The organism is Enterovirga rhinocerotis (assembly GCF_004363955.1).
Lineage (GTDB): Bacteria > Pseudomonadota > Alphaproteobacteria > Rhizobiales > Beijerinckiaceae > Enterovirga > Enterovirga rhinocerotis.
Window position 1 is genome coordinate 566,146 of record NZ_SNZR01000011.1, and the last position, 55,438, is coordinate 621,583.

At 68.7% G+C, this 55,438-nt stretch carries 55 protein-coding genes (1 of these 55 cut by a window edge); 35 read left to right on the top strand and 20 right to left on the bottom strand.

What is annotated here, in order from left to right:
• The 6 genes from EV668_RS03215 to EV668_RS03240 all read left to right on the top strand — a co-directional run.
• On the top strand, positions 1-518 hold the 3' portion of the coding sequence (locus EV668_RS03215; protein WP_133768396.1) for a ribulose-bisphosphate carboxylase large subunit family protein. 751 nt of this gene lie to the left of the window's left edge; the window shows 518 of its 1,269 coding nt (coding positions 752-1,269); its start codon lies beyond the left edge, outside the window; the stop codon is at positions 516-518.
• A 112-nt stretch (positions 519-630) separates the two neighbouring features.
• Entirely contained in the window at positions 631-1,986 is a 1,356-nt protein-coding gene (locus tag EV668_RS03220) for a four-carbon acid sugar kinase family protein (protein WP_133768397.1), read from the top strand.
• A gap of 9 nt (positions 1,987-1,995) precedes the next feature.
• Positions 1,996-2,781: an SDR family NAD(P)-dependent oxidoreductase gene (locus EV668_RS03225; RefSeq protein WP_133768398.1), complete on the top strand. Its 786-nt coding sequence runs from the start codon at positions 1,996-1,998 to the stop codon at positions 2,779-2,781.
• Between the two features lie 76 nt (positions 2,782-2,857).
• Positions 2,858-3,643, top strand: coding sequence for an SDR family NAD(P)-dependent oxidoreductase (locus EV668_RS03230; RefSeq protein ID WP_133768399.1), 786 nt, complete (start codon positions 2,858-2,860; stop codon positions 3,641-3,643).
• A 195-nt stretch (positions 3,644-3,838) separates the two neighbouring features.
• On the top strand, positions 3,839-4,639 hold the full coding sequence (locus EV668_RS03235) for an SDR family NAD(P)-dependent oxidoreductase (RefSeq protein ID WP_133768400.1): 801 nt from the start codon (positions 3,839-3,841) through the stop codon (positions 4,637-4,639).
• Between the two features lie 126 nt (positions 4,640-4,765).
• Positions 4,766-5,929, top strand: coding sequence for a glycosyltransferase family 4 protein (locus EV668_RS03240; RefSeq protein ID WP_166652318.1), 1,164 nt, complete (start codon positions 4,766-4,768; stop codon positions 5,927-5,929).
• Between the two features lie 3 nt (positions 5,930-5,932).
• Here EV668_RS03240 and EV668_RS03245 read toward each other — a convergent pair whose 3' ends face one another.
• Positions 5,933-8,323 (bottom strand): transketolase, encoded by a 2,391-nt coding sequence (locus EV668_RS03245; protein WP_133768402.1) that lies wholly within the window; start codon positions 8,321-8,323, stop codon positions 5,933-5,935.
• A gap of 191 nt (positions 8,324-8,514) precedes the next feature.
• Here EV668_RS03245 and EV668_RS03250 point away from each other — a divergent pair, with 191 nt between their 5' ends.
• Positions 8,515-9,024 carry an Lrp/AsnC family transcriptional regulator gene (locus tag EV668_RS03250; protein WP_133768403.1) on the top strand — a complete coding sequence of 170 codons (510 nt, stop codon included), beginning with the start codon at positions 8,515-8,517 and terminating at the stop codon, positions 9,022-9,024.
• Positions 9,025-9,097: 73 nt separating this feature from the next.
• On the opposite strand, the gene EV668_RS03255 is transcribed toward EV668_RS03250, so the two are convergent.
• Positions 9,098-9,637 (bottom strand): Spy/CpxP family protein refolding chaperone, encoded by a 540-nt coding sequence (locus tag EV668_RS03255; RefSeq protein WP_133768404.1) that lies wholly within the window; start codon positions 9,635-9,637, stop codon positions 9,098-9,100.
• A 129-nt stretch (positions 9,638-9,766) separates the two neighbouring features.
• On the opposite strand from EV668_RS03255, the gene EV668_RS03260 reads away from it, so the two are divergent.
• The 4 genes from EV668_RS03260 to EV668_RS03275 all read left to right on the top strand — a co-directional run bounded on the left by EV668_RS03260 (position 9,767) and on the right by EV668_RS03275 (position 14,040).
• The gene (locus EV668_RS03260) at positions 9,767-10,852 is read left to right on the top strand and encodes an ATP-dependent DNA helicase (protein ID WP_133769955.1); all 1,086 of its coding nucleotides are present in this window, start codon (positions 9,767-9,769) and stop codon (positions 10,850-10,852) included.
• Positions 10,853-11,115: 263 nt separating this feature from the next.
• The gene (locus tag EV668_RS03265; protein ID WP_133768405.1) at positions 11,116-12,312 is read left to right on the top strand and encodes a GGDEF domain-containing protein; all 1,197 of its coding nucleotides are present in this window, start codon (positions 11,116-11,118) and stop codon (positions 12,310-12,312) included.
• Positions 12,313-12,403: 91 nt separating this feature from the next.
• Positions 12,404-13,633, top strand: coding sequence for an aminotransferase-like domain-containing protein (locus tag EV668_RS03270; RefSeq protein WP_245512810.1), 1,230 nt, complete (start codon positions 12,404-12,406; stop codon positions 13,631-13,633).
• Entirely contained in the window at positions 13,630-14,040 is a 411-nt protein-coding gene (locus EV668_RS03275; RefSeq protein ID WP_133768407.1) for a carboxymuconolactone decarboxylase family protein, read from the top strand. The genes EV668_RS03270 and EV668_RS03275 overlap by 4 nt, the downstream gene beginning before the upstream one ends.
• Positions 14,041-14,202: 162 nt before the next feature.
• Here EV668_RS03275 and EV668_RS03280 read toward each other — a convergent pair whose 3' ends face one another.
• Entirely contained in the window at positions 14,203-14,925 is a 723-nt protein-coding gene (locus tag EV668_RS03280) for a hypothetical protein (protein WP_133768408.1), read from the bottom strand.
• Positions 14,926-15,230: 305 nt separating this feature from the next.
• On the opposite strand from EV668_RS03280, the gene EV668_RS03285 reads away from it, so the two are divergent.
• Genes EV668_RS03285 through EV668_RS03300 form a run of 4 tightly spaced genes read left to right on the top strand, consistent with a single transcriptional unit; the run spans position 15,231 to position 17,547 of the window.
• Positions 15,231-15,509 (top strand): type II toxin-antitoxin system VapB family antitoxin, encoded by a 279-nt coding sequence (locus EV668_RS03285; protein WP_133768409.1) that lies wholly within the window; start codon positions 15,231-15,233, stop codon positions 15,507-15,509.
• A gap of 8 nt (positions 15,510-15,517) precedes the next feature.
• Positions 15,518-15,916, top strand: a complete 399-nt coding sequence (locus EV668_RS03290) for a type II toxin-antitoxin system VapC family toxin (protein WP_133768410.1) — start codon at positions 15,518-15,520, stop codon at positions 15,914-15,916.
• Complete coding sequence (proB, locus tag EV668_RS03295; RefSeq protein ID WP_133768411.1) at positions 15,913-17,049, top strand: glutamate 5-kinase; 1,137 nt, start codon at positions 15,913-15,915, stop codon at positions 17,047-17,049. The genes EV668_RS03290 and proB overlap by 4 nt, the downstream gene beginning before the upstream one ends.
• Positions 17,050-17,106: 57 nt before the next feature.
• Positions 17,107-17,547, top strand: a complete 441-nt coding sequence (locus tag EV668_RS03300) for a biotin/lipoyl attachment domain-containing protein (protein WP_133768412.1) — start codon at positions 17,107-17,109, stop codon at positions 17,545-17,547.
• Here EV668_RS03300 and EV668_RS03305 read toward each other — a convergent pair whose 3' ends face one another.
• On the bottom strand, positions 17,548-17,940 hold the full coding sequence (locus tag EV668_RS03305; RefSeq protein ID WP_133768413.1) for a response regulator: 393 nt from the start codon (positions 17,938-17,940) through the stop codon (positions 17,548-17,550).
• Between the two features lie 106 nt (positions 17,941-18,046).
• Complete coding sequence (gene chpT / locus EV668_RS03310) at positions 18,047-18,688, bottom strand: histidine phosphotransferase ChpT (protein ID WP_133768414.1); 642 nt, start codon at positions 18,686-18,688, stop codon at positions 18,047-18,049.
• A 132-nt stretch (positions 18,689-18,820) separates the two neighbouring features.
• Between chpT and EV668_RS03315 the strand changes: the two genes are divergently transcribed.
• From EV668_RS03315 to EV668_RS03335, 5 genes are all read left to right on the top strand, one after another.
• Positions 18,821-19,630: a 3'(2'),5'-bisphosphate nucleotidase CysQ family protein gene (locus tag EV668_RS03315; protein ID WP_133768415.1), complete on the top strand. Its 810-nt coding sequence runs from the start codon at positions 18,821-18,823 to the stop codon at positions 19,628-19,630.
• Between the two features lie 181 nt (positions 19,631-19,811).
• Positions 19,812-20,396: a DUF1134 domain-containing protein gene (locus EV668_RS03320; RefSeq protein ID WP_133768416.1), complete on the top strand. Its 585-nt coding sequence runs from the start codon at positions 19,812-19,814 to the stop codon at positions 20,394-20,396.
• 2 nt (positions 20,397-20,398) lie between these two features.
• Positions 20,399-20,593, top strand: a complete 195-nt coding sequence (locus EV668_RS03325; RefSeq protein WP_133768417.1) for a hypothetical protein — start codon at positions 20,399-20,401, stop codon at positions 20,591-20,593.
• A gap of 54 nt (positions 20,594-20,647) precedes the next feature.
• Positions 20,648-21,433 (top strand): SDR family oxidoreductase, encoded by a 786-nt coding sequence (locus EV668_RS03330; RefSeq protein WP_133768418.1) that lies wholly within the window; start codon positions 20,648-20,650, stop codon positions 21,431-21,433.
• A 41-nt stretch (positions 21,434-21,474) separates the two neighbouring features.
• Positions 21,475-22,443 (top strand): 2-hydroxyacid dehydrogenase, encoded by a 969-nt coding sequence (locus EV668_RS03335; RefSeq protein WP_133768419.1) that lies wholly within the window; start codon positions 21,475-21,477, stop codon positions 22,441-22,443.
• A 9-nt stretch (positions 22,444-22,452) separates the two neighbouring features.
• On the opposite strand, the gene EV668_RS03340 is transcribed toward EV668_RS03335, so the two are convergent.
• Entirely contained in the window at positions 22,453-23,874 is a 1,422-nt protein-coding gene (locus EV668_RS03340) for a pyridoxal phosphate-dependent decarboxylase family protein (RefSeq protein ID WP_133768420.1), read from the bottom strand.
• Positions 23,875-23,892: 18 nt separating this feature from the next.
• Positions 23,893-24,894 (bottom strand): Bug family tripartite tricarboxylate transporter substrate binding protein, encoded by a 1,002-nt coding sequence (locus EV668_RS03345; RefSeq protein WP_133768421.1) that lies wholly within the window; start codon positions 24,892-24,894, stop codon positions 23,893-23,895.
• 299 nt (positions 24,895-25,193) lie between these two features.
• Here EV668_RS03345 and EV668_RS03350 point away from each other — a divergent pair, with 299 nt between their 5' ends.
• Positions 25,194-26,495 carry an OmpP1/FadL family transporter gene (locus tag EV668_RS03350; RefSeq protein ID WP_133768422.1) on the top strand — a complete coding sequence of 434 codons (1,302 nt, stop codon included), beginning with the start codon at positions 25,194-25,196 and terminating at the stop codon, positions 26,493-26,495.
• 309 nt (positions 26,496-26,804) lie between these two features.
• Here EV668_RS03350 and hemA read toward each other — a convergent pair whose 3' ends face one another.
• The 6 genes from hemA to EV668_RS03380 form a co-directional block, all read right to left on the bottom strand.
• Complete coding sequence (hemA, locus tag EV668_RS03355) at positions 26,805-28,016, bottom strand: 5-aminolevulinate synthase (protein WP_133768423.1); 1,212 nt, start codon at positions 28,014-28,016, stop codon at positions 26,805-26,807.
• Between the two features lie 107 nt (positions 28,017-28,123).
• Complete coding sequence (locus EV668_RS03360) at positions 28,124-29,137, bottom strand: TRAP transporter substrate-binding protein (protein WP_133768424.1); 1,014 nt, start codon at positions 29,135-29,137, stop codon at positions 28,124-28,126.
• 13 nt (positions 29,138-29,150) lie between these two features.
• The gene (locus EV668_RS03365) at positions 29,151-29,939 is read right to left on the bottom strand and encodes an HpcH/HpaI aldolase family protein (RefSeq protein WP_133768425.1); all 789 of its coding nucleotides are present in this window, start codon (positions 29,937-29,939) and stop codon (positions 29,151-29,153) included.
• Positions 29,940-30,110: 171 nt separating this feature from the next.
• Positions 30,111-31,136, bottom strand: coding sequence for a TRAP transporter substrate-binding protein (locus EV668_RS03370; RefSeq protein ID WP_133768426.1), 1,026 nt, complete (start codon positions 31,134-31,136; stop codon positions 30,111-30,113).
• A gap of 103 nt (positions 31,137-31,239) precedes the next feature.
• On the bottom strand, positions 31,240-32,052 hold the full coding sequence (locus EV668_RS03375; RefSeq protein WP_133768427.1) for an IclR family transcriptional regulator: 813 nt from the start codon (positions 32,050-32,052) through the stop codon (positions 31,240-31,242).
• Positions 32,052-32,873, bottom strand: coding sequence for an SDR family NAD(P)-dependent oxidoreductase (locus tag EV668_RS03380; RefSeq protein ID WP_133768428.1), 822 nt, complete (start codon positions 32,871-32,873; stop codon positions 32,052-32,054). The genes EV668_RS03375 and EV668_RS03380 overlap by 1 nt, the downstream gene beginning before the upstream one ends.
• Before the next feature lie 153 nt (positions 32,874-33,026).
• Here EV668_RS03380 and EV668_RS03385 point away from each other — a divergent pair, with 153 nt between their 5' ends.
• The 6 genes from EV668_RS03385 to EV668_RS03410 all read left to right on the top strand — a co-directional run bounded on the left by EV668_RS03385 (position 33,027) and on the right by EV668_RS03410 (position 39,783).
• Positions 33,027-33,863, top strand: coding sequence for a hypothetical protein (locus EV668_RS03385; protein ID WP_133768429.1), 837 nt, complete (start codon positions 33,027-33,029; stop codon positions 33,861-33,863).
• Between the two features lie 58 nt (positions 33,864-33,921).
• On the top strand, positions 33,922-34,680 hold the full coding sequence (locus EV668_RS03390) for an SDR family NAD(P)-dependent oxidoreductase (RefSeq protein WP_133768430.1): 759 nt from the start codon (positions 33,922-33,924) through the stop codon (positions 34,678-34,680).
• Positions 34,681-34,715: 35 nt separating this feature from the next.
• Positions 34,716-35,696 carry a PCC domain-containing protein gene (locus EV668_RS25655; RefSeq protein WP_342636817.1) on the top strand — a complete coding sequence of 327 codons (981 nt, stop codon included), beginning with the start codon at positions 34,716-34,718 and terminating at the stop codon, positions 35,694-35,696.
• Positions 35,697-35,900: 204 nt separating this feature from the next.
• Positions 35,901-36,887, top strand: a complete 987-nt coding sequence (locus tag EV668_RS03400; RefSeq protein ID WP_208111474.1) for a thiamine pyrophosphate-dependent dehydrogenase E1 component subunit alpha — start codon at positions 35,901-35,903, stop codon at positions 36,885-36,887.
• A complete protein-coding gene (locus EV668_RS03405; RefSeq protein WP_133768431.1) occupies positions 36,887-37,861 on the top strand; it encodes an alpha-ketoacid dehydrogenase subunit beta in 975 nt (324 codons plus the stop codon). The genes EV668_RS03400 and EV668_RS03405 overlap by 1 nt, the downstream gene beginning before the upstream one ends.
• Before the next feature lie 203 nt (positions 37,862-38,064).
• Positions 38,065-39,783, top strand: a complete 1,719-nt coding sequence (locus tag EV668_RS03410; protein WP_133768432.1) for a thiamine pyrophosphate-binding protein — start codon at positions 38,065-38,067, stop codon at positions 39,781-39,783.
• Positions 39,784-40,003: 220 nt separating this feature from the next.
• Here the strand turns inward: EV668_RS03410 and olsB are convergent, their stop codons facing one another.
• The gene (gene olsB / locus EV668_RS03415) at positions 40,004-40,933 is read right to left on the bottom strand and encodes a l-ornithine N(alpha)-acyltransferase (protein WP_133768433.1); all 930 of its coding nucleotides are present in this window, start codon (positions 40,931-40,933) and stop codon (positions 40,004-40,006) included.
• Positions 40,934-41,055: 122 nt separating this feature from the next.
• Positions 41,056-43,008: an ATP-binding protein gene (locus EV668_RS03420; RefSeq protein WP_133768434.1), complete on the bottom strand. Its 1,953-nt coding sequence runs from the start codon at positions 43,006-43,008 to the stop codon at positions 41,056-41,058.
• Between the two features lie 130 nt (positions 43,009-43,138).
• On the opposite strand from EV668_RS03420, the gene EV668_RS03425 reads away from it, so the two are divergent.
• The 5 genes from EV668_RS03425 (at position 43,139) to EV668_RS03445 (ending at position 47,951) form a co-directional block, all read left to right on the top strand.
• Positions 43,139-43,939 carry a TVP38/TMEM64 family protein gene (locus EV668_RS03425; protein WP_166652319.1) on the top strand — a complete coding sequence of 267 codons (801 nt, stop codon included), beginning with the start codon at positions 43,139-43,141 and terminating at the stop codon, positions 43,937-43,939.
• A 108-nt stretch (positions 43,940-44,047) separates the two neighbouring features.
• Positions 44,048-44,719 (top strand): tripartite tricarboxylate transporter TctB family protein, encoded by a 672-nt coding sequence (locus tag EV668_RS03430; protein ID WP_133768436.1) that lies wholly within the window; start codon positions 44,048-44,050, stop codon positions 44,717-44,719.
• A 37-nt stretch (positions 44,720-44,756) separates the two neighbouring features.
• Positions 44,757-46,304, top strand: coding sequence for a tripartite tricarboxylate transporter permease (locus tag EV668_RS03435; protein WP_133768437.1), 1,548 nt, complete (start codon positions 44,757-44,759; stop codon positions 46,302-46,304).
• A gap of 91 nt (positions 46,305-46,395) precedes the next feature.
• A complete protein-coding gene (locus tag EV668_RS03440; protein WP_245512811.1) occupies positions 46,396-47,364 on the top strand; it encodes a tripartite tricarboxylate transporter substrate binding protein BugD in 969 nt (322 codons plus the stop codon).
• Positions 47,365-47,498: 134 nt separating this feature from the next.
• Positions 47,499-47,951, top strand: coding sequence for an Lrp/AsnC family transcriptional regulator (locus EV668_RS03445; protein WP_133768438.1), 453 nt, complete (start codon positions 47,499-47,501; stop codon positions 47,949-47,951).
• A 42-nt stretch (positions 47,952-47,993) separates the two neighbouring features.
• On the opposite strand, the gene EV668_RS03450 is transcribed toward EV668_RS03445, so the two are convergent.
• From EV668_RS03450 to EV668_RS03465, 4 genes are all read right to left on the bottom strand, one after another.
• Positions 47,994-48,212 carry a hypothetical protein gene (locus EV668_RS03450; RefSeq protein WP_133768439.1) on the bottom strand — a complete coding sequence of 73 codons (219 nt, stop codon included), beginning with the start codon at positions 48,210-48,212 and terminating at the stop codon, positions 47,994-47,996.
• Between the two features lie 91 nt (positions 48,213-48,303).
• A complete protein-coding gene (locus EV668_RS03455) occupies positions 48,304-48,945 on the bottom strand; it encodes a ribonuclease T2 family protein (RefSeq protein WP_133769959.1) in 642 nt (213 codons plus the stop codon).
• Between the two features lie 29 nt (positions 48,946-48,974).
• Entirely contained in the window at positions 48,975-49,433 is a 459-nt protein-coding gene (locus EV668_RS03460) for a hypothetical protein (RefSeq protein WP_133768440.1), read from the bottom strand.
• A gap of 98 nt (positions 49,434-49,531) precedes the next feature.
• Positions 49,532-50,428 (bottom strand): extensin-like domain-containing protein, encoded by an 897-nt coding sequence (locus EV668_RS03465; protein WP_133768441.1) that lies wholly within the window; start codon positions 50,426-50,428, stop codon positions 49,532-49,534.
• Between the two features lie 102 nt (positions 50,429-50,530).
• On the opposite strand from EV668_RS03465, the gene EV668_RS03470 reads away from it, so the two are divergent.
• Positions 50,531-51,763 carry an amidase gene (locus EV668_RS03470; protein ID WP_133768442.1) on the top strand — a complete coding sequence of 411 codons (1,233 nt, stop codon included), beginning with the start codon at positions 50,531-50,533 and terminating at the stop codon, positions 51,761-51,763.
• A 452-nt stretch (positions 51,764-52,215) separates the two neighbouring features.
• Positions 52,216-53,274 carry an AbrB family transcriptional regulator gene (locus EV668_RS03475; RefSeq protein WP_245512813.1) on the top strand — a complete coding sequence of 353 codons (1,059 nt, stop codon included), beginning with the start codon at positions 52,216-52,218 and terminating at the stop codon, positions 53,272-53,274.
• 6 nt (positions 53,275-53,280) lie between these two features.
• Here the strand turns inward: EV668_RS03475 and EV668_RS03480 are convergent, their stop codons facing one another.
• Positions 53,281-53,868, bottom strand: coding sequence for a Uma2 family endonuclease (locus tag EV668_RS03480; protein WP_133768444.1), 588 nt, complete (start codon positions 53,866-53,868; stop codon positions 53,281-53,283).
• 120 nt (positions 53,869-53,988) lie between these two features.
• On the opposite strand from EV668_RS03480, the gene EV668_RS03485 reads away from it, so the two are divergent.
• Positions 53,989-55,314 (top strand): homoserine dehydrogenase, encoded by a 1,326-nt coding sequence (locus EV668_RS03485; RefSeq protein WP_133768445.1) that lies wholly within the window; start codon positions 53,989-53,991, stop codon positions 55,312-55,314.
• Positions 55,315-55,438: the final 124 nt, after the last annotated feature.

Below are 55,438 nucleotides of genomic sequence, written 5' to 3' on the forward strand. Positions count from 1 at the left end.
TGGCCTGCGTCAACTGGGTGGGCTTCTCCGGCGTGCAGGATCTGCGCGCCCATGCCGAGCTGCCGATCCACGGCCACCGCAACGGCTGGGGCATGCTGACCCGCCATCCCGCCCTCGGCTTCGCCTTCACCGCCTACCAGAAGCTCTGGCGCCTCGCGGGAATCGACCAGCTTCACGTCAACGGCATCCGGAACAAGTTCTGGGAGCCGGACGACAGCGTCGTCGCCTCGGCCCGGGCCTGTCTTCGACCGGAGCCGGGCCTCGCGCCGATCATGCCGGTCTTCTCCTCCGGCCAATGGGCGGGCCAGGCGCCGGACACCTATGCCGCGCTGCGCTCGACCGACCTCATGTATCTCGCCGGCGGCGGCATCATCGGCCACCCGGACGGCGCGGCCGCAGGGGTCGCGAGCCTGCGCGAGGCGTGGGAGGCGGCGGCCCTGGGCGAAAGCCTCGAGGCCTATGCCCGGACGAGGCCGGCCCTGCGCGCTGCGCTCGATTTCTTCGGGGGGCGGGCGTGAGAGAGCCATTCGTCATTGCGAGCGCAGCGAAGCAACCCAGACCCACGGTGCCGGCGGCTCCTGGGTTGCTTCGTCGCGATCGCTCCTCGCAATGACGGACGAAGGCATCCGGATGACCACCCCCCGTCTCGTCTTCTACGGCGACGACTTCACCGGCTCGACCGACGCGCTCGAGGTGCTCGCCTTCGCGGGCCTCAAGGTCGTGCTCTTCGTCGCGCCGCCTTCGGCCGAGATGCTGGCCCGCTATCCGGCGCTCGACGCGGTCGGGGTCGCGGGCGACAGCCGCGGCATGAGCGGGGCGGAGATGGACGCGGCGATGCCCGGCATCCTCGCCACCTTGCGCGGCATCGGCGCCCCGATCGTCCATTACAAGGTCTGCTCGACCTTCGATTCCAGCCCCGAGATCGGCAGCATCGGCCGCATCGTGACCCTGGCGAAAGCCGCGTTCGGCAATCCCTGGATTCCGATCCTCGGCGGCACGCCGGCGCTCGGCCGCTATTGCCTCTTCGGCAATCTCTTCGCCCGCTCGGCGACGGATGGAGAGATCCACAGGATCGACCGCCATCCCGTCATGAGCGTCCATCCCGTCACCCCGATGACGGAGGGCGACCTCGCCCGCCACATCGCGGCGCAGGGGCCGGATGGCCCGCTCGCGGTCGCGAGCCTCGGCTACCCGGCGCTGGAAGCCGGGCTCGACGACGCGCAGGCTGCGCTCGGCAGGCTCGCCGCGAGGACGCCGGACGCGATCCTCATCGACGGCGGCTCGCGTGCGCACCAGACCGTGGCGGGCGCCTTGCTCGAATCCGCGGCCGAGCGGAGCCGTCCGCTCTTCTGCGTCGGCGGCTCGGGCGTCGAATACGCGCTCATGCAGCATTGGGGGTTGAGCGGGGCGGCGCCGGAGGCCTTCGAGAGTTTCCCGGCCGTCGATCGGCTCCTCGCGATCTCGGGGAGCGCCTCGCGCGTCAGCGCCTCGCAGATCGACGCCGCGGTTGCGGCGGGCTTCGTCGAGATCGCGGTCGACCCGGTCCGGCTTCTGGCCGAGCCCTCCGAGGCGGAGGACCTCATCGCGGCCGCGACGCGGCAGATCGGGGAGGGGCGGAGCGTCCTGCTCCAGACCGTCCGCGGTCCCGACGACAAGCGGATCGCCGCCCTGCGGGAGGCGCAGGGCCGCGATTATGGCGAGGCGGGACGCCGGCTCGGCGCCGCGATGGGCGGGATCCTCGCGGCCGTCCAGGGTCGCACGGGCCTCCGCCGCCTTGCGGTTGCGGGCGGCGACACGTCGAGCCAATCCGTGCAGACGCTCGGCATCGACGCGCTCGAAGTCGCAGCCAGGCTGACGCCGGGCGTGCCGCTCTGCCGTATCCTCGCCGCGGGCCGCCCGCTCGACGGCGTCGAGATCGCCCTCAAGGGCGGGCAGATGGGCGGCGATGATTTCTTCGAGGCGGTCCGCGCGGGCCGGCAGCGATAGGGGGACGGGATGAAGCTCAAGGGACGCATCGCGCTGGTCACGGGCTCGGGGCAGGGAATCGGCCTCGCGACGCTGAAGGCCTTCGGCGCTGAAGGCGCGACGCTGATCGTCAGCGACGTGGTCGCGGAACGCGCCGCGGCGGCGGCGAAGGAACTGACGGATGCCGGCTACCAGGCCGACAACGTCCGGATCGACGTCGGCGACAAGGCGAGCATCGAGGCGGGTTTCGCCGAGGTCGTGGAGCGCCACGGCCGGCTCGACATCTTCGTCAACAACGCGGCGATCAGCTCGGCGACGCCTTTCCTTGACGTGACGCACGAGGAGTTCGAGCGGATGGTCCGGGTCAACCTCACCGGCGCCTTCCTCTGCGCGCAGGCCGCGGCCAGACAGATGGTGAAGCAGGCACCGCTCGCGGGCGTCCGGCCGAAGATCGTCAACATCTGCTCGATCTCGGGCCAGCGGGGCGGGCGCGGGCGCACGGCCTATGGCGCGACCAAGGCCGGGCTCGACCTCATCACGCGCGTCATGACGACCGAACTCGCCGGCCGTGGCCTCAACGTCAACGCCATCGCGCCCGGCCCCATCGAGACCGAGATGGCGCAGAGCGTGCACCATGGCGGCCAGCGCGAGGCCTATCTGTTCCTGACCTCGCAGGGCCGCTACGGCGAGGCGGGCGAGATCGCGAAGGCCGCCCTGTTCCTGTGCTCGGACGATGCCGACTACATCAACGGCGTGACGCTCAACGTCGACGGCGGCTTCGGCTCGCAGGGCCTGCAATACCCGCTGCCGGGCTGACCACCATCACAAGGGCCCGCCAGGCCCGGACGACAGGACGCGTCGGGCGCCGACCCGGCCACAGAAGGAGAGAGACGTGAAGCTTAAGGGACGCATCGCCCTCGTGACGGGCTCGGGGCAGGGGATCGGCCTCGCGACGCTGAAGGCCTTCGGCGCCGAAGGCGCAACGCTGATCGTCAGCGACGTGGTCGCGGAACGCGCTGCCGCGGCGGCGAAGGAACTGACGGATGCCGGCTACAAGGCCGACAACGTCCGGATCGACGTCGGCGACAAGGCGAGCATCGAGGCGGGTTTCGACGAGATCGTGAAGCGCCACGGCCGGCTCGACATCTTCGTCAACAATGCCGGGATCGGCGGCAATACGCCCTTCCTCGACGTGTCGATCGAGGAGTTCGAGAAGATCATCAAGATCAACCTCACGGGCGCCTTCCTCTGCGCGCAGGCCGCCGCGCGCCAGATGGTGAAGCAGGAGCCGCTCGCGGGCGTCCGGCCGAAGATCGTCAATATCTGCTCGCTGTCCGGCCAGCGCGGCGGGAAGGGCCGCACGGCCTATGGCGCCGCCAAGGCCGGGCTCGACCTCATCACGCGGGTCATGACGACCGAACTCGCCGGCCGCGGCCTCAACGTCAACGCCATCGCGCCCGGCCCGATCGAGACCGACATGGCGCAGCTCGCCCATACCGGCGGCACGCGCGAGGCCTATCTCTTCCTCACCTCCCAGGGTCGGTACGGCGAGGCGAGCGAGATCGCGAAGGCCGCCCTGTTCCTGTGCTCGGACGATGCCGACTACATCAACGGCGTGACGCTCAACGTCGACGGCGGCTTCGGCTCCCAGGGCCTGCAATACCCGCTGCCTGGCTGAGGCGGGCCCTACCTCTCCCCTTGCGGGAGAGGTCGAGCGACGCCGAAGGCGTCGACCGGGTGAGGGGCCCCCCCTCATCACGACATGCGCCGTCGCCCCTCATCCGGTCACGCTCGCGCGTGACTCGACTTCTCCCGCAAGGGGAGAAGCGGGCGCGTCCCACTCGCGACCAACGATTCGCCAAAAGGAAACACCATGTCGGACAGGAAGCTGGAGGGCCGCGTCGCGCTCGTCTTCGGGGCGGGCTCGGTCGGCGAGGGGTGGGGGAACGGCAAGGCCTCCGCCGTCGCCTATGCGCGGGCGGGCGCGAAGGTGGTCGCCGTCGACGTCAACGAGCAGGCGGCCGCCGAGACCACCGGCATCATCGAAGGGGAGGGGGGCAAGGCTCTCCGGGTCGGCGCGGACGTCACCAAGCTCGCCGAGGTCGAGCGGGCGGTCGAGGCGACCATGAAGGCCTTCGGCCGCGTCGACATCCTGCACAACAATGTCGGCATCACCTCGCAGGGCGGGCCGGTCGAGACGTCCGAGGAGGTCTGGGACCGCGTCATGACGGTGAACGTCAAGAGCATGTTCCTGACCTGCAAATGCGTCCTGCCGATCATGGAGGAGCAGGGACGCGGCGCGATCGTGAACATCTCGTCGCTCGCGAGCGTACGCTGGACCGGCTACAACTACTCGGCCTACTACGCCTCCAAGGGCGCGGTGAACCAGTTCACCAAGGGCATCGCCATCGAATACGCCAAGAAGGGCATCCGGGCGAACATCATCCTGCCGGGCATGATGGACACGCCGCACGTCTACCAGCAGATCGTCGGCTTCTACGACAACGCCAAGGACGCCATGGTCGAGGCGCGCCACAAGATCTCGCCGACCGGCAAGCAGGGCGACGGCTGGGACATCGCCAACGCCGCCGTCTTCCTCGCCTCCGACGAGGCGAAATACATCAACGGCGTCGAACTGCTCGTGGATGGCGGCCTGCACCTGAAGGTCGGCTGAGGCCGAGGCGGCTGGCCGGAGGCGAGGCCGGATGGTAGCAAGCCGTCTCGGCTTTTCGACGGATTCCGGCCTCTTCAGATGTTTCGAGCCGTCGGACGTGGACTGACCGCCTCGATCGAACACGCCGTGCGACGGCTCCGGTCGCGGCCTGTGCCGCGCGGCTACGAGGCGCTCCGGTCCAAGCTCGCCGATCCCGCCGCCGTCACCGTCTGGGGCTTCCTCAATTCCGAGATCGGGCTCGGCTCGTCCGCGCGCGGGCTCGTCTCCGCCGTGGAGAGTGCCAGGGGCGGGGTCCAGCGCTTCGCCATCCCGCTGGCTGGACGCGACAATGTCCCGTTCGGATCCAGCGCGGTGGTGCGGAAGACGCGCCGGAACATCATCGTCGTCAATCCGCCTGAACTGATCGGGGAGCCGTTCGCGTTCCTGAACCGCTATTGGGCCGGCTCCCATCGGATCGCGTACTGGGCCTGGGAGCTCGACGAGGTTCCGGACCAGTGGCGCGGCGCGTTCGATCTCGTCGACGAGGTCTGGAGCTGCTCGACGGCGTCCGCTGCATCGCTCCGCCGGGCGACCGAAAAGCCGGTCCATGTCCTGCCCCACGTCGTCGAGGATTGGCCGCACGAGCGAAAGGACACGGCCCGCGCGCGCCTATCCCTTCCGCGCGACGGATTCGTTTTCCTCTTCGCTTTCGATTTCCACTCGGGCTTCGCGCGGAAGAACCCGCTCGGGCTGATCGAGGCCTTCATCCGCGCCTTCGGCACCGGCCCCGCCGGGCCCCACCTCGTTCTGAAATTTCACAGCGCGAGCGGCTTCCCCGCGGAGGAGGCGCGTCTGCGGCAGGCGGCGGCGCGGTGCGGGCGCATCCGCCTCGTCGCGGAGGTCTACACGCCCGGGGAGATGCGTGCCCTGTTCGATGCGGCCGATGGCTTCGTCTCGCTTCACCGCGCGGAGGGCTTCGGGCTGAACATCGCCGAGGCGATGATGGCGGCGCGGCCGGTGATCTGCACGGGCCATTCCGGCAACCTGGATTTCACCCGTCCCGACAATGCCCTCCTCGTCGACGCCTCTTTGCGCGCGATCGAGCCCGGCGAATATGTCGGCTCGCAGGGACGCCTCTGGGCCGAGCCGGATCTCGACGCCGCTGCCGAGGCGATGCGCCGGCTCGTCGGCGATCCGGACCTCGCGCGGAGCCTCGGGACTCGCGGACGCGAGCACGTTCTCCGCCATCTGTCGAAGGAGGAGATCGGGGCCCGCGCCCAGCGTCTGCTGGCGGCGAGCGAGCAGGCCTGACGCTCAGGCCGTCAGGCGCAGATGGCGCAGGGTGCGGCCCGGTGCGATGGCCTGGGCCGCCGCGACGATGCCCTGGGTGTCGATGCCGAAATAGCGGTAGAGATCGGCGATCGTGCCCGTCTGGCCGAAGCGCGTGACGCCGAGGGCGCGGGTGCGATGGCCCTGGACCGAGCCGAGCCAGCCGAGCGTCGCCGGATGGCCGTCGAGCACCGTGACGAGCCCGCAATGGGAGGGCAGGGGGGCGAGCAGGCGCTCGATGTGGGCGGTCGCGCCGTAATCCCCGCGCTCCCGCGCCGTCTGGGCCGCGTTCCAGCCGGCATGGAGCCGGTCGGCCGAGGTGATGGCCAGGAGGCCGACATCGCGCCGGTCCCCGCCGATCAGCCCCGTCGCCTCGATCGCTTCGGGCGCGACCGCGCCGGTATAGGCGATGACGACCTCCGCGTTCGGGCCGGGCTTGCGCATCCAGTAGGCGCCGGCGACCATGTCGGCGGCGAGATCGTCGTCGATCGTGCGGCGCGGCTGTTCGAGCGGGCGGGTGGACAGGCGGAAATAGGACGAGCCGCCCGCGGCGTCGGGGAGCTGCGTCACGGGGTCCGGCTCGGCTTTTCCCGAGCGTTGCAGATGCGCGAAGGCGAACCGCATCAGCACCGACAATTCGTCGACGAAGGCCGGCTCGAAGCTCGACAGGCCGTCCTGCGACATCCCGATGAGGGGCGTCTTGATCGATTGGTGGGCTCCGCCTTCCGGCGCCAGCGTCACGCCGGCCGGCGTCGCGGTCACGATGAAGCGGGCATCCTGGTAGCAGGCGTAGTTGAGCTGATCGAGGCCGCGCTCGATGAAGGGATCGTAGAGCGTGCCGACCGGGAGCAGCCGCTCGCCGTTGATCGCATGCGACAGGCCGAGCGCCGAGAGCGCGATGAAGAGGTTGGCTTCGGCGATGCCGAGCTCGAGATGCTGGCCGTCCGGCGAGAAGGTCCAGTTATAGGTCGAGGGGATGCGCTCCTTCTTGAAGGTGTCGACCATGACCTCCTTCGCGAACAGGCCGCGCCGGTTCACCCAGGCGCCGAGATTGGTCGAGACGGTGACGTCGGGCGAGGTCGTGACGATGCGCCGGGCGAAATCATCGTCGCCCTTGGCGATCTCGTGCATGATGAGCCCGAACCCGGCCTGGGTGGAGAGCGTCGGCTGGCTCGGCGTCGCGAGCTTCTCCGGCACGGGGATGACCGGGGCCTCGTAGCGGCGCCGGCCCTTCTGCACGAAGGGCACGTCGTCGAGGAAGCGGCGCAGCTCCGTTTCGGGGATGTCGAGGCCCTCGAAAGGCTCCCATTCGTGGCCCTCGCGGATGCCCATCGCCTTGCGGAAGCCGCCGAGCTGGGTCGGCGTCATGAGCCCCGCATGGTTGTCCTTGTGGCCGGCGAGGGGCAGGCCGTGGCCCTTGATGGTGTAGGCGATGAAACAGACCGGCCGGTCGTGCTCGCGCGCCGCCTCGAAGGCCTCGACCAGCGAGGGAAGGTCGTGGCCGCCGAGATTGCCCATGAGTTCGGCCAATTCGTCGTCCGACCGTGTCTCGATCAGGCGCGTGACGTCACCCTGGTCGCCGAGTTCGTCGAGGAGGCGTTTGCGCCAGGCCTTGCCGCCCTGGAAGGCGAGGGCCGAATAGAGCTGGTTCGGGCAGGCCTCGATCCAGGCCTTGAGCTTCTCGCCGCCCGGCTCGGCGAAGGCCGCCTCCTGGAGCGAGCCGTGGCGGAGCACGACGACGTCCCAGCCGAAATTCCGGAACATCGTCTCGAACTTCGCCCACAGCCCCTCGCGCACGACGGCGTCGAGGCTCTGGCGGTTGTAGTCGACCACCCACCAGGTGTTGCGCAGCCCGTGCTTCCAGCCCTCCAGCAGCGCCTCGAAGATGTTGCCCTCGTCCATCTCGGCATCGCCGATGAGCGAGACCATGCGGCCTTCGGGACCGGTGCCCCAGCCCTTGGCGCGGACGTAATCCTGCACCAGCGAGGAGAACAGCGTCTGGGCGACGCCAAGGCCGACGGAGCCCGTCGAGAAATCGACGTCGTCGACGTCCTTCGTGCGCGACGGATAGGATTGTGCGCCGCCGAAGCCGCGGAAATTCTCGAGCTTCTCGCGCGTCTGGTTGCCGAAAAGGTATTGCAGGGCGTGGAAGACGGGGCTCGCATGGGGCTTGACCGCCACGCGGTCCTCGGGCCGGAGCGCCGCGCAATAGAGCGCCGTCATGATCGTGCACATCGAGGCCGAGGAGGCCTGGTGTCCACCGACCTTCAGCCCGTCGCCGTCGCGCAGATGATTGGCGTTGTGGATCGTCCAGGTCGAAAGCCACAGGGCCTTCCGCTGGATGGCGGTCAGGTAGGGCAGGCGGGGATCGGACATGTTCGGCGTTTCCTCGTTCCACCACCATCCCCATCCCGAGGTGCCGGCCGAGGGCCCGCACCTCGGGATGAGGAGGTCGAAGAAGGCCGGCATGGTACCAGAGCGCCATTCGGCATGCTGGCCAAAATGCCCTGCGTGGTGAGCTCGAATTGGCTCGATTCCCCACGATCCTGCATGTAGACGATCATCTTATGCCAAAACACGACCTCGACGAGATCGACCGCAAGATCGTCGCCGCCCTGCAGCAGGACGGGCGCATGACGTCGATCGAACTGGCGGAACGGGTCGGGCTCTCGCCGTCGCCCTGCGCGCGGCGCGTGCGGCTGCTCGAGGCGGCCGGGATCATCACGGGCTATGTCGCACTGGTCGATCAGGTGGCGGTCGGCCTGCCGATCAGCGTCTTCGCCTCGATCAAGCTCGAGCGGCAGCGCGAGGAGGAACTCGACCGTTTCGCCGATGCGGTGTCACGCTGGCCGGAGGTGGTCGATTGCTACCTCATGACCGGGCAGCGGGATTATCTGATGCGGATCGTGGTCCAGGACCTCGAGGCCTACGAACGCTTCCTGAAGGAGAAGCTGACGCGGCTCGACGGCGTCGCCTCGATCGAATCGAGTTTCGCTCTCGGCCAGCTCAAGCGCTCCCACGCCTTGCCGATCATGGGCGCGGGAGCCGGCGCGCGCGGGGCGCGCCGAGGCAAATAGGTCGACGACCGGTCGACGCTCTCACCCTCCGAGGGGAGGGTGAGAGATCTTCAGGGAACGCGATGCGGGCGCGTTATCGAGGGCCGTGACCATGGCGAGGGCCGTGGCCCTTGCCATGCGGGCCGCCCTGGCCCCTGACCATCAGCGCGCCGAGACGGCGCTTCTGGCCTTCATCGAGCGTGGCGTAGAGCGGCGCCGCGGCATCCGCGAGCTTGCCCATGCTGGCCGCCGATTTGGCCATGCGCTCCGAACGGGCGCGCAGGGAGGCGATCGGATCGCGCTCCACCGCCTTGCCAGCGGCTTTGCTTTCGCGGAACGAGGCCCAGCTTTCGCGGCGGGCGGCACGCGCTTCTTCCCGCTCGCGGGCCATGTCGCGCAGTGCCGTCTCGACCGGAGGCCAGAGCTTGTCCTGCTCGGCCGTCAGCTTGAGGCCCGCCTTCATCCCGGCGATGCGGCCATCGAGGAAGGCCGAGCGATCCTCCTGGGTGAACCCGCTCTTGCCGCCTCGTTCGAACGCACCGCCTGGGCTCGCGGGTGCACGCTCCTGTGCGACGGCGAGGCTTGCGGCTCCGGCCGCGAGCCCGAGGGCAAGGCCGACGACGACTTTCTTCATCCTATCCTCCTCCAGCGCCGAACCCGGGGACGGGCTCGGCCAGGGTGGGAGCGAGGATGCAGGCGATGGCCTTACGGCAGCGTCGCGGCTGCATTACATCGCGGTCATGTCGAGATGCAGCGCGATTCCGTGAACTGGTCGTCGGAACAGGAGGCGGCCCTCAAAGCCGTCGGTCAGTGGCTGGACGTGGGCGACCGGCCCATCTTCCGCCTGTTCGGCTATGCCGGGACGGGGAAGACGACGCTCGCGCGCCATATCGCGTCCCATGTCGACGGCGACGTCTGTTTCGCGGCCTTCACGGGCAAGGCGGCCCTCGTCCTGCGCGAGAAGGGCTGCCCGGACGCCTCGACCATCCATTCCCTGATCTACCGTTCGCGCGGCAGCGGCGAGACGGGGCCGCAATTCGTGCTGAACCGACAGAGCGCGGCGGCCTCGGCCAAGCTTATCGTCATCGACGAGTGCTCGATGGTCGACGAGGACCTCGGACGCGACCTTCTCGGCTTCGGCACACCCGTCCTCGTCCTTGGCGATCCCGCGCAGCTTCCGCCCGTCAAGGGCGGCGGCTACTTCACGGAGCATCCGCCGGACGCGATGCTGACCGAGATCCACCGCCAGGCGAAGGGCGATCCCATCATCGCCCTCTCGACCATCGTCCGAGAGGGCGGCCGGCTCGAACGCGGCACCTATGGCGAGAGCCGCGTCGTCTCCCGGCGCGAGATCGACGCCGAGCAGATCCTGAAGGCCGACCAGGTTCTCGTCGGCTTGAACAAGTCGCGCCGCGCCTACACGACCCGCATCCGGCAGCTTCTGGGCTATCGCGATCCGATGCCGGCCGTCGGCGAGACGCTGGTCTGCCTGCGCAACGACAAGGCGAAGGGGCTCCTCAATGGCGGCATGTTTACCGTCAAGGTGCTCGCCGGCGAGGAAGACGGGCGCCTCGCCATGGATGTCAGGGGCGACGGCGAGCGGACGACCGTGCGCGTCTCCGTCCCGCGCCAGTTCTTCGAGGGACGCGAGGACGACCTTCCCTTCGCGGTGCGCCGCAAGGGGGACGAGTTCGATTACGGCTACGTGCTCACGGTGCACAAGGCGCAGGGGTCGCAATGGGACGATCTCGTGCTGTTCGACGAGAGCTACGCCTTCCGCGAGCACCGCGCCCGCTGGCTCTATACGGGCCTGACGCGGGCGGCGAAGCGGCTCACCGTGGTGCAGTAGGCGGCGTCGGACGCGATCCGTCACGCGAAATGGCCGGGTGTGTCGCGGCCATGGAACGGCACGACCGCGCGTTTCGCGCCTGTCAACTTTACGAAATCCTAACGGTGCAAGATCAGGAAAGACGGGCGACGGGCCGATCTTGGCGCCATTGTCCAGCAGTGTCCGACAGGACGCAGGGTTGATGCGGTGTCCTCTCGTCCGTGTCACCTGCCACGAACGGGGAGCGTGATTATGGAGCCGTCAGATCGGCCGACCGGATCGTCGTGACGCCTGCGATCTTCATCATGCTGCTCAACCCGGTGACCTCGGCCATCTTCGCCGCGGCGCTGTTCGTGTTGTGGAAGCATCAAAGACATCTGAGATATGTCGGCCTTCTGGCCCTGGCCTTCGGTCTCAAGAGCCTCGCATACCTCGTCCAGTTCGCGACGCTGACCGACTACATCAGCCTCTCGCGCATCGTCTCGAACGCGTTGTTCGTCGCGACGGCGATCCTCGTCGTCGGCGGGCTGATCTCGCGTTACAAGGAGCGCCCGCCCTACGTGCTGATGACGCTGATCGGCGTCGCAGCGATGCTCGTCCTGGCCTTCTATCAAATCGTGGACGAGAATTACGCGGCCCGCGTGATCGCGCTGAACGCGGCGATCGCGGCGATCTCGGCGATCGGCATCTGGAAACTTCTGCGCTTGGTGCGGAAGGCCTTCATCGAGATGATCGTCGTCTGCGTGATGATGCTTCATTTCTGTGGCGCGCTGCTGCGGCCGGTCCTGCTGATGGCGGGGGGCGACCCGACGAAACTGTCGATCGATTCGGTCTATTGGCTGGGGGTGGCGGCGACCGACATCATCATGTCGCTGTTGCTGGTGCTCGGCGTCGTGACCGGCGTCGCGCTCGACCTCTTCGCCAAGCTGCGCATCGAATCCATCCAGGATTCGCTGTCCCATCTCCTGAACCGGCGGGGTTTCGAGGAGAGTGCCAACGCCTCCCTCCGCTCCGATCCCGACCGCACGGCACCGGCCGCGCTGATCCTCGCGGATCTCGATCACTTCAAGGCCATCAACGACACCTACGGGCACGCGGTCGGCGACCAGGTGATCGTCGGCTTTGCTCGCTCCTTGGCCCGCGAGGCGGCCGACGGCGCCGTTCTCGGTCGGATCGGCGGGGAGGAATTCGCCGTCCTGCTGCCGGGCGCGGATGCGGCCGAGGGCGTGCGCTACGCGGAGAGGGTCCGCCTGCTGTTCGCGCTCACCCCGCTTCCCGGCGTGCGGGCCCCGCGGAACGTGACGGCGAGCTTCGGGATCGCCGGCGTGGGGCCGGGGGGCAATCTGGAAGCCGTGATGCGCGATGCCGATCAGGCCCTCTACGAGGCGAAGAGAGCCGGGCGCGACACGATCCGCGTCGCCTCGTCGACGTCCCAGGCCGCGTCCGTCCAGACGGCGAAGGTCTTGCCGATTTTCGCTTAGCCGGCGAAGCCGACTTCTGGTCAGGCCTCGGCCGGGCCTGTAGCGTCGCGCCAGGGTCCGCACGAGGCCCATGAGCGGTTGGGAGGATCGGTTGGACGACGGGCTTTTCACGAAGGCGGGCGTGTTTCGGCAAGGGACGCCCGATCCGGCGCCGCGCTTCGCCGGCTTGCCGAAGTACAATTTCGTCTACGGCCACAACGATCCTGAGCAGGTTCCGGCCAGCGCGCTCGCCGAGGCCGCACACAAGGTCCTGTCGCAGAGCGGCAAGCTGCTCGGCATGTACAATCTCGGTCAGGCGCCCCAGGGGCACGACGCGCTGCGCGAGTTCGTGGCGAAGAAGGCGGCGACGCGCAGCGGCATCGCCTGCGGTGCCGAGGACGTGATGATCACCTCCGGCTCGCTCCAGGGGATGGACCTCGTCAACGCGCTCTTCATCGCGCCCGGCGACACGGTGATCATCGAGGAATTCACCTATGGCGGCGCCATCGCCAAGGTGCAGCGTCTCGGGGGGCGCATCGTCGCCGCCCCGCTCGACGAGGGCGGCATCGTCATCGACCGGCTGCGGGCCATCCTCGAACGGCTGAAGGCCGAGGGCACGACGCCGCGCTACATCTACACGATCCCGACGGTGCAGAACCCGACCGGCTCGATCATGAGCCTCGAGCGTCGGCACCAGCTTCTCGACCTCTCGCGCGAGTTCGGCGTGCCGATCTTCGAGGACGAATGCTACGCCGATCTCGTCTGGTCGGGCGAGCGGCCGCCGGCTCTCTACGCGCTCGATCCCTCGCGCGTCGTCCATATCGGCTCCTTCTCGAAGTCGCTCGCGCCGGCTTTGCGCATCGGCTACGTCATCGCGCCCTGGGACGTGCTCGGGCGGCTGATGGCCTCGAAGACCGATGCCGGCACCGGCGCGCTCGAACAGATGGTCGTCGCCGAATATGTCGCGCGGCATTTCGACGATCACGTCGACGACCTGCGCGCCGGGCTCGGCCGCAAGCTCGACGTGCTGGTCGACGCCCTCTCGCGCGAATTCGGCACGGCGGCCGAACTCTATCGCCCCGAAGGCGGCATCTTCCTGTGGCTGAAGCTGCCGGACCATGTCGACGTGCGCAGCTTCGCCGCGACGGCGCTCGCGCAGGGCGTCGCCTTCAATCCCGGTCCGGAATGGGCCTGCGATCCGGAGGGCGCGAAGAGCCATATGCGGCTCTGCTTCGCTCTGCCGACCGAGGAGACGATCCGCGAGGGCGTCGCCGAACTCGCCCGCATCGCCTACGAGGCGACGGGCGTGCCGGAGCGCAGCGCCAACCGCCCGCGCGCATGAGCACGGACGACCGCAAGGCGCTGGTCGAGGCCGGCGTCGCCGCCGGCCGGGCGAGCTTCGTCGAGAGCTTCGGCCGCGTGCCGGACAACCTCGCCCTCCTCGCCGAGCATGCGCCCGGCGCCTTCGCCGGCTACGGCCTGATGCGCGACGCCGTCATGCGCGAGGCGGGGCAGGGCGGCGCGCTCGACCTGAAGACCAAGGAGATGGTCTTCTGCCTGCTCGATTGCCTGATCGGGCAGACGGAGGCCGCCAAGCGGCACGCGGAATCCGCCATGCGCCACGGCCTCACCCTCGCCGAACTCTCCGAGGGCCTCGTCCAGGTGCTGATGGTCGGCGGCATCACGGCCTGGAACCGCAGCGGGGCGGAGGTTCTCCGCCACTGCGCGGCGCTCGAGCCGAAGGGCTGACGGCGCGCCAGTCCTTGCGAGCGGAGCGAAGCAATCCTTCGAGAAGAAAGCTAGTATCCCGTCGTCAGTTGTCAATGTGCCGCGAACGAATCTGCTTGGTCGTTAGTATCCGCTGAACAATGTGATATTCCGCCGTTCAGCGGACAATGAGTTTGAGCTGGCCTAAACGCCCCGCTGCGTGATCTTATCCCCGCGAGTAACGTGATGTATTCTGTCTGGCCCCTTTGGTTGCCGAAGTGGCTTAACGTCGTAGGTGCTCCAATCGCCCGTCCAATTGATCTCAAGTTTATATGTCCTCGGCCTGATTTCTTCGCCAGAAAGGATAACATCAACACGGTGACGTCCAGGTTCAATGTCGCCTTTGTACACAGCTAGCGTTCTGACGTTCTCCATATAGAAGGTGGCATTGTCTCCCAGATCTTCATTCGTAGGATCTTGATGAAATAATCCCATTATACGTACAGCTTCGAGGTGAAATGGAGACTTCTGAAGTTCGTCGAACATCAAAGCCATCGGGTTTCCAGGGTTTCTTGCTACCCATTCCTCGCCTTGCAGGCTCCAGATGCTCAGTCTAACAGAAAAATTCTTTATCGGTTTTCCAGTATTTTCCAACCTTATCCAGCTACGCTTCCGCCCGTCGGGCGGCATGAAGATTAGCCCTGGCCCCGTTCCGCAATAGAGGTCGACCCTCTGGCGCCCCTCAACGATATCCTTCATCCTTTCGTGGGCGCGGTATTCGAGCGACACGAAGATCAAAGCGAAGACGACTGCCACGCCGAGAACGACAATCGCAGTCGTAGCAGAGGGCTTAAAGAGTTGACTGAGTGCCCAGGCGATCGGTGGGACCGCGAACAGCGATAGGAAGGAGGACCAAAAGCCGGGCATGAACTTGTCATAGCGCCTTCGACCTTCCTCGACATCAAAATTCGGATCTCGGCTTCGGGACCATCCCGCTCGAGGGCGCTTCCCGGATTTTTGCGTTGTCCCTCTCCCTGACTTCCTCTCGCTTTGCGGCTTGGGCTGCATCTTCAGCATGCCGAGCCTAAGCCCGTGCTTGCGAGCGAGGCGAAGCAACCTAGCCAGTCGTGGTACTGGCGACCCAGAGTCGCTTCATCAGCTCCGCCTCCTCGCCATGACGGTCGGATTGCTGGAGATGTCTGCGGCTGCTAGCCTTGGCGCGAGGTGCTAGCATGGCGCAGCGTCAGCTCAACATCCAAAGCGACGAGGCCTTCTCCCGGGCGTCTTCCCTGGCCGAGCGATTGGGGCGGACGACGACCGACGTCGTCGTCGAGGCCTTGCGGCGCTTCGAGGACGACATGGCGCCGCGCAATGAGCAGGGCCGGACGCCGGAACAGCAGCGGAGGTTCGACCGCATCAAGGCGCTTGCCAGAGAAACCGCGCGTCACAAGCTGCCGGGCGCGACCTCCAATCACGACGATCTCTACGACGAGAACGGCCTGCCGAAATAGCGCTCGCCATGATCGTGGTCGATACATCGGCTCTCGTGGCCATCGCGTTCGAGGAGCCTGATGGCGATCGATTTTCCGACGCGATCATCGAGAATGGGGCCTTCGTTGGCACGCCGGTTCTCGTGGAAACGAGCCTGGTTCTCCGATCGAGGATGGCGGAGGAAGGCGATCTCTTTCTCGACGGCATGCTGGCGATGGGGGAACTCGTCGTCGAGCCCTTCACCGCCAGCATGTATCTCGCCGCCCGCGAGGCCTTCGCGCGATATGGCAGGGGCTCGGGCCATCCGGCGCGGTTGAATTTCGGCGACTGCCTGTCCTATGCGGTGGCGAAGGTTCTTTCCCGGCCGCTTCTGTTCAAGGGCGAGGACTTCCCTCACACGGACATCGTCCCGGCCCTCTCCCGATGACCCCCTCTCTCGCCGGTTTTCGCCGCATCGTGATCAAGGTCGGCTCGGCGCTCCTCGTCGACCGCGCCAAGGGGCGGCTGAACCATGCCTGGCTCGCCGCGCTCGCCGAGGATATCGGCGAGCTCCATGGACGCGGCGCCGACGTGCTCGTCGTCTCCTCCGGCGCCATCGCGCTCGGACGCACCGTTCTCGGCTTCGGCCTCGCGCCGCTGAAGCTCGAGGAGAGCCAGGCGGCGGCGGCCGTCGGCCAGATCGCGCTCGCGCGGATCTGGTCGGAGGTGCTCGCCCATCACGACATCGCGGCGGGGCAGGTGCTGCTGACGCTCGGTGACACCGAATCGCGCCGCCGCTACCTCAATGCGCGCGCGACTCTCTCGAAGCTGCTCGAGATGCGCGCCATTCCGGTCGTCAACGAGAACGATACGGTCGCGACGAGCGAGATCCGCTACGGCGACAACGACCGGCTCGCGGCGCGCGTCGCCACCATGGTCGGTGCCGATCTCCTGATCCTCTTCTCCGACATCGACGGGCTCTACACGGCCCCGCCGGCGAGCGACCCCGAGGCCCGGCACATTCCCGTCGTCGAGCGCATCACGCCCGCCATCGAGGCGATGGCCGGGGGGGCGGCGTCGGCCCTGTCGCGCGGCGGCATGCGGACCAAGATCGAGGCCGGCCAGATCGCGGCGGCCGGCGGTACGCACATGCTCATCGCGGACGGGCGGCCGAAGAACCCGCTCCGGCGCGTTCAGGACGGCGGGCGCTGCACCTGGTTCCTGACCCCCTCGACGCCCGCGACGGCGCGCAAGACCTGGATCGCCGGCTCGCTGGAGGCGCGCGGCGCGGTCCATGTCGACGAGGGTGCGGCGCGGGCCCTGCGCTCGGGCGCGAGCCTGCTGCCGATCGGCGTGACGGCGGTCGTCGGCGATTTCGCCCGCGGGGATGCGATCGCGGTGAGGGGGCCGGACGGCGCTCTGCTCGCGCGCGGCCTCGTCGCCTACGATGCCGGTGAGGCGGCCCGCCTCCTGCGTCGGTCGAGCCGGGAGATCGAGGCGATCCTGGGCTATCCCGGCCGGGCCGAGATGATCCATCGCGACGATCTCGTCCTTCTCGGGGGCGGGGACATCGGGGAATAGGGGCCGTAGGCTTCGGCCTCGGGGACCCGGCGGGCCATCGGCGGAAGGGGAGGCGAGATGGCGCTGATCGGCGGATACGACCTCCCGGAAGACCGGCTCTACGACGTGCAGAACCAGGTCTGGTACGTCCCGCTGCCGGACGGGACCGTCCGGGCCGGCTTCACGCCGTTGTCGATGACGCTCGCTGGCGATGCCCTCGTCTTCACGCCGAAACCGGCGGGCAAGCCGTTCTGGCAGGGCAAATGGTTCGCGATGGTCGAATGCGGCAAGTGGATCGGGGCGGCGCGCGCCGGCTTCGACGGCGTCATGGCCGACCATAACGAGGCGCTGGTGCGCCGCCCGGCTCTCCTCAATCGCGATGCGCTCGGAGAGGGCTGGATGGCCGCGCTTCGGCCCGACCGGGCCGATTGGCCGGAAGGGCTCGTGACGGGCGCGGAGGTCGCACCGCGCTTCGCGCGCTGGCTCGCCGAGGAGAGCTTCCGCGACCGGGCGGACTGATCAGGCCGCGTCCGCGGACCCGCTCGGCGGAAGGATATCCACCTCTTCGAGCTTCCCGCGCAGAATATCCGTCGTGAAGGGCTTCGTGAGATAGGCGTCGCCGCCGACGTGGAAGACGCGGGCGACCGTCGCGACGTCGTTCTCGATGATGGAGACGACGATCTTCGGCCGGCCCCCGTCGGGCATGCCGCGCAGATCGCGGACGAGGTCGAATCCGTCCCCGTTCGGCATCACCGCATCGACGATGACAAGGTCGGGCAGCCGCTCGCGGTAGGCGGCGAGCGCCTGCTCGGCATCCTCGACATCCGTCACCGCGAGGTCGAATCCCTCGAGGATGCGCCGAGCCACCTTTCGGATGACGGCGGAATCGTCGACGATCAGGCAATGCTTCACGGACGGCTCCCGGGCGACGACGCAGGCGCGCGTTCTAGCCGCTCAGGCGTTACCGGCCGGTTGCGGCCGTCCCGCGCAATCGGTCGATCGCGCGGGAGGCTTCGCGTCAGGCGTTCTCGCCGCGGATCGTCACGGTGTCCTCCTCGAGGGACATCGTCACCTTCATGCCCGCGCTCCGCGCCACCTCGCCGGTGTAATACGGCTGGATGCCGTGCGCGGTGACGATGCCGTCCTCCGGCTCGCCCGCGAGCAACTGCTCGGCATGGTTGGGGATGCGGGCATGGGGCCCCTTCGAGGTCAGGACGAAGACGGATTGATCGTCCTCGCCGCTCACCTCCACATGGACGTTGCCGCCCCGCGGCACGGCGGCCGCGGCCAGCACCACGAGGTTGAGAAGCAGCTTGACCCGGTTCTTCGGCAGCAGCGCGCGCGGCGCCGACCAGGTCACGCTCACCTTCTCGTCGAGGAAGAGGCCCTGGGCCACCGCCTCCGCGTCGGCGAGGTCGATGGCGGCTCCGGCAGATCCCGCCGCACCGAAGGCGAGCCGCGCGAATTGCAGCCGGGCCGAGGCCTGCCGGGCGCTCTTGCGGATCAGATCCAGCGCGAATTCCTGCATCGCGCCATCCTTGTCCTCCTCCAGGACCTCAAGCCCGTTGACCATCGCGCCAACCGGGCCGATGACGTCGTGGCAGACGCGCGAGGTGACAAGCGCGGCGAAATCGAGAGGATCGAGCGTGACGGCGGCCATGGATGGGCTCCGGAGACAAGGGACCGCATCCGCGATTCGGCGCGGCGACCCGTCTCCGATAGCGGCAGGCGTCCGGCTTGGAAAGAACCGGGCCGTTTTCGGGCGCAGCGGAACGGCGGCGGGGCCAGGCCGATGATCGCAGATCCCGATGCCGCCGCGCGCCGGCTCGGCTCCATCGTGCTCGAGGCGGGACGGTTCCTGGCGCAGGTGCGGGACCGCGGAGCCGGCCGGGTGGTCAAGCCCGACGGCAGCCCCTCGACGGCGGCGGATCTCGAAGCCGAGCGGATGATCCTCGGACGGCTCGCGGCCGATTTTCCGGATATTCCCGTCGTCGCCGAGGAATCGGCGGAGGCCGCCTCCGCGCCGAGCGGGTTGTATTTCCTCGTCGACCCCCTGGACGGGACGCGCGACTACCTGACCGGGGCCGGCGAGTACTCGGTCAACGCGGCGCTGATCGCCGGGGATCGTCCGATCGCCGCAGCGCTGGCCGTTCCGGTGCTGGGGCGGGTATGGGCCGCGGGGACGACCTGCCTCGTCGCCCCGATCCCGCCATCCGGCGATTGCACGGATTGGCAGCCGACCGCCGTGCGCCCGTCGCCCGCCGAAGGCCCCGTCGCGGTCGTCTCCCGCCGGCACGGCGACGACGCCACCGATATCTGTCTCGACCGGATGGGGATCGGCGGCCGGCGCATCGCGTCGTCGGCGGCGAAGTTCGGCCTCATCGCGTCGGGAGAGGCCGACGTCTATGTCCGTTGCGGGGCGACGATGGAATGGGACACGGCCGCCGGAGACCATGTCGTGACGGTCGCGGGAGGCCTCGTGCTGGGCGCGGATGGCAAGCCCCTGACCTACGGCCACGCGGAGCGCGGTTTCCTCAACGGCGCCTTCGCCGCCTTCGGAGATCGGCGCCTCGCCGGGTTGTGTACGCTGCCGGCCGGTTGAGGCCGGGCGTGGCCGCGGGGCGACAATCGCTCGAAAGCGAAGGATATCGTTAAGGAAGCACTCATACCCTCCGCATGAGAGCGCCTGCCCCATCCCGTTGGGTGAGGCGCGCCGCTCGGAGCGTCGACGGCCAGCGCCATCCGCGGCCGGCGCGCCCGCGGCATCAGGAGAGGAGGCGCGCATGATCACGCGTCGCAACGTCTCGGCCATGCTCCTCGGCGGTCTCGTCGCCGGCAAGACGGGCTCGGCATTGGCCCGAACGCCGAATCCGGCCGGCCCGCCGCCGTTCTCGCCGCGGGAGATCGTCGATTCCGGTCACCAGTTCTTCGGCGGTATCTCGCGCGGCCTCGGCAAGCTCGTGGAGGAGGCGACCCGGCGCTGGGGACAGCCGAACGGCTACATCCTCGGCCAGGAGGCATCCGGCGCCTTCTTCGGCGGCCTTCGCTACGGCGAGGGCACCGTGTTCACCCGCCGCGGCGATCCGGGCTCGCGCATCTACTGGCAGGGGCCTTCGATCGGCTTCGATGTCGGCGGCGAGGGCGCCCGGCAGATGATGCTGATCTACAATCTCGCGAGCGTGCCGGACATGTACCGGCGCTTCGTCGAGCTGGAAGGCTCGGCCTATTTCGTCGCGGGCCTCGGCATGAGCGCGGCCACGGCGGACCGCATGGTCGTCGTGCCGATCCGGTCCGGCGTCGGCGTGCGGCTCGGCGTGGCCCTGGGCTATCTGAAGTTCACGCCCACTCCGACCTGGAACCCGTTCTGAGCGTGGAGCCTCCCCCAACCGGGCGCGAGGCCGAACTCGCCGAGGCTGTCGAGGCCTTGCGGCGGCGGCTGGCCAGCGGCCCGCCCATGGCTCCGGCCGAGCTGCGCCGCGAGGTCGACGCGATCGCAGACCTCGCGCTCGCGCTCCAGGGCGGGGCCGATCCGGCCGTATCTCCTCCGAAGTCGTCCGAGACGTGATTGCCGCCTGGACGGGGCCGCGCTAAGCGAAGGCTACATCCGGAGGAAACACGCATGGATCTCGGCCTCACCGGCAAGCGCGCTCTCGTCCTGTCATCGAGCCGCGGGCTCGGCCGCGGCATCGCGGAATCGCTCGCGGCCGAAGGCGCGAACGTCGTGCTGACCGCGCGGAGCGAAGACAAGCTGAAGGCGGCGGCAGACGCCATCAACGCGCGCGGCAAGGGCCGGGCCTCCTATATCGCGGCGGATCTCGCGGCCGACGTCCCCGGCGTGCATGCGAAGGCCGTCGAGGCCCTCGGCGGCCCGATCGACATTCTGATCTCGAATACCGGCGGCCCCCCGGCGGGCACCGCGCTCTCCGTCAAGCCCGAGGCCTGGACGCCGCAATTCCAGGCGATGGTCCTGCCCGTCTTCACGCTCGCGGGCCTCGTCCTGCCCGACATGCAGAAGAACGGCTTCGGCCGCATCGTGATCGTCGCGTCGTCCGGCGTGATCCAGCCGATCCCGAACCTCGTGATGTCGAACGCGCTCCGCTCCTCGATCCTCGGCTGGGCCAAGACGCTGTCGGCGGAGGTCGCGAAGGACGGGATCACCGTGAACATGATCCTGCCCGGCCGCATCGAGACCGACCGCACGGGCGAGCTCGACGAGGCCAATGCGAAGCGGCTCGGCAAGACGAAGGACGAGGTCGCGGCAGCCTCGGTGGCGCAGATCCCCGCGGGTCGCTACGGCGAGGTCCGGGAATTCGGCGACGTCGCCTGCTTCCTCGCGTCGGAGCGGGCGGGCTACGTCACGGGCTCGATGATCCGCGTCGACGGCGGCGCGACGCGCTCGGTCTGATTTCGGCAGCCCTTGATTTCGGCAGGACGGAGAGACGGCAGATGAAGGATGTCCAGATCCTGATGCTTTCGCAGATGGCGCCCGTCGTCGTCGACGGCATCGCGAAGCACTTCACGCTGCACAAGGCCTGGGAGCATCCCGACCGGGATGCCTTCATCAGCTCGGTCGCCTCCGACATCCGCGGCCTCGCGCCGGGCACGCATTACCGCGTGAACGGTGCGATCTTCGACATGCTGCCCAATCTCGAGATCGTCTCGAACATGGGCGTCGGCTACGACACGATCGACGCCAAGGAAGCCGGCCGGCGCGGTCTCATCGTGACGAACACGCCCGACGTCCTCACGGACGAGGTGGCGGATCTCACAGTCGGCCTGCTCCTCGCGACCGTGCGGCAATTGCCGCAGGTGGACCGCTATCTGCGGGCCGGCGAGTGGCTGAAGAAGCCCTATCCGCTCACCGCGACGCTCCGGGGCCGCAAGGTCGGCATCCTCGGGCTCGGCCGCATCGGCAAGGCGGTGGCGAAGCGCCTCGAAGCCTTCGGGCTCGAGATCGGCTATCACGGCCGCTCCAAGCAGGACGTTCCCTACCGCTACGAGGCGAGCCTCGTCGGTCTCGCCGGCTGGTGCGACGTCCTCGTCAGCGTCGCGCCGGGCGGCGCCTCGACCGACGGCATCGTCAATGCCGAGGTGTTCAAGGCGCTCGGACCGGACGGGATCTTCGTCAATGTCGGACGCGGTTCGGTGGTCGACGAGCCGGCCCTGATCGAGGCGCTGAAGACGAAGACCATCCTGTCGGCCGGCCTCGACGTGTTCGTCGACGAGCCGCGCGTTCCGGCCGAGCTGATCGCGATGGATCACGTCGTCCTCCTGCCGCATGTCGGTTCGGCCTCGGTCGAGACGCGCCGCGCCATGGGGCAGCTCGTCGTCGACAACCTCGTCTCGTGGTTCTCCGGCAAGGGGCCGATCACGCCCGTGTCAGAGACGCCGTATACGGGATCGGCCTTCGCCTGAGGCCTCGCCTCAGGCGGCAAGGGTGCCCGCGACCTCGCGGATCACGTCCCAGGCCGCCCTCACGTCGTCCCGCGTCGTCGTCGTCGCGCCGACCTGGAAGCGGATGACGAAGCGGCCCTCATGCGTCGTCTGCGTGAGGTAGATGCGGCCATCGTCGTTCAGGGCCTCGACGAGCGCCGCATTCAGACTGTCGCGCTGCTCCTCGCCCGTCCCGGCGGGGGCGTAGCGGAAGGTGAAGAGCGACAGGACGGGATCGGTGACGAGCTCGAAATCGGGCGCCGCCGCGATCATGCCGGCGAGATCGTGCGCCCAGGCGATATGGTCCCGCACCATGCCGCGCAAAGCCTCCGCTCCATAGGCGCGCAGCACGAACCACAGCTTCAGCGCCCGGAAGCGCCGGCCGAGCGGGACCGACCATTCGTTGTAATCGACGACGCCCTCATGCGCGGCCGTCCGGAGGTAATGCGGACGGATGCCGAGCGTATCCGTGAGAGCCTTCGGATCCTTCACGAAATGGGCCGAGCAGTCGAAATTCGTAAACAGCCATTTGTGCGGGTTGAAGACGAAGCTGTCGGCCCGCTCCGCTCCCCGCATCAGGTGGCGGTGCTCGGGGCAGATCATGGCCGAGCCGGCCCAGGCCGCATCGATATGGAGGAACAGCCCATGGCGCTCGGCGATGTCGGCGACCGCCGCGATGTCGTCGCAGGCGCCGACCGAGGTGCCGCCGAGCGCGGCCACCACGGCGCAAGGTGTCCTGCCGGCGGCGCGGTCGGCTTCGATCGCCGCCTCGAGCGCGGCGACGCTCATGCCGTGGCGCGGCCCGTCGACCGGGATGCGCACGAGGTTCGCATCCCCGATCCCCGCGATCCGCACGGCCTTGTCGACCGAGGAATGGACCTGCGCGGAGCTGTAGACCCGCAGCGGCGGCCCGCCGAACAGCCCGTCCGCGTTGCCGCGCCATCCAAGCGTTCGCTCGCGTGCGGTCAGGAGCGCGGCGAGGGTCGCGCCTGAGGCCGAATCCTGGATGACGCCGGAGAAGCCCTCGGGGAGGCCGATCAGCTGGCGCAGCCAGTCGATCATCCGCGTCTCGAGCTCCGTCGCGGCCGGCGAGGTCTGCCAGAGCATGCATTGCGCCCCGATCGCGGCCGTCAGCTGCTCGGCGATGATCGAGGGCGGGCTCGCATTGGCGGGGAAATAGGCGAAGAAGCGCGGATGCTGCCAATGGGTCATGCCCGGCATGACGATCCCGTCGAGATCGGCGAAGATCGCCTCCATCGGCTCCGGCGCCTCGGGCGGAGCCTCGGCGATGCGCCGGAAGACCTCTCCCGGCCCCGTCTGCGCGCGAACGGGCCGGGCGCCGATCCCGGCGCGGTAATCGGCCGACCAATCGGCCGCGCGGTGGGACCAGCGGCGGAAGCTGTCGTTGTCCATGGGCAGATGCGTTCCTCGCTATTCCAGCCGCGCGCCGGACACCTTGATCATCTCCTGCCACATGGGGCGCTCTGCGACGCCTTTCTTGGTCACTTCGTCCGGAGTCGAGCCGAGCGGGCGGGCTCCGACCTTGTCGAAGCGATCCTTGACGCTCGGCTCCTGGCTGATCTCGCGGAGCGCGACGGAAAGCTTGTCGATGATCGCCTGCGGCGTCTTCCTCGGCACGACGAAGGCAGCCCAGGAGGTGACGACGAAATCCGGCGTGCCGGCCTCGGCCATGGTCGGGATCGCCGGCAGGCTCGGCCAGCGGGAGGCGGCGGTGATGGCGAGGGCCCGCATCTGGCCGGATTCGATGATGCTCATGTAGGAGGTGAGGTTGTCGATGGCGAAATGGACGTCCCCCTTCAGCATGGCCGGAATCGTCGCCGAGGCCCCGCGGAACGGGACGTGCGTCGCCTTGATGCCGTGCCGGGTGGTGAACATGGCGCCCGACAGGTGCGGGCTCGTCCCGACGCCGGGGCTGCCGTAGAAGATCCCGCCGTCCTTCTTCTTCGCCCAGTCGATGAATTCTGCGAGCGTCTTCACCGGGACGTGGTCGCTCGGCACGACGGCGACGTTCGGCAGGTCCCAGGTCATCGAGACGGGCGCGAAATCCTTGTCGGGGTCCCAGGACATCCGCGCGTAGAGATACTGGTTGATGGCGAAATGCCCGACCGTCGCCGACCCGATCGTGTGGCCGTCCGGATCGCTCCGCACCACGCCCTCGATGCCGATATTGCCGCCGGCGCCGGGCCGGTTCTCGATCACCCAGGTGCCGCCGAGCCGGTCCTTGAGCCGCTCGGCGAGGATCCGGGTCAGGACGTCGGTCGACCCGCCAGGCGGATACGGAACGATGATGCGGACGGTCTGGCTCGGCCAGGCCGCCTGGGCATTGGCAGAGCCTCGAAAGACCGGGATCGCTGCTCCTGCGACAAGCCCGCCGGCCAAAACGCGCCGCGTCACGCCCTTACGATCGTCCATGCGCCTGCTCCCGTGTGTTCCGCCCACCATGTTTTGAGGGAAGCGTAGCCGTTGAGGTCGCGGACGCAAGCCCGCTCGGGACGTTTCCGCGAAGTCTGATTTCGCGCACGGCTTGCAGACCGATTGTAAGTTTTGAACGTGTCGAAACGGCAACGCATGCCAAGGAATGCTGCATCGGTGGCGGTATCCGGGGCGAGAAACTCCGAAAATGGTCGTCTTGTGCTCAAAATGCGATTGTGACCGCTTTCGGGCAGTGAGAACCTTGGTTGATTCGGCGATCGCCGTGCGTGGGGGAAACGATGGCCAAACAACGGCTGCTCAAAGAGCTGACTCGGATCGCAATCTCATCCGTCGCGCTGCTGGGCGCTGTGGGCGCCGCTCATGCCGGCGCATTCGGGCTTCGGACGCAGAGCACGACGGCGCTGGGCGGTGCCTTCGCCGGCAATGCCTCGGGCATGCCGGGCATCTCGTCGATGTTCTGGAACCCGGCCACGGTCACGATGAACCCGGGCTATACCAGCGAGTACAACTTCACCTACGTCGTCCCGGACGTGTCGGTCACGCCGGTCTCGCCGACGCCGGGCGCCGCGCTCCAGTTCGGCGGCTCGGGCAATATCGGGCAGGAAGCCTTCATCCCGGCTAGCTACAACGCCTATCAGGTCAACGACATGGTCTGGGTCGGCCTGTCGACGGGCTCGGCTTTCGGTAGCATCACCAAGCCCGAACCGGTCTGGGCCGGCCAGGTCTATGGCCGCTCCTCGCGCGTGATCTCGCTCGGCGCGACGCCGATCCTGGGCCTCAAGCTGAACGACTATGTGTCGGTCGGCTTCGGCCCGACCATTCAATATCTCAAGGTACGGCTGAATTCGGCCATCGGGCTGGGGCCGTCCGCCCCGACGGCGATCCTCGAGGGCGACGCCTGGGGCGTCGGTTTCACGGCCGGCGTGACGGTCACGCCGTTCGCCGGGACGACGCTCGGCCTCGGCTTCCGCTCCTCGACACAGCATGATCTCGAGGGCACCTTCCGGACCGGGCCGCTCGTCCGCGCCGCGAAGGTGACGCTGAACACGCCCGAACAGCTCACCTTCGGCATCACCCAGCAGATCACGCAGGATTTCAAGCTCAGCGCCGGCGTCGAATGGATGAACTGGAGCCGGCTGAACATCCCGGGCGTGACCAATGCCGCGACCGGCATCCCCATGGTCGGCGTGCCCCTCCGCTACAAGGACGGCTGGATCTACTCGATCGGCGGCGAGTACCAGGTGACGAGCCAATGGGCGGTCAGGGCCGGCGTGGCCTATGAGCAGTCACCGATCGACAACTCGAACCGCAGCGTCCGCCTGCCGGACACCGACCGCATCTATGCCTCGATCGGCGCGAGCTACGACTGGAACGAGCGGATCCGCATCAGCGCGACCTATTCCCACGTCTTCGGAATCGGCGACAACGCGATCCGGATCGCGCCGGGCAACCCGCAATACCAGGGGCTGCCGTTCTACGCCGATACCAAGGCGTCGGTGGACATCGTCTCCGCCTCGGTGCGCATCAAGTGGGACGACCCGAAGGTCGCCCAGGCCGCGCCGATCGTCGCGCGCTACTGAGACGATCGGGGAGGCGGTCTCGTCTCCCCGTCGTCTTGACGAAGAGCGGAGCGGCGGAGCGCCGCCGGAATGCCCCCCGCGCCTCGTCCTGAGGTGCCTCGCAAAGCGAGGCCTCGAAGGACGCACAACCGTCTCGCGTGCTTCGAGGCCGGCTTTCAGCCGGCAATTCGGCATGAGGGGTCGGGTCCCCGATTTGCCGGGCTCACAGGAGCCTCTCCGGCCGCCGGCCGGCCTTGCTTCGCGGAGCCTGTCGTCAGGTCGGCCCGAGGCCAGACCCGCTGCTCGCCGTGACGAGGCGGGCCTCGCCTCTCAGGCGGCCTCGCGCATGCCGAGTTCCGACCACACCGTCGCAAGCGATGCGACGAGGTGGTCGATGTCGTCGTCCGTATGCATCGGGGTCGGCGTGAAGCGCAGGCGCTCGGTGCCCCTCGGGACGGTCGGATAGTTGATCGGCTGCACGTAGATGCCGAAGCGCTCCATGAGCGTGTCCGAGATCGTCTTGCAGAGCGCGGCATCGCCGACCATCACCGGGACGATGTGGCTCTCGTTGGCGAGATGCGCGATGCCGGCCCGGTCGAGGCGGGCGCGGAGCGTCGCGACCCTCTCCTGGTGCCGCTCCCGTTCGACGCCGCTCGCCTTCAGGTGACGGATCGAGGCGAGCGCGCCGGCCGCGATGGCGGGCGGGACGGAGGTCGTGAAGATGAAGCCGGACGCACAGCTCCGCACGAAATCGCAGAGCGCTTCGGAGCCGGCGATGTAGCCGCCGACGACGCCGAAGCCCTTCGCGAGGGTGCCCTCGATCACGGTCAGCCGGTGCGACAGGCCGCGGGCCTCGGCGATACCGCCGCCTCGGGGACCGTAGAGGCCGACGGCGTGGACCTCGTCGAGATAGGTCATCGCGCCATGTTCGTCGGCGAGATCGCAGAACGTCTCGATCGGCGCGATGTCGCCGTCCATCGAGTAGACCGATTCGAAGGCGACGATCTTCGGCCGGTGCGGATCGAGCGCGGCGAGACGGCGGGCGAGATCGTCGGGATCGTTATGGGCGAAGACCTGCGTCTCGGCGCGGCTGTGGCGGATGCCTTCGATCATCGAGGCATGGTTGCTCGCATCCGACAGGACGACGCAGCCCGGCATCCGCGAGGCGAGCGTCGAGAGCGTCGCCCAGTTCGACATGTAGCCCGAATTGAACAGCAGCGCCGCCGGCTTGCCGTGGAGATCGGCGATCTCCCGCTCCAGCAGCACGTGGGTATGGTTCGTGCCGGAGATGTTGCGCGTGCCGCCGGCTCCTGCCCCGCAGCGGTTCAGCGCCTCGTGCATGGCCTCGATCACGAGGGGATGCTGGCCCATGCCGAGATAATCGTTGGAGCACCACACCGTGACGGGACGGGCCTGCGCGCCGTGCCGGTGGAGCGCCTGGGGAAACGCGCCCGCCTTCCGTTCGAGATCGGCGAAAACGCGGTATCGTCCCTCCTGGCGAAGGCTCTCGATATGCCTCTCGAAGAAGGCCTCGTACTTCATGACCGGTCCTCGTGCCTCGCCGCCGGGGCGAGGTTTCGAGGCCTCATGAGCTTCGCGAGCACGTCTGTCCATGTGCCCCGAGGTCGCTTTCGGGCTCGCTCCCGCCATCAGCCGAGCGCCCCGACCGCTTCCTCGAGGAGGCCCCAGGGCTTTTCCCCCAGCTTCTTCTTCCAGTCCGCGTAGAAGCCGGCCTTTCCGAGCGCGGCGCGGAAGGAGGCGGAATCAGCCTCGTTGAACGCCATGCCGGCACGCGTCAGCGTCTCGCGGAGCGGCGCGTTGCCGGCTTCGACATCGGCCCGCTCGGCGACGGCGGCGGCATTGAGGTGCTTGGCGACGATGTCCCGCATCTCGGCCGGCAGCCTCTCCCATGCTCTGCGGTTGGCGAGCATCCAGAAGCCGCTCCACATGTGGTTCGTGATGGAGCAGTATTTCTGGACCTCGTTCAGCTTGTTCGCCTCGACGATCACGAGCGCGTTCATCTGGGCGTCGACCACGCCGGTCTGCAGCGCCGTGTAGAGCTCGCTGAAGTTGAGGCTCGTCGGGCTCGCGCCGAGCGCCTGGCACATCGAGACCTGAAGCGGGCTCGGGCCGGTGCGGACTTTGAGGCCCTTCATGTCGTCCGCGACCTTCAGCGGCTTCACGTTGGAGGTCATCTGCATGAAGCCGTTGTCCCACACCTTGTCGAGCGCGAGGACGTTGATCTTGGCGATCTCGTCGCGGACATGCCGCCCGAGCGCGCCGTCCATGGCCTTCCAAACCGTCGGGTAGTCCGGGAAGGCGAAGGGGATGTTCTCGATCGTCGCGACGGGAACGAGGGTCGCGAGAATCGCGCCCGCGAGCGTGAAGAACTCGACGCCGCCCGACCGGATCTGGCCGAGGAGGGCGGTATCGGAGCCGAGGCTCGAACTCGGGAAGATCTCCAGCACGAAGCGGCCGTCGGTCTCCGCCTTGATCCGCTCCGCCGCCTCCTTGGCGCGCACGTTGATCGGGTGGTGGAGCGGCTGGTTGTTGGCGAACTTGTAGGTGAAGTCGGCCGCTCGCGCGCCGCGCGGTGCGAGGATCGCGGGCGCGGCGATCAGGCCTCCGAGCAAAGCTGCGGTGCTGCGGCGGGTCAAGGTCATGGAGGATCGCTTCTCAGGTGGGATTGGCGGTTGCCATCGCGATGGCACGGAAGGTGGAGGTGAGCGCGAACCGATCGCCGCTGACCGCGACGAGGCGGGAGCCGAGGCGGTTCAACTCGGCGACGCGGCCGGAGAGGATGGCGGGGTCGCTGTCGAAGGCGGCGGTGAGGGCCTCGCGACCGGCTTCGCGGGCGAGCGCGATCAACTCCGCCTGTTTCGCCTGCACGGCGGGATGGCGCCAGTCGCCCGCGTAGCCCATGGCCTGGCTGAGATCGAATGGCCCGATCCCGATCGCGTCGAGCCCGGGCACGGTGACGATCTCCGCAGCGCGGCTCACGCCCTCCGGCGTCTCGATCAGGGCGATCACCAGGATCTCGTCGTTGCTCGCGGCGACGAAGCCGCTCCATTCGGCGAGACCGTGGCCGGTGGCGCGCGTCGCGGGGCAGGCGCCGCGCGTCCCGAGGGGGGCGAACCGGCTTGCCGAGACGACGGCCTCAGCCTCCGCGCGCGACGACACGTTCGGCACGATGATGCCGCGCGCGCCCGCATCGAGCACCTTCAGGATGGTCGTCCGGCCCGCATCCGGGACGCGCAGGATCGGCGTCGCATGGGGCTCGACCGCGCGGATCATGTTCACCGCGACGTCGAGGCCGAACGAGCCGTGTTCCATGTCGATGATCACGAAGTCGAAGCCGCAGCGGGCCACGATCTCGCAGATCTCGGGCGATCCGATCTGGACCCAGCTTCCGGTCGCGCTGGCGCCCGAGCGGAGGGCGTTCCGCAGCCGGTTCGCGGATGTCATGAGCAGGCTCCTGGAGAACGCATTCGCGGAGCGTGTGAGCTTCGCCCCTTGCCCTCCCCCGAAGGGGAGGGGCGGACCGAAGGTCCGGGGTGGGTGACACCGGTCTCCGCTTCGATGAGGCGGGGCGAGGTGGGTTCACCCCACCCCGCCGGCTTTGCCGGCGACGACCGCTCAGGTGAGCTGGCCGACCTGCTTCTCCAGCACGGCCCAGGCATCGGCGCCGTACTTGCCCTTCCACTCGGCATAGAACCCGTTCTTGCGCAGCACCTCGCGGAAGGGGGCGGGCTCGGTCCGGTTGAAGATCATGCCCTTCTTCTTGAGTTCGATCTCGAGCGTCTGGTCGAGCTTCATCGTGTCCTCGCGCATGGCGAGCGCGGCCTTGTCGAGATTCTCGGCGACGAGCTCCTGCAGCTTCGGCGGCAGGGCCCGCCAGGCGCGTCCGTTGGAGAGCATGAAGAACGCGTCCCAGCCGTGATTGGTCAGGGAGACGTATTTCTGGACCTCGAAGAACTTCGCGCTGTCGATCAGGACGAGCGCGTTCTCCTGGCCTTCGACGACCTTGGTCTGGAGGGCGGTATAGACTTCGGCGAAGTTGATCGCGGTCGGCGCCGCCTCCAGCGCCTTGAAGAGCGAGATGAAGAGCGGCGAGACGGCGACCCGGATCTTGAAGCCCTTGATGTCCTGGGGGGTCGCGATGGGCCGGGTGCTGGAGGTGATCTGCCGGAAGCCGTTGTTCCACAGCTTGCTCATCGGATGGATGCCGGTCTTCTCGATCAGGCCGCGCAGGTAGCCGCCGAGCGGACCGTCCATCGCCGGCCAGACCTCGCTGTAATCCTTGAAGATGAAGGCGGTGTTGTAGATCGACACGGCCGGGATCAGCGTCGACAGGATGCCGCCGGACAGGGTGAAGAATTCGAGCGCCCCGGAGCGGAGCTGCGACAGCATGTCGGTATCGGCGCCGAGCTGGTTGTTCGGGAAAGCCTTGAATTCGAGCTGGCCGCCGCTTTGCTCGTTGATGATCTTGATCGCCTCGGCGAGGCGCACGTTCATCGGGTGGCTCTGCGGGAGGTTGTTGGCGACCTTGTAGCTGAACTGGGCGGCGCTGGCCGGCCAGGTCAGGATCGCGGGTGCGGCCACGGCGGTTCCCGCGAGCGCGCCGAACTTGAGCATGCGGCGCCGATCGAATGTGGTGCTCATCTCGTTCCTCCCTTGCGACCGGCTTTGCGGTCCGTTCTTGAGCTGTGGCCCGGCAAGGCCCGCCATTCGTGCGGGACGAACGGCAACGCCGTGCCGGATGACCTTAGCGCGTTCCCGTCATCGCGCGTGACAGAAGGCGGGCCTCGGCCAGAAGGAGGTCCACGACCTCGAGCCGCCGCGGCGCCTGCATCCGGGTCGAGATCGCGGCGACGCTGAGCGCGGCCATCGGCAGGCCGTCATCGCCGAGCACGGGGACGCCGACCGCGCTCATGCCCTCGATCACGCCTTCGTCGTTGAAGGAATAGCCGAGATGCCGGGTTCGCTCGGCGAGCGCGACGAGGCTCTCTCGCGATAGCGCCGGATAGGCGCCGAGCCGCGGCTCGACCGCGTCGAGCGCTTCCGCCCGCTCGGCCGCCGGGAGGAAGGCGAACAGCGCCATGCTGCCGGAGCCCACGCCGAGCGGCCGGCGGCTGCCGATGTCGAGCGTCAGCGTCTTGATTGGAAAGGCCCCGACCTCGCGCGCGATGCAGATCGCCTCCAGCCCCGAGCGGATCGAGAGAAAGACCGTGTCCCCCGTCTGGACCGACAGGCGCACCATTCCGGCCCTCGCCAGGGCCGGGATGTCCTGGCGCGCCCGCGCCGCCCAGCCGATGGCCAGCGCCTCCTGGCCGAGGATATAGCCGCCCCCGTCCTCGCTCGGCTGGAGGAAGTCCTCCTCGACGAGGGCGGCGAGGATGCGATGGCAGGTCGCCTTGTTGAGACCGCAGTCGCGCGAGACGTCGCGGAGACGCGCGCCATCCGGATGCGAGGCGACGTAGCGCAGCACGGCCATCGCGCGCTTGATGCTCTGCGCGCCGCCCACTTCGCCGGGCCTGACTGCGGCCGGGGGATCCGGAGCAAGCGATGCGGCGTTCATCAGCGGATGGTCGTCGTGATGCCGCCGTCCACGACCAGCTCGACCGCGTTGACATAGGCGGAGTCGTCGGAGGCGAGATAGAGCGCCGCGTGGGCGACGTCCCAGGCCGTGCCCATCTTGCCGGTCGGAGAGCGGGCATGGCGATCGGCGAGCATCCGGTCGAGGTCGCCGCCATACGAGGCCTGCATCGGGCCGCGGATATGCGGCGTATCCATCAGGCCGGGCAGGATCACGTTGCAGCGGATTCCCTTCGCCGCATATTGCATGGCGACGCTCTTGGTCGTGCCGATCACCGCCGCCTTCGAGGCGGCATAGGCGACGTAGGCGACGCCGATCTCGCGGATCGCGCCGATCGAGGCGACGTTGATGATCGAGCCCTTGCCTTGCCGCTCCATGTGGGGAAGCACGTGCTTGCAGGCGAGGAACACGCTTTTCACGTTGATCGCGAAGATGCGGTCCCAATCGGCCTCCTCGACCTCGACCGGGCCGCCCAGCACCGCCGCGCCGACATTGTTGTGGAGGATGTCGATCCGTCCGAAGCGCTCCATGGCCGTCTCGACGGCGGCACGGACGTCGCCGTCGCGCGTGACGTCGCCCGCGAGCGCGATGCATTCGCCGCCCTCGCCTTCGATGACGGCCCGCGTTTCCTCGGCAGCCTCGCGCTTCAGGTCCAGAGCCACCACCCGCGCGCCCTCGCGGGCGAACAGAGCGGCCGTGGCCTTGCCGTTGCCCCAGCCCGGGCCGACCGACCCGGCACCCGTGACGAGTGCGACCCTTCCGTCCAGCCGACGCGATCCGGCCGGTGCCGCGACATCTCCCATCCGCTTCCTCCGTCGTTCCATCATGTGGAAACGATCGATGCTTGCGAGGCAGGATGGCATGAGATAAACGTGCCGGCAATCAAGAAGTGCGACGGGAGGAAGCATCGAGATGCTTGCCGAAAGCGTTTCATATCGTGAAATGCGGTGCTGCTCATGAGCACCGCAGCGACTGATGTTCCGGACGGGATCCTTCTCGTCGACACCATCACCAAGCTTTACGAGAAGCACCGCGGCGCCGTGGTGGTCAGCGGATCGCATGGCGCAATTTATGCCGGCTATTGCGCGGCCAAGGGCCATGTCCGGGCGGTGATCCAGAACGATGCGGGGATCGGCAAGGATCGGGCGGGCATCGCCTCGCTCGCCTTCCTCGACGAGCTCCGCATCGCGGCGGCGGTGACGGATTCGGCGACGTGCCGGATCGCGCAGGCCGCCGACATGTGGGCGGGCGGCATCATCAGCCACGTGAACGAGACGGCGGCGGCGCTTGGCTGCAAGCCGGGCGACACGGTCCGTGCCTGCGCCGAAAAGATGCTGAAGGCGGCGCCTTCGGACGCTCCGGTGCCCTCGATCGGCGAGGCGCGCTTCGTCGTGAGCGACAATCCCGGCGAGCCGTCGGTGATCGGGATCGATTCCGCCTCGCTGTTCAAGCCGGAGGATGCCGGCAACATCGTCGTGACGGCCTCCCATGGCGGTCTCGTCGGCGGCCTGCCCGACAACACGACGCCCGATGTCTGGGCGGCCACCTACAACGATGCCGGCGGCGCCAAGGACGGGACGGGCCATGCCCGCCTGCCCGATTTCGACCGGCGCGGCCTTGCCGCGGCGACGGTCTCGAACATGTCGGCTCGGATCGGCGATGCCCGGTCGCATCTCGCCGACGGCATCATCTCGCACGTCAACGAGACCGCGAAGCGGCGGGGAGGGGCGCCCGGGCAGACGCTCAAGGCGTTCATCGCCGCCATGATCGCGGCGAAGACGGCAGGGAGCTGACGCAGCTTCCTTCTCCCGAGAGGGACGAGGGGAGTGCGGGCGGAAGCGGGGAGGGGACATGGCACAGGCAGCGGGTCGGGTCGCGATCGTCACCGGCGGAGGAAGCGGCATCGGCGCCGAGATCTGCCGCCGCTTCGCGCAGGACGGTCTGTCGGTCGTCGTGGCCGACCGGGATGCCGCCAATGCGGAGTCGGTCGCCGCGTCCATCGGAGCGGGCGCGCGGGCGCGCACGCTCGATGTCGTGGATGAGGCCGCGGTCGATGCGCTCGTGAAGGAGACCGCCGAGGCCTTCGGCCGCCTCGACGTGATGGTGACGAGCGCCGGGATCGGCATCCAGAAATCGATGCTGGAGACGACCGAGGCCGAGTTCCGTCGCATCCTCGACATCAACGTCACCGGCATGTTCCTGTGCGGGCGCGCCGCGGCCAGGGTGATGGTCGGCCAGGGCTCCGGGCGCATCATCAACATCGCCTCCGTCGCCGGAATGCGCGGGGTCCCCGGCCGGGTCGCCTATTCCGCCTCGAAGGGCGGCGTGATCGCGATGACGAAGGTGATGGCCGTCGAACTCGGGGAGCACGGCATCACGGTCAACGCCATCGCGCCGGGGCCGATCGAGACCGCGCTCACGGAGCGGATGCACACGGATGCGACCCGTGCAGCCTATAACGCGGCCTCGCCGCTGGGGCGCTACGGCACGCTCGCCGAACTCGCGGCGGCCGCCGCCTTCCTCGCCTCCGAGGAAGCGAGCTACGTCACCGGCCAGACCCTCGCGGTCGATGGCGGGATGGGCGTCGCGGGCCCGCTCTTCAAGGTCTGAACGTAGTGGCCGCAGCCTCCCATGCGGATGTCGCCGTGCGCCTTCTGCGCCATCCGGGGCCTTACGATCCGGTGCGGCTCGAGAGCGCCGTCGAAGCCTCCGGCCGCGCGGTGCGGATCGCGTTCCCGGCCGGCCAGACGCTGCTCGCCGGGGTGAGCGAGGCGCTCGCAGGGCTCGGCATCGCGAGCGGGACGATGACGCTCTTCGGCGGGACCGTCCGCCAACTGGTCTACGTCCTCGCCCGGCCCGATCCGACCGGCGAGCGCGCGGTCGCGCTGACCGATCCGATCGAGACCTCCGACGTCGCCGTGATCGCGGGCGGCGCCTCGGTCGGCCTCGGTCCCGACGGCACGGCCTTCATCCACTGCCATGGCCTCTTCGCCGACGCGGCGGGCGAAGGCTTCGGCGGCCATCTCTTCAACGACCGGACGGTCATGGGGGAAGGCGCCGTCGCCTATGTCCGGGGCTTCTCGGAGATCTCCGTCGAGGTCATCCCCGATGCCGAGATCGGCGTCGCGATCTTCCGGCCGACGCGGTCGGAGCGTCCGCTGCGGTCGGACCGCCCGACGCGGCCGAGCCTTCCGCCTTCCGATGGAGTTCCGTCCGCGATGGACACGGCCGCCCCGCACCATGTCGAAACGGGCCGGATCGGCCGCATCGCCTATACGCATGTCCGCCCCAACGAGGACCTCGTCCAGGCGGTGCAGAAGGTCGCGCTGATGCACGGCTTCCGCGCCGCCTTCGTGCGCGGGACGCTCGGCAGCCTGACCGATGCCTGCCTCGCCGCTCCCGACGGCGCCTTGCGCGAGATCCGGGGGCCCGCCATCGAGGTGCTCGCGATCGCGGGCGAGGTCCGCTCGGATGCCGACGGCGTGCCGCGGGCGCACCTGTCGGGCGCGGTCGCGGATACGGAGGGCCGCGTCTTCGGAGGCCGCTTCGTCTCGGGCCGCAACCCCGTCTGCATGACTTTCGAGCTAGTGCTCGAGGAATGGCTCCCCGATGCCGGCACGATATGACGCCACCGCGCCGATCCCTCCCTGCAGGGGAGGGCCGAGTCGACGCGTAGCGTCGAACCGGGGTGGGGAGAACCCTGGCCGGGCGGTACCCCACCCCGGTCGGCTGGCGCCGACTCGCCCTCCCCTGGAGGGGAGGGATCGGCGCCGCTTAGCTCCAATGAAGCCTTGCACGCATGAAGCGCACCCGACGATGAGGCCGACCGTATGACAGACCGACGCAACATCGACGCGAACCGCGTCGTCGACCATTGCCGCATGATGTGGCGCATTCGAGCGTTCGAGGAGAACGCGCTCCGCGGCCTCGACGAGAAGATCGTCCTCGGGGCGATCCATCCGACGATCGGCCAGGAGGCCATCGCGACGGGCATCTGCGCGAACCTCAACCGCGACGACGTTCTGCTCTCGACCCATCGCGGCCACGGCCACACGCTGGCGAAGGGAGCCAATCCCGAGGCCATGATGCGCGAGCTCTTCGGCAAGGAGGGCGGCAATTGCGGCGGCAAGGGCGGCTCGATGCACATCGCCGATTTCGGCGTCGGCATGCTGGGCGCGAACGGCGTCGTCTCGGCGAACATCGTCATCGCTGCCGGGGCCGGCCACGCCATCAAGCTCAAGGGCGAGAAGAAGGTCGTCTGCTGCATCTTCGGCGACGGCGCGATCAACCGCGGCCCCTTCCTCGAGGGGCTGAACTGGGCGGTGGTGTTCAACCTGCCGGTTCTCTTCGTCTGCGAGGATAACGGCTTCGCGGCGACGACGCGCACCAAGACCATGACGGGCGGCGACGGCCCCTCGGCCCGCGCCCGCTCGTTCGGCCTCCAGGCGAAGGAGATCGACGGCAATGACGTCATGGCGGTCGACGAGACGGCGCGCGAGATGATCGACGCGATCCGCAACGGCGGCGGCCCGCGCTTCCTCCACGCCCACACCTACCGCCTCACCGGCCATACGGGGTCGGACCCCGCGACCTACCGTCCGAAGGAGGAGGTCGAGGAGAAGTGGAAGGACGACCCGATCGTCCGTGCGAGCGCGCTGGTCGACGGCCAGAAGGATGCGATCGAGAAGGCCAAGGCCGAGGCCTATGCCGAGATGAGCCGGGCCTTCGACGTCGCCAAGGCGGCTTCGTTCCCGAGCGCCGATCTCGCCTTCACCGACGTCCAGGATGCGGGCGATCCGCGGCAGGGAGCATATTGATGGCCATCATGACTTATGCCGATGCCGCCAAGGCCGGCCTCGCGGAAGAGATGCGGCGCGATCCCCATGTCTGGGCGGTCGGCGAGGATCTGGGGCGCGGCGGCGTGTTCGGGCAGTACGGCGGCATGCTCGCCGAATTCGGCCCCGAGCGGATCTCCGACGCCCCGATCTCGGAAGCCTGCATCATGGGCGCCGCCGTCGGCGCCGCCATGATGGGCACCCGTCCCGTGGTCGAGATGCGCTTCTCGGATTTCGCGCTCTGCGCCATCGACGAACTCGTCAACCAGGCCGCCAAGGCCCGCTACATGTTCGGAGGGCAGGCGCGCGTGCCCCTCGTCGTGCGCGAGCCGATCGGCATGTGGCGCTCCTCGGCCGCCCAGCACTCCCAGTCGCTGGAATCGTGGTATACGCATATACCCGGTCTTGTCGTCGTGTGCCCCTCGAGCCCGGCCGACAACAAGGGCCTGCTGAAGACCGCGATCCGCTCGGACGATCCGGTCGTCTATATGGAGCACAAGGGTCTGTGGCCGGTCGAGGGCGAGGTGCCGGAGGGCGACCATCTCGTGCCGTTCGGCAAGGCCAACGTGCTGCGCGAAGGCCGCGACGTGACCATCGTCTCCTGGTCGGCGCAGGTGCATCTGTGCATGAAGGCCGCCGAGCAGCTCGCGAAGGACGGGATCGAGGCGGAGGTGATCGATCTGCGCACGCTCTGGCCGTGGGACAAGGATCGCGTCCTCGCCAGCGTCGAGAAGACCGGCCGCCTGATCGTCGCGCAGGAGGCCGTCTCGGTCTCGGGCTTCGGTGCCGAGATCGCCGCCACCGTCTCGGAGACGCTGCACGGGGCCCTCAAGGCGCCGGTCAAGCGCCTTGGCGCGCCGCGCATCCCCGTCTCCTACGCGCCGCCGCTGGAGGACAAGGCGCGGGTGACGGCGGACCAGATCGCCGCCGCCGCGACGGCGCTCGTCGGGCGCTAGGCGGGCTTAGCCGCCGATCCCCGCGCATCCCTTCTCCCCCTGCGGGAGAAGGTGGCAGCACGGAGCGCCGACGGATGAGGGGGCCGACCACCTCCGAAGCCGTCGCGTTTTCCCCCGCATCCGACCCTCGCTGACGCGCGGGCTGCCTTCTCCCGCATGGGGAGAGGGAGTTTCCCATTCCGCTTCCGACCAGGAAAACGACCATGTCCGAGAACGAAATGACCGGCGGCGAGGCGATCGCCCGCATGATCCAGGCCCATGAGGGCGGCCCCATGTTCGGCATGGGCGGCTTCCAGCTCCTTCCCTTCTACGATGCCGCGCGCCGCCTCGGCCTGCAGCATCACCTCATCAACGACGAGCGGGCCGGCGTCTTCGCGGCCGACGCCTACGCCAAGGTCTCGGGCCGGGTCGGGCTTGCCGACGCGACGCTCGGACCGGGCGCGACGAACCTCGTCACCGGCCTCGTCGAGGCGCTGAACGCGGGCACCCCGATGGTCGTCCTCGTGGGCGACAGCCACCGCGAATATTCCTGGAAGAACATGACCCAGGAATCGCGCCAGATCGACATCCTGCGGCCGGCCTGCAAGGAGATCATCCGCGTCGAGGTGATCCAGCGCATCCCCGAGCTCATCCGCCGCGCCTTCCAGGTCGCGACCTCGGGCCGGCCGGGTCCGGTCGTGGTCGACGTGCCGGAGGATATCTGCCACGGCACGTTCCCCTTCGACCCGGCCGAGCTGCGCGCGGACGCGGCCTACCAGTCGATCCCGGCGATGCGCTGCCGGCCTGACGGCGAGGCCGTGGCGCGGGCGGCGGCGCAGCTCGCGGCGGCGAAGCGTCCCCTCATCCTCGCGGGCGGCGGCATCCATCTGTCCGATGCCACGAAGACGCTGACGCAGTTCGCGAAGAAGCACCAGATCCCCGTCGCGCATACGATGACCGGCAAGGGCGCGGTGCCCTGCACCGATACCATCAGCGCCGGGCTGTTCGGCCGCTACGACCGCATCGCCAACAAGCTGATCGAGGAATCGGACCTGCTCCTCGTCGTCGGCTGCAAGCTCGGCGAGATCGCGACCAAGCGCTACACCGTGCCGCCGAAGGGCAAGCCCGTCATCCATCTCGACATCGTCGCCGAGGAGATCGGCCGCACCCTCTCGCCGGACATCGCGCTCTGGGGCGATGCCAAGGCCGGCCTCGAGGATCTCGGCCGCGAGATCCGCAAGCACGACAACGCCGACCGCACCGCCTATCTCGCCGATGTCGCCCAGCGCATGGCCGATTGGCGCGCCGCGACCCAGGAGCGCTACACCTCGACCGAGACCCCGGTCTCGATGGGGCGCCTCATGGGCGAGCTCAACAAGCTCATGCCGAAGGACGGCATCCTCGTCGCCGATGGCGGCTTCGCCGCGCATTGGGGCGGTCTGCTCTACGACACCAAGCAGGCCGGTCGCGGCTTCGTGCCGGATCGCGGCTTCGCCTCGATCGGCTACGGCCTTCCGGGCGCGATGGGCTGCGCGCTCGCCAAGCCCGATGCGACCGTGGTCAGCCTGACGGGCGATGGCGGCTTCAACATGATGCTGGGCGAGATCGAGACGGCCCGCCGCATGGGCCTCTCCTTCACGATCGTCGTCGTGAACAACGCGGCCTCCGGCTACGTGAAGGCGCTGCAGCACCTCATGTACGGGGAGGGCGCCTATCACGCCTCCGACCTCGCCGAGACGAACTACGCGAATGCCGCGAAGGCGCTCGGCTGCACCGGCATCCGCGTCGAGGATCCCGAGCAACTCGCCTCCGCGCTCAAGCGCTCGTTCCGCACGAAGGGCCCGGTCGTGATCGACCTCGTCGTCACGCGCGATCCCGCCAAGATGCTGCCGGCCGCCGACAACCGCGCCGTCAAGATCAAGAAGGGCGACCGGGTCGCGTAGGGCGCTGCCCCGTCTTTGCGAGCGGAGCGAAGCAATCCAGTCCTGCGGTGCGCCGGCTCTGGGTTGCTTCGTCGGCTCCGCCTTCTCGCAATGACGGGGGCTTCAGGCGGCGGCGCGGTTCGGCACCGCCGTCTTTGCGAGCGGAGCGAAGCAATCCAGCGCTGCGTTGCGCCGGTCCTGGGTTGCTTCGTCGGCTCCGCCTTCTCGCAATGACGGGGGGTCAGGCGGCGACGCGGTTCGCGGCCGGGCTGAAATGGTCGAGATAGCGGCTGCCGATCTCGCCGATGGGGGTGACGACGAAGACGTCGGTCGTGCCGAAGGCGCGGTCGATCACGGCGCCGCTTCCGATCGAGGCGCCGAGCCGCAGATAGCCCTTCAGCAGCGGCGGCAGGCGCTTGAAGGCGGCCTTGGGGTCGATCGCCTCGCGCGGCAGAAGGTCCATCGGCTGGTGCAGCGCGCGGTGCGGCGCGACGCGCCATTCGGGCGGCGCGGCGGCGAAATGGTGCAGGTACGACAGCGGCAGCGCCAGGGCCTGCGGGTCCGTGCCGGGCAGGCTCGCGCAGCCCACCATGACATCGCAGCCATGGTGGCGGACATAGGCCCAGATGCCCTGCCAGAGCAGCGCCAGCGTCTGGCGCGAGCGGTAGGGCTTGAGCACGCAGGAGCGCCCGAGCTCGAGGATTCGTGCGTCCGGGCGCGCCGCGAGGAGCGGGCCGAGATCGAATTCGCCGGCTGAATAGAAGCCGGGACCCACCTCCGCCACGTCCCGCCTAAGCAGCCGGTAGGTCCCGACGACGCGGGGCTTCGGCTTCCGGAACGGCTTCGCCACGACATCGTGATCGAAGACGAGGAGGTGATCGCAGACCTCGTCGAAGAGGTCGCTGTCCCGCCGCGAGAGGCGGGCGAGAGGGGAGGGAAGGGCGTCCATCTCCTCGAAGAAGACCTTGTAGCGCGTGCGCTGAGCCCGCCGCACCTCGCGCGCGCCCGCCGCGAGCCTCACTTCGAGCGCGCCCGACCGGCCCAGCATACCCGAGGGCTCGGCCGAGGTGGCCGGGTCGAAGGCGAGAGGCGCCCGAGACAGGAGGGCCCGAACGGCCGGTGTCGGCGCCGATCTCAACAGCGTCGACCATCCCCCAGTCTGTACCGCCATAGCCCCCTTCTCCGTCGGCTTCCTTGCCGTGATTGCCCGCCGCTATGGCGACGCGCCCGGACGGTTCTATGACATCTCGGTATCGGATCGGCGACAGGCAACACGCCGCGCTGCGACAGCAATCAGACGGCCCGCCGCCGGACGCTGTCGATCTCCTCGGTCAGCGCCTCGACGTGGAGAGGCTTGGCGAGGAGGGCGTCGAACCCGGCCTCGCGGATCATCGCGTCCGGATTGCCGACGACGCTGGCGGTCAGCGCGACGATCCGGAGCGGCCAGGCCACGCCGAGGCGAGCCTCCTCCTGGCGGATGCGCCGCGTCACCTCGCGCCCGTCGAGATCGGGCATGCGCAGGTCCATCAGGACGAGGTCGATGGGCGCGTCCTCGCCGTGGAGGGTCGCCTGGAGGCGCGCGAGCGCTCCCTCGCCGTTCCGGCTCCACTCGACGATCGCGCCGAGCCCCTCGAGGGTCTTCATGGCCAGCAGCGCATTGATCTCGTTATCCTCGACGAGGAGGACCCGGCGAGGCCGGCTGGCCGAACGCATCGGCTGGGCGGGACGCCGGGATGCGGCGGTGGGCGCCGCGACGCGCGGCGCATCGGCGATCTGCTCCAGGAGCGAGCGGGCGCGGACCGGCTTGATCAGATATGCATCGAAGCCGGCGGCGTGGGGCGAGCCGAGGTCGTGCCGCTCGAAGGGCGAGAGCATGACGACGGTGCGGGACAATCCGCGCCTTCTCGCCTCGCTGACCGCGACGCGCACGTCCTCGTCCGGCAGGGCGTGATCGGCGACGAGCACGTCGAAGCTCTCGCATCCCATCGCGTCCACGGCCTCGCCGAGCCCCTTCACGACACGGGCACGTCCGCCGGTATCGGCGATGACGCGCGCGAGGTAGCCGGCCTCGAAGGCGGAGCGGGACAGGATCAGCACGCGGCGGCCGGTTCCGGTGGGCGACTTGTCATGCGGCGTCTCGGCATCCGCCGTGGGCAGGTCGAGCGCGAAATGGAAGCGGGAGCCGATTCCCGGGGTGCTGTCGAGCGCGATGCTTCCGCCCATCCTCTCGACGAGACGGCGCGTGATGGCGAGGCCGAGGCCGGTTCCGGATTCGCCGTCGCTCGCCGGCCCCGCCTGTTCGAACTCCTCGAAGATGGTCGCGGCCTCCTCCGGCGCGATGCCGGGGCCCGTATCCTCGACGCAGAAGGCGATCCGTCCGTCGTCGCTCCGCTCGATCCGGATGCCGACGCCGCCGGTGCGCGTGAACTTGACCGCATTGCCGGCGAGATTGATCAGGACCTGACGAAGCCGGTCGGCATCGCCGCGGACCGTGCGCGGCACGCCGGGGCCGATATAGGACGCGATCTCCGTTCCCTTGCCCTGGGCCCGCGGCGCCAGCAGCTCGGCGACCCCCTGCGTCAGCGAGACGAGATCGAAGGGCTCGTCGGCGAGCGCGATCCGGCCCGCCTCGATCATGGCCATGTCGAGCATGTCGTCGACGAGGGAGAGGAAGGCCTCGGCCGAGCTCTTCACAGCCTGGGCATAGGTCGTCTGCTCCGCATCGAGGCCCGTCTCCACCAGGAGCCGGGTCATGCCCAGGATCCCGTTCAGCGGCGTCCGGAACTCGTGGCTGACCGTCGCGAGGAACCGGGATTTCGCCTCGTTGGCGGCCTCGGCACGGGCACGCGCCTCCTCGATCTCGGCGATGTCGACATCCGATTCATCCCGGCCGACGCGCAGCGCATGCTTCCCTCCGAGATCGCCGAGGCCGAGATCGCGCCAGGTCACCTCGCCCTTGTCCCCTGCCGTCGCGAGCCGTTGGCCGGCTGCGTTCGCGAGCACGATGCGGCCGCGGGCATCGAGCACCTGGACCGGCTCGGGCAGGGCGTCGAGGACCGCGCGCATCAGGCGCATCTCGTTGGCCACGGCCGCCGGTGCCTGCGGGCGCAGCCGGACGAGCCCCGCAGCCTGCCCGTGCCGGACAAGCCGGTGCAGGATCACGAAGATCGCGACGATGCCGAACCCGGCGAGAGCGACCACGATCGCTTCGAGGGCCGTCACATCGATGAAGGGGGCTGCGGGCATGAACAGTCTCGCTCGGAACTCCTGACCATGCTCTAAGGCTGGGCTCCTCAGGAACGGTTGAGGAACATCATTGGCGGGCCATGGCCGAATTCGATAAAATTCGATGCTTTCGGGGCCCGGAGCTCCAGCCGTGATCGGCCGTGCGATGCCGGCGCTCGTGCTGCTGATACCGCTCGTCGCCGGCGTGGCGGCCTGGTTCGTCTTCGGCCCGGACGCTCTCAGCCTCGAGGGGCTGCTGGGACGGCGGGATGCGCTGCTGGCGCTGCGGGATTCCGATCCGGTCCTGACGCTCGTGCTGTTCACGGCCGTCTATTTCGCGATCATCTCGTCCGCCCTTCCGGTCGGGCCGCCGATGAGCCTCATCGCCGGCTTCCTGTTCGGCCGCTGGCTCGGGACGGGCGCGATCCTGATCGCCGCGACGGGCGGCGCGCTCGTCGTCTTCACGGTGGCGCGGCTGTCGGCGGGCACGCCGTTTGGTCTCCGGCTGCGGGCGAGGGCCGGCCGGGTCTACGAGACCGCGGCGGCCGATCTGCGGGCGAATGCCTTCGGCTATCTCGTCGTCATGCGGCTGGTGCCGTTCTTTCCCTTCTTCCTGGTCAACATCCTGTGCGGCATCGTCGGGATGCGGCCGACGACCTTCGCGGCCGCGACCTTTCTCGGGCGCATCCCGGCCGCCTTCCTCTATGTCAGCCTCGGTGCCGAACTGGGACGGGCCAGCCGCGTCGAGGACCTCGCGCGACCCGAGATCGCGCTCGTCCTCCTCGGCCTCGCCCTCCTCGCGCTGCTGCCGATCCTGCTGAAGCGCCGAAGGGCGCGCGCGAGCCGGATTCGCCCGGACGTCGGCGCCCTGGGAACCTCCGTCGGGACGGGGGCCGCGCCCAGGGAGCGTCCGCTTCTTGCTCCCGACGAGCGAAGGTCCCTCGGGGACTAAGACAAATTCGAGGGTTGATCGTCCTCGAACATCGTGCACAACAAGCATCTGGTCGCGCCTGTCCTGGTGCGGTGGCAAAACCGAGATAGACAGAGGGGGAAGACGGGCATGGCGGCCGAAGTCGGCAAGTCGCCCGCGCCAAGCGGGATCGTCAAAGGGCCTCAGGCCGTTGTGGGAGGGCTTGCGCTGGTGGCGCTGGCCCTGTTTGCGCTGTGGCTGGTCAGCGACCTGTCCCAGGGCACGCTCCGGTCGATGGGGCCTGCCATGTTGCCGCGCTGGCTCGCGATCGGCGTCGGCATCTGCGGCGCCGTACTGGCCGCGTCCGGGTTCATGCGGGAGGGTCATCCTATCGAGCCCTTCACCTTGCGGGGACCCGGCATGGTGGTGGTCGGCATCGTGTTCTTCGCGGTCACGATCCGCGGCTTCGACCTCGGGCCGATCCGGATCCCGCAGCTCGGCATGTGCGGCGCGGGCCCGCTCGCCATGTTCATCGGCGGCTTCGCGACGCGCGACGTGCGCTGGCGCGATCTTCTGATCCTCGCCCTGGCGCTGACGGCCGCCTGCGTGATGCTGTTCGGCGACATGCTGAACCTGCCGATTCCGCTCTATCCCCAGTGGTTCTCGGATCTCTATCCGGCGAGCTTCAACAACGACACGCGGATGCGCGTCACGGCGGGGATTCTCGTCGTCATCGCCGCGCTCGTGTACTTCCTCGTTCCCGGGAGCAAGGACCCGTCAATCAACGTCGTCGTCGACGACACCCCGGGAGTGCAGCGATGACGAGTGAGAGGTTCTTCCCGGCGGGTCGGAGGGCGTAATGGGCGAGTTGCTTGGACATCTGGCCCTCGGGTTCAGCACGGTCTTCAATTTTGTGCCGGTCGACATTCCCGGGCTCGGCACGATACCGATCCCGCTGAACATCCTCCTGTGCTTCGTCGGCTGTCTCGTCGGCACGCTCGTCGGCGTTCTGCCCGGTGTCGGTCCGGTCGCATCCATCGCGATGCTGCTGCCGATCACCTTCAAGTTCGACCCCACCGGCGCGCTGATCATGCTCGCGGGCATCTATTACGGCGCCCAGTACGGGGGCTCGACCACCGCGATCCTGGTCAATATTCCAGGCGAGGCGACGGCGGTCGTGACCACGCTCGACGGCCACCAGATGGCCAAGAAGGGCCGCGCCGGCGTCGCGCTCGGCATCGCCGCGATCGGTTCGTTCTTCGCCGGCTGCGTGGCGACGGTGTTCATCGCGGCGGTCGGGGCACCGCTGACAAAACTGGCCCTGATCTTCGGGCCAGCCGAATACTTCTCTCTGATGGTAATGGGGCTCGTCTTCGCCGTCGTGCTCGCGCGCGGGTCGATCCTGAAGGCGATCGCGATGATCCTCGTCGGCATCCTGATGTCGACGGTCGGGACCGATCTCGAGACCGGGCAGGAGCGCATGACCTTCGGTCAGCAGTTCCTCTCGGACGGAATCGACTTCTCGACCCTCGCGATGGGCCTCTTCGGCATCGCCGAGATCCTGCGCAATCTCGACAATACCGAGACGCGCGACGTCGTGCGAAAGGCGATCGGCCGGCTGCTGCCGAACATGCAGGACATGAAGGAATCCGCTCTGCCGATCGTGCGGGGCACCTTCATCGGCGGCATTCTCGGCATCCTGCCGGGCAACGGCGCCGTGCTCGGTCCGTTCGCCTCCTACACGATCGAGAAGAAGCTCGCGAAGGATCCGAGCCGGTTCGGACGGGGTGCGATCGAGGGTGTCGCGGGTCCGGAAAGCGCCAACAACGCCGGCGCGCAGACCTCCTTCATCCCGCTGCTCACGCTCGGCATTCCGCCGAACGCGGTGATGGCGCTCATGGTCGGGGCCATGACGATCCACGGCATCGTGCCGGGGCCGCAGGTCATGACCAAGAACGCCGATCTGTTCTGGGGCATGATCGCCTCGATGTGGGTCGGCAACCTGATGCTGCTGGTGATCAACCTGCCGATGGTCGGCCTCTGGGTGAAGCTGCTCAAGGTCCCCTATCGGCTGATGTTCCCGGCCATCATGATGTTCTGCTGCATCGGCATCTATTCGATCAATTCGCTGCCGACGGACGTCATGTTCATCGCCTTCTTCGGCGTCATCGGGTACTTCCTCATCAAGCTCGGCTTCGAGCCGGCTCCGCTTCTGCTCGGCTTCGTGCTCGGCAAGCTGATGGAGGAGAATCTTCGCCGCGCGCTGATCATCTCGCGCGGTGACATGATGACCTTCATCGAGCGCCCGCTCTCCGGCGTCCTGCTCGCTGTCGCCGTGATCCTCTTGGTCGTCGCGCTCCTGCCGTCGATCCGGAAAAGCCGGGACGAGGTCTTCGTCGAGGACTGAGCTTCGCCGAAAGGCCAATGACGATGCGTTGCGCCCGGGCTTGTCCCGGGCGTTTTTCTTCGCAACCTGAGTGCATTCGAGGGAGGACGGATTGAAACGGATTCTACTGGCAGCTGTCGCCGCTTTCGCAGCCCATGCGGCCTCGGCGCAGAGCTATCCCACGCGGCCGGTGACGATGATCGTTCCCTTCGCGGCGGGCGGACCGACCGACGTGATCGCGCGGATCGTGACGGAACACATGTCCCGCACGCTCGGCCAGCAGGTCATCATCGAGAATGTCGGCGGCGCCGGCGGCACGGTCGGGATCACCCGCGCGAGCCAGGCCAAGCCCGACGGCTACACCATCATGATGGGCCATATGGGCACGCACGGCGCGGCCCCCGCGCTCTACCCGAACCTGAAATACGATCCGGCCAAGAGCTTCGCGCCGATCGGCCTCGCCGCGGGCACGCCGATCCTGATCGTGACCAAGAAGGACTTCCCGGCGAGCGACCTGAAGGGCTTCGTCGAGTATCTCAAGACCAACGGCGCGAAGCTCAACGAGGCGAATGCCGGCGTCGGGTCGGTGTCCCACACGACCTGCTCGCTCCTGCAATCCCTGACCCAGGCGAAGTTCACGCGCGTCGCCTATCGCGGCACCGGACCGGCCCTGAACGACCTCGTGGCGGGCCAGGTGGATTTCGGCTGCGATCAGATCGTCAACCTCGTGCCCCAGATCCAGGCCGGCACCATCAAGGCGATCGCGATCGCGACGCCCGAGCGCTCGCCCTCGCTCCCGGACGTGCCGACCACCAAGGAAGGCGGCCTGCCGGAATTCCAGGTCAGCGCCTGGAATGCGATCTTCGCCCCCAAGGACACCTCGCCCGAGGTCGTCAAGGCGCTCGCCGGAGCCCTCGACAAGGCGCTCGACGACGACAACGTCAAGAAGCGCCTGCACGAACTGGGCGGCACCATCCCCGACAAGCAGGGACGCACGCCGGAGGCGCTGCAGAAGCTGGTCGAGAGCGAGGTGGCCCGCTGGACGCCGATCCTCAAGGCGGCTGGCGCCGTCGCGAACTGATCGCCGGATCGAAACCCATCCGTTCTTTTAAAAGAACAGATGGGTTGACATAACGGTCAGTCTTCGGAAGTGTGGCGCATCGGCGGGGCCTCGGCCCCGCCGCGGAACCTCGCCGTCACGCATCCGGGGCCCGAATGGACCGCATCGACAAGGAAATCCTGCGCATCCTGCAGAAGGACGCTTCGATCCCGATCGCCACGATCGCGGACAAGGTGGGCCTGTCGCAGACGCCGTGTTGGAAACGCATCCGCCGCCTCGAGGCGACCGGCGTGATCGAGCGTCGTGTCGCGATCCTCAATCCGGAGAAGATCGGCCTCGGCATCACGGTGTTCGTGTCCGTCCAGGCGCCCGATCATTCCACCGAATGGCTCGAGCAGTTCGCGGCGGCCGTAGCGGCGATGCCGGAGGTCATGGAATTCTATCGGATGGCCGGAGACGTCGACTACATGCTGCGCGTCGTCGTGCCGGACATGCCGGCCTATGACGGGTTCTACAAGCGGCTGATCGAGGGCGTTGCGCTTCGGCAGGTCACGTCCCGTTTCGCGATGGAGCGCATCAAGTCCGAGACGGCGTATCTGATTTCGTGAACGAGACGGCCCGCCGACGAGGCGGGCCGTCTCCAGGGCCTCCTACCGCTCGTCGAGGGCCGCCCGGGCTTCCCTCAGGACGGCCTTCGCATCCCGCACGATCGTCTCTTCCTTGTCCGGATACGGCCCGTTGGGCTCGCGGTGGAGCGGAAAGTCGATCGTGACGTGCTTCGCCGAGGCGGGATCGTGAGCGCGCGCGGCGAGAACCACATGGCCGCGGCCTTCTTTGACGCTGACACCGATAACCAGCAGATCGGACATCGAATCTCCTCGCGCCATCTTCGCCGGCGGCGGTATCGCGAGGGTGAGTCAGAACCGTGTCAGGGGAGCCGTACCCGTGCGCGGGAGCACGTCAGCGCGGAGCGCTGACGCGGATCGGCCCGAACCGGCAGGCCCGGCGGTCGACCTCCGGGCAGGGCCGGAACGAGCGCAGGTCCCGGCTGAAGCAGATCCGGACCTCCTGGAGCGCGCCCTGCCGGCACTGCACCGACATCATGTCGGTGCGCAGACCCGGATTGGCGTCGACGAAGGCCCGCTCGATGGCCAGGGGTGTCGTCTCGCCCGTCCGGTCGAGCGCGGTCAGCGCCTCGGGGATCGTGATGCGCTCGCGCGCTGTTCGGACCGCGCGGAAGAAGGCGGAGGGCGCGAGGCCGGAGCAGGTGCCGTGCCGCCGCCACTGGTGACGGGCGAGACCTTCCTCCGGGAAGACGCCGGCCGCTTCGTCGAGCGCCGCGCGGGGGACGAAGCGCTCGGCGCCGCATTCCGACGGGAAGCCGCGCTCGTATTGCGGCCAGAGGCCGTGCACGACGAAGCCGAGATTGCGGCCCGGCTCGCATTGGCGGGACCCGCGCCGATCGCCGCGCGTCTCGCAGTAATTCGGCGACCAGGACAGGGCGAGGACGTAGAAGTCGAACTCGCCGGGCGTGCCGCCGCCGCCGCCGCGACGCTGGGCCTCCGCGGGCTGGGACGAGACGGCGAGCAGGAGGCCCGCCATCGCGAGAAGCGCCGTGCGGAGTGCCGTCGTCACGGGCGCGCCATGCGGCAGGAGGGCGAATAGGCGAGGTTGCGGTCGAGGCCGAGGACGCACCAGGTCACGCCCCAGCCGACGCCGATGAAGCCCAGATCCTCCGCGACCGCGTAGTCGATGCGGTGACGATGTCCGTTCGACGCGACGACCGAGGCGGTGCAGTAGCGGCGGGGAATCGTGTCGACGCCCCAGGGGCGCCAGGCCAGCGGCTTGATATGCCCGTATTCCACGAGCGTCAGGCTCGAGCTCCAGAACCGCGATTCCTTCTCGGCGAACTGCGCCGAGATTCGCGCCAGGACGGCCGGATCGCCGCAGGTCGGCAGATGCGCAGCGTAGGGGATCACGCGCTTTTCCGCGGGGACGACTTCGCGCGCCTGAACGAGGGGCGCCCCGGCGAGCAGACCGGCGGAGAAGGCGAGTGCCGCGCGAGGCAGGGAGGAAAGAAGGCGGCGCATGGGTCGAACTCGGTCCGGCGCTAGAGAGCGTGGGACCATGCCGAGCACTGCGGCCGGCGGCAAGGGCGACGATGCAACAGTCGCGGGCGAACGCGGTCTCAGTCGTTGTCGAAGAAGCCCCCGCGCGGAGGGGCCGCCGGCACCCTTGCGTCGGGGCCGGGCGCGCGCATCGGGTCCATCCGCGAGGACAGGCGCGGCGCCTGCCCGAAGGGATCGCGCGCCGGGTCGGCCGCGGGCAAGGCTGGCCGTTCTGCGCGGGCCGCGTTTGGGACGGGGGAGGGCCGGGCGCGCACTGCCGCCGTGCCGGGATCGAGGCGGGGATCGAACTTGATCACCGGTCGGCAGACGCGCCGCCGGCCCGCCGGATCGTGCCGGGCGAGATCGAGGTGGAAATGATCGTAGTGGAACATGTCGGAGCCCGGCCCGAGCACCGTCGTGAAGTGCCGGCAGGCGCCGATGAAGACCTCACGCAGGAAGTCCTGCTCGTCCGGCCGGCCGCGCCAGCCGGACTTGATCGTGATCTCGCGCCCGTCCGAGAGGCGGAAGGCCATCACGTCGAGGGCGTTGCCGAAGGAATGCTCCGACATCTTCGCCCCCGGCCGATGGTTGCGCGACCGGCACGAATAGGATCCCGCCCGCAGGTCGACGACGCGCTGGCCGAAATAGAGCTCCGCCGCCGGCTGGACGGTGCGGGCGAGCCAGGAATCGATCTCGGGGATGATGGGGCAGGCGAGGGTCTGCCGGCTCGTCAGCCCGACATCGCCGCGCGCGAACGCGGTCGTCCGGATCGGATAGGTGATGCCGCAGGTGCCCGGGCCGTCGATCTCCGACGCGAACGACATATAGGCCGTCGGCTGCACGAGCTTGGCGGAGAGGCATGCCTCCTCGGCCTGCCGCCGCCAGGCCTCGCGGGATTCGAACGAGAACCGTCCGCATCCGACAAGTCCGGCGACGATCAGCGTGAGGCCCGTAAACGCAACAAAGGCACGACGCATTTGGCACGAATGCGCCGCGTTCGGTTAAGACTGTCTCAATCACCCGTTCCGTTCGCTTTCCCGAATCGGTGCAACGGCGCGCGAGTGACGGTAGGAGACGTCATGCAATCCATCACGGCCTTGCGGACCCGCATCCGCTCCGGCGACCTCACGCCGGACGGCGCGCTCGCCCTGACCCGAGAGGCGATCGCCGCGCGCGAGCCGGAAATCGGCGCCTTCGTCACATTGGCTCCGGAGCCCCGCGCGCAGCGGGAGGGCCCGCTCGCGGGCATCGCGGTGGCCGTGAAGGACATCATCGACACCGCCGACATGCCGACGCAGATGGGCTCGGCCATCTACGAGGGCTGGCGGCCGAAGGGGGACGCAACGGTGGTCGCTGCGCTGAGGCGAGCCGGCGCGACGATCATTGGCAAGTCGACCACGACCGCCTTCGCCTCCGCCGATCCGACACGGACGCGCAACCCCCACAGGTCGGGACGGACCCCCGGCGGCTCGTCGGCCGGTTCAGCGGCCGCCGTCGGCGGCGGGATGGTGCCGCTGTCGCTCGGCACGCAGACCGGCGGCTCGATCATCCGCCCGGCCTCCTTCTGCGGCGCGGCCGCCATCAAGCCGTCCTTCCGGCTGATCCCGACGGTCGGCGTGAAATGCCTTGCCTGGACCCTCGATACCGTCGGGCTCTTCGCCGCGACCGTTCCCGACCTCGCGGCCGCGCTCGAAGCGGTTGCGGGGCGGGCGGTTTCGGAAGGGCAGACACGGCCGCCGCGGTTCGGTGTCGTCCGCCAGGATTTCGCCGGTGCGCCGGATCCCGAGGCCGAGGCGGCGCTTGCCGAGGCGATCGCGCGGGTGTCGCGGGCAGGGGCGGACGTGCGCGATCTCGCGGTTCCGTCGAGCATCGGGGAGGGCTGGGAGGTCCAGCCGACCATCATGGATTACGAATCGGCCCAGTCCCTGGCCTGGGAATCGGAGGTCGCCGGGAATCGTCTGCCGCCGAACATTGCGGCTGGCGTCAGCGCGGGCCGCGCCACCGCGCCGGCCGATTACGACGAGGCACGCCGGACCGCGAACCGCGCCCGGCGCGAGGCGAAGGTGCTGTTCGCGGAGGTCGACGCGATCCTGACCTATTCGGCGCCGGGCATCGCTCCGGACGGCCACGGCAGCACGGGCGATCCGCGCTACAACCGCCTCTGGACCCTCCTCGGTACGCCCTGCGTGAACGTCCCGGGCCTGCGCGGCCCCGACGACATGCCGATCGGGATCCAGGTCGTGGCGCCCTTCGCCCGCGACGCCGTCGCGCTCGATGCCGCGGCCTTCGTCGAAGCCGCAATCGCGCCATAGACTCGCCCGGATCGCCGCCGCGGGGCTGCGCGGGCTCCTTCGACGGAGCCCCAATCCGGCCCCCATGCCGCCTCTGTTGCGCCGCAACGATGAAAAAGTCGCTTGCGGTGGTGAAACCTCGGCTGTTAACCTGACGTTATCGGTTCGGACCAGGGAGGCGGCAATGGACCTGATCTTGAAACGAAGCTGGTGGCCGTCCATGCAAACCGGGGCGGTCTGTGTTTCGCTGGCGCTCTTGGCCGGCATCGTGTTCGGTGTTTTCTGATCCCTCCAGCAGTGGACGAAGACCCAAAGCCGCCTCCGGGCGGCTTTTTTAATGGCGGATGCGGCCGGCTTTCGCCTACGGCGTTTCCGAGGCCCTCGGCCTTGCTCTAAGGATCGGCCCTGCTGTGACCCGTTGCGCGTTCGCCCTCCCTGTCACGAGAGGCTGAGAGAGGGACCGGACTGAGATCGTGACGTTTCCCCGGCTCTCCGACGTGGTGACTTGGCTCGGCCTCGCGGCGGTCTCGCTCGCGCTCACCTGGCTGCTCACGGCCGCCTCCGTTCCCGCCGCCGTGCTGATCGGCCCGATGCTCGTGGCCATCGGATTTGGCCTCGGCGGCGCGACCGCCCGGGTGTCCCGCCCCGTCTTCACCGCCGCCCAGGGCGTGGTCGGCTGCCTCATCGCCAGCGCGGTCACGCCCGAATTGCTGGTCGAGGTCGTGCGCGACTGGGACGCCATGCTCTTCGGGGTGGCCGTCACGATGGTGGCGAGCGCCGCGATCGGCCTCTTCCTCGCCCGCTTCGGCACGCTGCCGGGATCGACGGCCGCGTGGGGCACCGCGCCGGGCGCGGCCTCGGCGATGGTCGTCCTGGGGCAGGAATACGGCGCCGATCCCCGCCTCGTCGCGACGATGCAATATGTGCGGGTGATCATCGTCGTCCTCTGCGCGTCCCTGATCTCCGGTCTTCTGATCGATGCCCCCGTGGTGCAGGTGCCGCAGGCGGCCGCCGCGCCCGGTTTCGATCCGGCGGGCCTCGCCCTGACCCTCGTCGTCGCCCTCGCCGGAGCCGCGATCGGCCGCAGGCTCGGCATCCCGGCCGGCGCCCTGCTCGTGCCGCTGGCCGTGGCGGCGATGCTGAACGCGACGGGCCAGGTCCGGCTGTCGATCCCGCCCTGGCTCCTCGCGGTCGCGTATGCCGTGATCGGATGGGCGATCGGGCTCCAGTTCGAGCGCGGCTCGCTGATCCGCTCGATCCGCGCTTTGCCCGAGATGATCGGAGCGGCGCTCGCGATCGTCGCCCTCTGCGGGCTCGCGGCCTACGTCATGGTGCGCGTTCTCGGGATCGGCGCCCTGACCGCCTTCCTCGCCACCAGTCCCGGCGGGATCGATACGGTGGCCATCATCGCCCTCTCGGGTGGGGCCGACACGCCGTTCGTCATGTCGCTTCAGGTGCTGCGGGTGCTGGTCGTCGTCGCCACGGGGCCGGCCATCGCCCGGCTTGTCGCGCGCTATGCCAGGCCGGACTGACCGGGCTCAGACCGCTCGCATGGTGGGCGAGGCCGGGAACGTCACGCCGTCGTAGAGTTCCGACAGGGGGAGGGCGATGCCAAGCCCCGGCAACTCGATCACGGCGTCGAGGCCCTCGACGAAGGAGCGTTCCCAGGCCCGCTCGGCGTCGCGCGACCAGACCGCGACCTGGGCCGCGTTCGGCTCGACGAACAGGATCGTGTCGAGGCTCGCGATGGACTTGTATTCGGCCAGCTTCTCGAGCGTGTCGAGGTCCCGCGTCGAGGGCGACAGCACCTCGGCCACCAGCCGCGGCTCGGCGGCCTTGTAGGCGTTCGGATCGCGGCGGCCGCAATCGATCCCCGCATCGGGACGCCGGATCCGCCCGGGATAGGTCTCGACGCTGCTGTCTCCGGAAAACGGAACGCAACCGCTCCCCCGCAGCTTCATCCGCAACTCGGACAGCAGGTTGATCGTGATGGTGTCGTGCACATTGCGCGCCCCCGCCATCATCCGGATCGGGAAGCCGTCCACGAGTTCGTAGCGGTCCTGCTGGCGGTCCTGCCAGGCGAAGAACGCGTCCGTCGTCCAGGGCTGTTCGGCTCGCTGCGCCATGGAGGCTCCGTATGGCAGGATCGTAGCAGATCGCGGCCCGTGTGAGAATGCGGAGCCCTCGACACTCCCGGCTGCTCGCCCTAAGAGGGCGCGCCTTCTTCCTTCCGACGAGAGTTTCGCATGCAGCCGCAGCCGTTGAGGGTCGGGATCGCCGGCCTCGGCACGGTCGGCGCGGCCGTGCTCGATATCCTGGCACGCCGCGACAACCCATTGGCCGACCGGGCCGGCCGTCAGATTCGCGTGACGGCGGTGTCCGCGCGCGACAGGACCCGCGACCGCGGCCACGACCTGACGCGCTATGCCTGGTTCGACGATCCGGTGGCCCTCGCCTCCTCTCCGGAGATCGATTGCCTCGTCGAGCTGATGGGCGGCTCGGACGGGCCGGCCAAGGCGACCGTCGAAGCCGCGCTCGACGCGGGCAAGCATGTCGTGACCGCCAACAAGGCGCTGCTGGCGAAACACGGCCTCGCGCTCGCCGCGAAGGCCGAGGCCGCGGGCCGCGCTCTCGCCTTCGAGGCCTCTGCGGCCGGCGGCATCCCCGTCGTCAAGACCCTGCGCGAGGCGCTGGCCGGCAACGGCGTCACGCGCCTCTACGGAATCCTCAACGGCACCTGCAACTACATCCTCTCGCGGATGGAGCAGGAGGGATCGAGCTTCGCCGATTGCCTCGCGGCGGCGCAGAAGCTCGGCTATGCCGAGGCCGACCCGACCTTCGACATCGAGGGCTACGACACGGCCCACAAGCTCGCCATCCTGACCTCCCTCGCTTTCGGGGTCGAGATCGATGCCGAGGCGATCTATGTTGAGGGTATCTCCTCGATCACGCCGGTCGACCTCGCGATGGCCGAGGAACTGGGCTTCCGCATCAAGCTCCTCGGCGTCGCCGAGCGGGTCGGCGATTCGGGCATCGAGCAGCGCGTCCACCCCACCATGGTGCCGAAGACCTCGGCCGTGGCGCAGGTGATGGGCGTGACCAACGCCGTCACGATCGATGCGGATGCGGTCGGGGAACTGACGCTGATCGGACCCGGCGCGGGCGGGAAGGCGACGGCTTCGGCCGTCGTGTCGGACATCGCCGACGTCGCCGCCGGCACGGTCGGGATGCCCTTCGGCCGGCCGGCTGCTCGGCTCGAGACGGCCGAGCGGGCACCGATGCAGCGCCACCAGGGCGGCTATTACATCCGGCTGACGGTGCATGATCGGCCCGGCGTCGCCGCGGGTGTCGCGAGCCGGATGGCGCAGGCCGACATCTCGATCGAATCCATCATCCAGAAGCGCCCGCCCGGGGCCGACAAGGACAAGCACGGCCGTTCGGGCGAACCCGTGGCGCTCGTCCTCATTACCTACGAGGCGGCGGAAGCCGCGATTCGAAGCGCGCTTGACGCGATCGCAGGCGATGGGCTCGTCTCGGAGCCGCCTCAGGTGATCCGGATCGAGCGCGACTGACAGCAGGGGAACGACGATCATGAGCGAGAAGAAGGCCGTCAAGAAGAGCGCGAAGGACAAGGCCCCGAAGGCCGCCAAGTCGGCTGTCGCGAAGGAGAAGGGCGGGAAGAAGACCGCGTCGAAG

Excerpts from the sequence above, each read along its gene's own strand:
- EV668_RS03370 (WP_133768426.1), bottom strand. The coding sequence starts at position 31,136 with ATGAGCACCACATTCGATCGGCGCCGCATGCTCAAGTTCGGCGCGCTC.
- EV668_RS03460 (WP_133768440.1), bottom strand. The coding sequence starts at position 49,433 with ATGCGCCGCCTTCTTTCCTCCCTGCCTCGCGCGGCACTCGCCTTCTCC.
- EV668_RS03480 (WP_133768444.1), bottom strand. The coding sequence starts at position 53,868 with ATGGCGCAGCGAGCCGAACAGCCCTGGACGACGGACGCGTTCTTCGCC.
- EV668_RS03445 (WP_133768438.1), top strand. The coding sequence starts at position 47,499 with ATGGACCGCATCGACAAGGAAATCCTGCGCATCCTGCAGAAGGACGCT.
- EV668_RS03470 (WP_133768442.1), top strand. The coding sequence starts at position 50,531 with ATGCAATCCATCACGGCCTTGCGGACCCGCATCCGCTCCGGCGACCTC.
- EV668_RS03465 (WP_133768441.1), bottom strand. The coding sequence starts at position 50,428 with ATGCGTCGTGCCTTTGTTGCGTTTACGGGCCTCACGCTGATCGTCGCC.
- EV668_RS03410 (WP_133768432.1), top strand. The coding sequence starts at position 38,065 with ATGTCCGAGAACGAAATGACCGGCGGCGAGGCGATCGCCCGCATGATC.
- EV668_RS03315 (WP_133768415.1), top strand. The coding sequence starts at position 18,821 with ATGATCGCAGATCCCGATGCCGCCGCGCGCCGGCTCGGCTCCATCGTG.
- olsB (WP_133768433.1), bottom strand. The coding sequence starts at position 40,933 with ATGGCGGTACAGACTGGGGGATGGTCGACGCTGTTGAGATCGGCGCCG.
- EV668_RS03420 (WP_133768434.1), bottom strand. The coding sequence starts at position 43,008 with ATGCCCGCAGCCCCCTTCATCGATGTGACGGCCCTCGAAGCGATCGTG.
- EV668_RS03430 (WP_133768436.1), top strand. The coding sequence starts at position 44,048 with ATGGCGGCCGAAGTCGGCAAGTCGCCCGCGCCAAGCGGGATCGTCAAA.
- EV668_RS03405 (WP_133768431.1), top strand. The coding sequence starts at position 36,887 with ATGGCCATCATGACTTATGCCGATGCCGCCAAGGCCGGCCTCGCGGAA.
- EV668_RS03485 (WP_133768445.1), top strand. The coding sequence starts at position 53,989 with ATGCAGCCGCAGCCGTTGAGGGTCGGGATCGCCGGCCTCGGCACGGTC.
- EV668_RS03335 (WP_133768419.1), top strand. The coding sequence starts at position 21,475 with ATGAAGGATGTCCAGATCCTGATGCTTTCGCAGATGGCGCCCGTCGTC.
- EV668_RS03390 (WP_133768430.1), top strand. The coding sequence starts at position 33,922 with ATGGCACAGGCAGCGGGTCGGGTCGCGATCGTCACCGGCGGAGGAAGC.
- EV668_RS03245 (WP_133768402.1), bottom strand. The coding sequence starts at position 8,323 with ATGTCCGATCCCCGCCTGCCCTACCTGACCGCCATCCAGCGGAAGGCC.
- EV668_RS03220 (WP_133768397.1), top strand. The coding sequence starts at position 631 with ATGACCACCCCCCGTCTCGTCTTCTACGGCGACGACTTCACCGGCTCG.
- proB (WP_133768411.1), top strand. The coding sequence starts at position 15,913 with ATGACCCCCTCTCTCGCCGGTTTTCGCCGCATCGTGATCAAGGTCGGC.
- EV668_RS03235 (WP_133768400.1), top strand. The coding sequence starts at position 3,839 with ATGTCGGACAGGAAGCTGGAGGGCCGCGTCGCGCTCGTCTTCGGGGCG.
- EV668_RS03435 (WP_133768437.1), top strand. The coding sequence starts at position 44,757 with ATGGGCGAGTTGCTTGGACATCTGGCCCTCGGGTTCAGCACGGTCTTC.
- EV668_RS03385 (WP_133768429.1), top strand. The coding sequence starts at position 33,027 with ATGAGCACCGCAGCGACTGATGTTCCGGACGGGATCCTTCTCGTCGAC.
- EV668_RS03275 (WP_133768407.1), top strand. The coding sequence starts at position 13,630 with ATGAGCACGGACGACCGCAAGGCGCTGGTCGAGGCCGGCGTCGCCGCC.
- EV668_RS03365 (WP_133768425.1), bottom strand. The coding sequence starts at position 29,939 with ATGACATCCGCGAACCGGCTGCGGAACGCCCTCCGCTCGGGCGCCAGC.
- EV668_RS03345 (WP_133768421.1), bottom strand. The coding sequence starts at position 24,894 with ATGGACGATCGTAAGGGCGTGACGCGGCGCGTTTTGGCCGGCGGGCTT.
- EV668_RS03320 (WP_133768416.1), top strand. The coding sequence starts at position 19,812 with ATGATCACGCGTCGCAACGTCTCGGCCATGCTCCTCGGCGGTCTCGTC.
- chpT (WP_133768414.1), bottom strand. The coding sequence starts at position 18,688 with ATGGCCGCCGTCACGCTCGATCCTCTCGATTTCGCCGCGCTTGTCACC.
- EV668_RS03250 (WP_133768403.1), top strand. The coding sequence starts at position 8,515 with ATGCCAAAACACGACCTCGACGAGATCGACCGCAAGATCGTCGCCGCC.
- EV668_RS03350 (WP_133768422.1), top strand. The coding sequence starts at position 25,194 with ATGGCCAAACAACGGCTGCTCAAAGAGCTGACTCGGATCGCAATCTCA.
- EV668_RS03455 (WP_133769959.1), bottom strand. The coding sequence starts at position 48,945 with ATGGCGGGCCTCCTGCTCGCCGTCTCGTCCCAGCCCGCGGAGGCCCAG.
- EV668_RS03290 (WP_133768410.1), top strand. The coding sequence starts at position 15,518 with ATGATCGTGGTCGATACATCGGCTCTCGTGGCCATCGCGTTCGAGGAG.
- EV668_RS03255 (WP_133768404.1), bottom strand. The coding sequence starts at position 9,637 with ATGAAGAAAGTCGTCGTCGGCCTTGCCCTCGGGCTCGCGGCCGGAGCC.
- hemA (WP_133768423.1), bottom strand. The coding sequence starts at position 28,016 with ATGAAGTACGAGGCCTTCTTCGAGAGGCATATCGAGAGCCTTCGCCAG.
- EV668_RS03360 (WP_133768424.1), bottom strand. The coding sequence starts at position 29,137 with ATGACCTTGACCCGCCGCAGCACCGCAGCTTTGCTCGGAGGCCTGATC.
- EV668_RS03330 (WP_133768418.1), top strand. The coding sequence starts at position 20,648 with ATGGATCTCGGCCTCACCGGCAAGCGCGCTCTCGTCCTGTCATCGAGC.
- EV668_RS03280 (WP_133768408.1), bottom strand. The coding sequence starts at position 14,925 with ATGCCCGGCTTTTGGTCCTCCTTCCTATCGCTGTTCGCGGTCCCACCG.
- EV668_RS03450 (WP_133768439.1), bottom strand. The coding sequence starts at position 48,212 with ATGTCCGATCTGCTGGTTATCGGTGTCAGCGTCAAAGAAGGCCGCGGC.
- EV668_RS03285 (WP_133768409.1), top strand. The coding sequence starts at position 15,231 with ATGGCGCAGCGTCAGCTCAACATCCAAAGCGACGAGGCCTTCTCCCGG.
- EV668_RS03340 (WP_133768420.1), bottom strand. The coding sequence starts at position 23,874 with ATGGACAACGACAGCTTCCGCCGCTGGTCCCACCGCGCGGCCGATTGG.
- EV668_RS03380 (WP_133768428.1), bottom strand. The coding sequence starts at position 32,873 with ATGGGAGATGTCGCGGCACCGGCCGGATCGCGTCGGCTGGACGGAAGG.
- EV668_RS03400 (WP_208111474.1), top strand. The coding sequence starts at position 35,901 with ATGACAGACCGACGCAACATCGACGCGAACCGCGTCGTCGACCATTGC.
- EV668_RS03225 (WP_133768398.1), top strand. The coding sequence starts at position 1,996 with ATGAAGCTCAAGGGACGCATCGCGCTGGTCACGGGCTCGGGGCAGGGA.
- EV668_RS03300 (WP_133768412.1), top strand. The coding sequence starts at position 17,107 with ATGGCGCTGATCGGCGGATACGACCTCCCGGAAGACCGGCTCTACGAC.
- EV668_RS03375 (WP_133768427.1), bottom strand. The coding sequence starts at position 32,052 with ATGAACGCCGCATCGCTTGCTCCGGATCCCCCGGCCGCAGTCAGGCCC.